Source organism: Streptomyces sp. NPDC043812 (assembly GCF_056436245.1).
In genome coordinates, this window is the sequence record NZ_JBWKCY010000033.1 from 1 (window position 1) to 56,431 (window position 56,431).

A 56,431-nucleotide genomic window follows, 5' to 3' on the forward strand; every position below is an offset into this window, starting at 1 on the left:
TGACGGCTTCGGTACGCAGCGGGTTGATCTCCGAGACGGCGCCGACGAACGTGGTCTTGCCCACGCCGAAGCCGCCCGCCACCACGATCTTCGCGGAGGTGGTCGATCGGGCCGCACCGCCGCTAGAGCTTGCGAAGTCCACTGAGCACCCTTTCGAGCAGTGTCACATCCGGCGTACCGCCGGCCTCTCCGTTGCCCGGCTGGTGAATGGCCACCATGCCGGCCTCCGCCAGGTCGGCGACGAGGATTCGCGCGACACCGAGCGGCATCGACAGCAGCGCCGAGATCTCGGCGACCGACTTGACCTCCCGGCACAGGTGGCAGATCCGCTGGTGCTCGGGCAGCAGCGTGGCGAGCAACGACGGGTCAGCCGTGGTGCTGACCAGCGCTTCTATCGCGAGCTGGTAACGCGGCCGGGTCCGGCCGCCGGTCATCGCATACGGACGGACCAGCGGCTGGTCGCCCTCGTCCCCGTACGCGTCCACAGACGTGCCGTACGGATCGTGAGAGGCGGGTGGCGGGGTCATGAATCCTCCGGGCGTGACAGCAAGTGGTCGGCTGTGCCGTCTGATGGGGCCGGTGGGGGGCCTTGTGGCGGCCATTCGGTTGTCGGTGCGGTGGCGCGACCGACCCGGCGAGTGGGGTCACCGGGTCAGTGCAGAAGACTTCCCTGGAGCTCGGCGCGGAGGTCCGGCGTGAGGACGCTGCCGGCGCGGTCGACCAGGAGGGCCATCTCGTAGCCCACCAGACCGATGTCGCACTCGGGGTGTGCGAGCACGGCCAGTGATGACCCGTCGGAAACGGACATGAGAAACAGAAAGCCCCGTTCCATCTCGACGACGGTCTGGCTCACCGGACCGCCCTCGAAGATCCGGGACGCCCCCGCGGTGAGCGAGGTCAGCCCGGATGCCACGGCCGCCAGCTGATCGGCGCGGTCGCGGGGAAAACCTTCGGACATTGCCAGCAGAAGACCGTCGGCGGAGACCACCACCGTGTGCGACACCCCAGGGGTGTTGTCCACGAAGTTGGTGATCAACCAGTTCAGATTCTGCGCCGCCTGGCTCATCGGGCTCAACTATCGCTCCTGCTGGTGAGTGGGGCCGAGGTTGAAGCTGCCGGTCGTGCTGTTCTGCTGCCGGCCCTGCTGAATGCCCCGGCGCAGGTTGGTCAGTCGACCGCGCACGTCGTCGGGCGCGCGCGAAACCTGCGGACCGGACTGGTGGTTCTGTTCCTGCGCGGTGCCCGGCACGAGGTTGGCTCGCGGGACCCGGCGGGGCAGACCCGAGGTGGTGATGCCACCGGCCGCGGGCTTGCGCACCCGCTCCGCCTGGCGCACCAGCTCATCGTTGGGCGACGTGCGCCACGAGGCGCCGTTCGCCTGAGGCGCGTTGCCCGGGGTGGCCGGGTTCGGCGCCGGGGTGCGCTGCGGCATCGGCGGAGCGGAGCGCTCCGGCTGCTGCTGCTCGGCGGGGGCGCCGCCCTGCGCACCGTGGAACCAGTTCGTCTCCAGCGTGTCGTACAGCGGCGTACGGCCGTCCCCCGGGCCGGACGCCGGAGGCAGTGCCTCCGGCTGCTGTGGAGCGGGCAGACCGGCGGCGGGCCGCGGCGGGGCGAAGCCCGACTCGTCCCTGCGGCGCGGAGCCGGCTGCTGCGGTGCCTGGTAGTCCGGCCTGGCGAACTGCGCCGTGGCGGCCGGGTCCTGGCTCGACGGCTGGGAGCCGTTCTGGTTCGGCCTGGCGAACTGGCCCGTCGAGGACGGGTTCGAGGAGCCGCCGTACACATCGGGGCGTACGAACTGGCCCGTCGTCGAGCCGCCGCCAGGAGCGTTGTTGAAGTCGGGCCGGGCGAACTCGGCAGTGGCACCGGCGCCCCGCGAGGCGCTGTGGTCGTCGTGACCGCGCGGCGCATCGGCGGACGGACGCTGCGCGGGCGACTGCTCGTTGCCCCAGCTGGTGGTCCCGGGCCGCTGCTGGCCGCGGGGCTCCTCGCGCCGGGCGGAGGGCCCACCGGGCAGCTCGGCACGCGGTCCACCGGTGGGCGGCAGCTGCCGGCCACGGTCGCCGGAACCAGGAGCACCCTGGCGGTAGCCGCTCTGCGGGGCCTCGTTGCGGGAAGGGGCCGGAGCACCCTGGCCGCCGCGCCCGGCACCGAACGCGCCGCCCTGCGGCGAGCCGTTCGGGCTGCCCTGGCCCTGGTTCCGGTCCGGACGCGGAGCGCCGTCGCGCGCGGGGAGCGCGGCACGCGGCGCGGAGGCGGGAGCGACCTGGCCGCGCGGGGCAACGGCGCCGAGTCGGCCACCGGAAGCGCCCATACCGGAGGGAGCACCACCGGCGGGGCCGCCGCCCTGACCGGGGCGGCTGCCGCCGGCCGGGGCCGCGGGACGGCCCGCGAGACCGGCCGGAGAGCCGCCGCCGGGAACCTGTGCACTGCCGGCCTGTCCACCCGGGCCCGGCTTGCCGGGAACCTTCTTGCCGCCGTGGGCGACATCGACCGGGAGCATGACGAGCGCGGTGGTGCCGCCGGAGTCGGACGGGCGCAGCTGGATGCGGATGCCGTGTCGCAGGGACAGGCGGCCGACCACGAACAGACCCATGCGGCGCGAGACCGAGACGTCCACGGTGGGCGGCGACGCGAGCCGCTCGTTGATCGCGGCGAGGTCCTCGGGGGAGAGGCCGATGCCGGTGTCGTGGATCTCGACGAGCACGCGGCCGTCGGGCAGGGCGTGACCGGTCACGCGGACCTTGGTCTGCGGCGAGGAGAACGACGTCGCGTTCTCGAGCAGCTCGGCGAGCAGGTGCACGAGGTCGTTGACCACGCGGCCGGCGACCTCGGTCGCGGGCACGGCGGCCAGCTCGATGCGCTCGTACTGCTCCACCTCGGACGCGGCGGCACGCAGGACGTCGACGAGCGGCACGGGACGCGTCCACCGGCGGCCCGGCTCCTCGCCCGCGAGGACGAGGAGGTTCTCACCGTTCCGGCGCATACGGGTCGCGAGGTGGTCCAGCTTGAACAGCGAGGACAACTGGTCCGGGTCGGCCTCGCGGGACTCCAGCTCGGAGATGAGCGAGAGCTGGCGCTGGATAAGACCCTGGGAACGGCGCGAGAGGTTGGTGAACATCGCGTTGACGTTGCCCCGCAGGAGGGCCTGCTCGGCGGCGAGGCGGACGGCCTCGCGGTGCACGTCGTCGAAGGCCGCGGCCACCTGGCCGATCTCGTCGCGCGAGTGCACACCGACGGACTCGACGGAGGTGTCGACGTCCTGCGGGTCGGCCTCGGACAGCTGCTTGACGAGCTCCGGCAGCCGGTCCTGGGCGACCTTCGTCGCGGTGTCCTGCAGACGGCGCAGCGAGCGGATCATGGACCGCGCCACGACGAAGGCACCGACGAGCGAGACGCCGAGGACGACGAGGATCAGCGCACCGTTGATGATCGCCTCGCGCTGCGACTCCTCGCGCAGCTCACGGGCCTTGCTCTCCATCTGGCCGAGCAGCGTGGCCTCGATGGTCTTCATCGCGTTGATGCGGACCGAGTACTCGTCGGTCCAGTCCAGGTGGGAACGCTTGGGCAGCCGGGTGATGGCGCCCTTGGTGTCCAGCACGCGCTTGGAGTACAGCTCGGCCGCGGCGATCGTCGGGTTGCCGTTGCCGAGCGGGGCGGTCAGCTCCTCGGCGTTGCCGCCGGTGGACTCGTAGATCGCCTCGAACGACTTGAGCTCGGTGTCGCCGTTCTCCACGGCTGCCTTGCCGTACAGGCGGTCGTTCTCGGTGAGACCCGGCGCCTTGGCGTCGTCACCGCCGGGCAGGGCCGCGGCGATGATCGCGCGCTGGATGGACGCGTACTCCTTGGCGGACGAGAACGCCGCCAGAGCGCGCGTGCGCTTGATCATGTCGGGGTTGCTGGTCGCCTGCGCCATGTCCTGGGACAGGCTCAGCAGCGACTCGATGAGCCGGCTGTAGCCCTCCACGGTCATGGAGTTCGGGACGTCCTGGTCATAGGCCGTGTCACGGATCTCGCCCAGGCCCTGGACCTGGACGGCGATCTGGTTGGCGTTGGCGCGGATGCTCTCCAGCGCCTCGTCGTCATCCGTGTTGGGGATGTCGCGGGTGGCGTCGAGGAAGGCCTTCCTGACGCGGTCGGTCTGGGTGCGCGGACCGGAGACCTTGAAGTCGGTGATGGGGGTGCCGTTGGCCAGCGGACCGGCGGACAGGTCGCGCTCGGACTGCAGCGCCTGCGCCAGGTCGGTGGCCGCGCGGGTCATCTCCGTGAGCAGCTGCATGTGGTCCAGCTGCTTCATGTCGTCCATGGACTCCTGGATACGGAGTCCTCCCAGCGTGGTCGCCGCGACGACCGGCAGGGTGAGCAGCGAGACCAGGCGCGTGCTGATGCGCCAGTTCCGGAGCGCTATTCGCGAACCGGTGTCCGTCGCCCCCTTGGGACTCTTGGACGCCGACGGGGCCTTGGCGCCGTCGGTCCTGGGGGCCGATGTGCCGAGGCGACCGGCGCGCTCGCCGCTGTCGCCGGGCGTCGCCGGTCCCTGGTTGTGGGTGTGCTGGGGCGAGGAGCCGCGGTCGGTCCCGCCGCGCGGCTCCTGTTCCGCCGCAGCGCTGCCATCCCTCTTGAAACGTCCCTGCACTAGCGTCGCAACCTCTGGACCAGGCGTCCCTCCGCTCGCACGGCGGGACGGTGTCGGCGTCGTGGGGCGGAGAACTGCCCCATGGGTGGTCGTGATTGACCGGCGCTTTCTCCCCCTTCCCCGCCGCAGTCCGGCGCTGCGTTGCGCCCTTGCGTGCCGGCCTGAAACCCGCGGCGGTGCGGGAATTCCAGCACAGTGCAGGATCTCCAACAAGGGCCGCGTACCGGCCTGTGACCTGTGTGACACGTAGTAAGCGTTGTGTCACAAGGCGTAGAAAGCGATCGCGGAGAAATAGGGCGTTCCGGTACGAGTCACTTAGGGGTGGGGGGTGTCCCAGTCGCGATGATCAGGAGCGGAATGCTGTATTCAGTGGCGGAATGTCCGTTCCTGTGGGGGTGATCCACGGTCCGAATTGCCGGAATTGGGGGCTAACTCGTGAGCAAACTCACACGTTGATCGTTGTCTCCCCCTGGCATTCCGCGGGAATTGGATGTTTAGCCTGACGCTTTACAGAGATGGCCCATCCGTACACCGCGCTTCCCCAAGTGCCCACACCCCGACAAGGTCAGAAACAACAGATGAAGACGACGATGATGTTCCGCAACATAGCCAACCCCCGGCGCACGACGCTCGCGCACCTCACGGATGCGGACGAACTGCAGACGCCGGAGCAGCAGGAGCATTCGCTCGATCTTCCCACCCAGACGGCCAACCCCCGCCGCACGGTCCTCATGGACGCCCCGGTCTCCTGAGGCCCGGTTCGCCTGTGCAGTAATACGGGCGCCACGGTCCCCCCGCTCACCCGCACGCGCAGTAATGCGCGAGGCGGGCACCCCTCACCGCGTTAGCCTGGAGCGTCAGTCTCCGGTCAGCGAGCAAGTAGTGAGGGGCGACAGCTTCCCGTGCGCATCGCCAGGTTCTCCATCGACGGCAATGTCGCCTTCGGCGCGGTCGAGGACGGCCCCGACGGCCTCGTCCTCGACATCATCAAGGGCATTCCGTACGCCGACTTCGAGCTCTCGGGCACCAAGGTCCCGCTGAGCAAGGTCCGTCTGCTGCCGCCCGTGCTCCCCAACAAGGTGGTGGCCATCGGCCGCAACTACGCGGAGCACGCGGCGGAGCTGGGCAACGAGGTCCCCGAAGTACCCGTCGCCTTCTTCAAGCCCACCACCTCGGTGATCGGCCACGGCGACGCCATCGAGTACCCCTCGTTCTCCAACGAGCTGCACCACGAGGCCGAGCTCGCCGTCGTCATCGGCCGCATGTGCCGAGAGGTCCCGCGCGAACGCGTCAAGGACGTCATCTTCGGCTACACCTGTGCCAACGACGTCACCGCACGCGACGCCCAGAAGCGTGAGAAGCAATGGGCCAGGGCCAAGGGCTTCGACACCTCCTGCCCGCTCGGCCCCTGGGTGGAGACCGACCTCGACCCCGCCGACGTGACCATCCAGTGCACCGTCAACGGCGAGCAGCGCCAACTGGGGCGCACCAGCGAGATGATCCGCTCCGTCGAGGACCTGATCGTGCACATCACCGAGGCCATGACGCTGCTCCCGGGCGACGTCGTCCTCACGGGCACCCCCGCGGGGGTCGGCCCCCTCAACGCCGGCGACGAAGTCGCCGTCACCATCGAAGGCATCGGCACTCTCACCAACAAGGTGATCAAGCGTGGCTAACGCGAACGTCCGCGTACGTTTCTGTCCCTCCCCGACCGGCAACCCCCATGTGGGCCTGGTCCGCACCGCCCTGTTCAACTGGGCCTACGCCCGGCACACCGGCGGCACCATGGTCTTCCGCATCGAGGACACCGACGCGGCCCGCGACTCCGAGGAGTCGTACAACCAGCTGCTCGACTCGCTGCGCTGGCTGGGCCTCGACTGGGACGAGGGCCCCGAGGTCGGTGGCCCGCACGGCCCCTACCGCCAGTCCCAGCGGATGGACATCTACAAGGACGTCGCCGAGAAGCTGCTCGCCGCCGGCCACGCGTACCACTGCTACTGCACGGCCCTGGAGCTCGAGGCCCGCCGCGACGCCGCCCGCGCCGCCGGCAAGCCCTCCGGCTACGACGGCAAGTGCCGCACGCTCACCGCCGACGAGCGGGCCGCGTACGACGCCGAGGGCCGCGAGTCGATCGTGCGCTTCAAGATGCCCGAGGAGCCGATCACCTTCACGGACCTGGTCCGCGGCGAGCTGACCTTCACCCCGGACAACGTCCCGGACTACGGCATCGTCCGCGCCAACGGCGCCCCGCTGTACACGCTGGTCAACCCCGTCGACGACGCCCTGATGGAGATCACCCACGTCCTGCGCGGCGAGGACCTGCTCTCCTCCACCCCGCGCCAGGTCGCGCTCTACAAGGCGCTGATCGAGCTCGGCATCGCCAAGGAGATCCCCTCCTTCGGCCACCTGCCGTACGTCATGGGCGAGGGCAACAAGAAGCTGTCCAAGCGCGACCCGCAGGCGTCCCTCAACCTCTACCGGGAGCGCGGCTTCCTCCCCGAGGGCCTGCTCAACTACCTGTCCCTGCTCGGCTGGTCCTTCTCCGCCGACCAGGACATCTTCACGATCCCGGAGATGGTCGCGACGTTCGACCTCGCGGACGTCAATGCCAACCCGGCCCGCTTCGATCTGAAGAAGGCCGAGTCGATCAACGCCGACCACATCCGCATGCTGGACGTGAAGGCATTCGCCGAGGCGTGCGAGCCGTGGCTGAAGGCCCCGCACGCCAACTGGGCGCCGGAGAACTTCGACCGCGCCGCGTGGGAGGCCATCGCCCCGCACGCCCAGACGCGCCTGACGGTCCTCTCCGACATCACCCAGAACGTGGACTTCCTCTTCCTGGACCAGCCGGTCGAGGACGAGGCGTCCTGGACGAAGGCGATGAAGGGCGAGCCCGCGGCCCTGCTCACCACCGCCCGCGAGAAGCTCGAGGCCGCCGACTGGACGAGCCCCGAGTCGCTCAAGGAGGCCGTCCTGGCAGCCGGTGAGGCCCACGGCCTCAAGCTCGGCAAGGCACAGGCCCCGGTACGCGTCGCGGTCACCGGCCGCACGGTGGGCCTGCCGCTCTTCGAGTCCCTGGAGATCCTGGGCAAGGAGAAGACCCTGGCCCGCATCGACGCGGCCCTGGCGAAGCTCGCCGCGTAACGCATACGTCCCGAAGGGGCGGCAGCCGATACGGCTGCCGCCCCTTCGGCGTTGTCGGCGTACCCGGCTAGTGTTCGGGGCGATCACGATCGTCACGGCTCCCTGGGGGGACCAGCATGCCCATGCCCGCGCCCGACTTCTCCTGGCACTTCACGCCGGGAAATCGCTTCGAAGACGAGGGAGGGCTCACCGGCACGATGTCCGTGGTCGCGGCCGGTGAGCTGTGGCTGCCCACGGGCAAGGTGGTGGCCTGCGATCCCTTCGTCTCGCTCGGCACGGGCGAGTCCGAGCCGTTCACCGCCGAGGTCGCGCCGGGCCGTTACGCCGTCGAGTGCGCCGTCGCCACGCTCGCCGAGCCCGACGAGCCGCCGACCGACCCCCCGCACCTGCGGATCGCCGCGGCCCGCCTGCTGATCAAGGACACCCCCGCCGTCGCCTGGGAGATCGCCCATCAGGCGGGCCAGGACCCGGCGGAGCTGGCCGACGACGAGTTCTTCGCCTACGGGGTCGATGCCGGCACCGGCTGCTTCTACGACGTGGCCTGCGACGAGTCGTTCCCCGACTGCGTGGGTGACGAGGGCCCCCTGTGGGACGCCTTCGACGCGGGCGACGGCTCCTACCTCGGACCCCACACCGTGACCGCCCCCGACACCGGCCACAACCTGATCGCCTTCATGTCCGGCTGGGGCGACGGCGCGTACCCGACCTGGGTCGGCCGTGACGCCGCGGGCGACGTCACGTGCTTCGTGACCGACTTCTTCGTGGTCCCGGCGCAGACCACGGACTGAGCGTCCGGGCAGCGCCGTGGCGGTACGGTCGGGGTATGCCCATCCGCGCCGTCCTCTGGGACATCGACGACACGATCTTCGACTACGCGAGTGCCGACCGGACAGGCATGCGCAAGCATCTGCAGAACGAGGGCCTGCCCGACGGATACGCATCCGTCGAGCAGGCCCTCGTCGCATGGCGGGAGATCACCGACGTCCAGTGGGCACGCTTCGCCGCCGGGGAGACCGACTTCACGGGGCAGCGCCGGGGCAGGGTCCGCCAGTTCCTCGCAGCGCCGGGGATGAGCGACGACGAGGCCGACGGATGGTTCGGACGGCATGTCGTCCACTACGAGGCCGCCTGGTCGTTGTTCCCCGACGCGGTCCCGGTGCTCGACACCCTGGCCGGTGACTATCGTCACGCCGTCCTGTCGAACTCCTCGATCCACAACCAGGACCGCAAGCTGCGCATCCTCGGTGTGCGGGAGCGTTTCGAGGCCGTGGTGTGCGCAGTGGAGCTGGGCGCCTCCAAGCCCGAGGCGGCAGCTTTCCTCGGGGCCTGCGAGGTCATCGGCCTGCAGCCGCACGAGGTGGCCTACGTGGGTGATCAGCCCGACATCGACGCCCGCGGGGCCGTGGAGGCGGGGCTCACCGGCATCTGGCTCGACCGCGGCGGGCGCGGCGGCAGACCCGAGCTCACTCGCATCACGGGCCTCGACCAGCTCCCCGCCCTGCTGGGCCGCGATACCCGTTTTGGAGCGCCGTCCACCTTCGGGTAATGTTCTTCCTGCGCCGAGGAGAGCGGGCCGAAAGCCTGGAACCGAAAGCGCAAGCCGAACAAAACCCCCGCAGGGGGTTGAGTTTTGGTGGCCTATGGTGTAATTGGCAGCACGACTGATTCTGGTTCAGTTAGTCTAGGTTCGAGTCCTGGTAGGCCAGCTCGCAGAGCTCATCTGCAAAGCCCCCGTTGTGTAGCGGCCTAGCACGCTGCCCTCTCAAGGCAGTAGCGCCGGTTCGAATCCGGTCGGGGGTACAGATCCTTCCCGCGATGTCATCAGGGTCGCACCCGCTGACGTCGATGCAGGATCGCTAGGGCCCCCGTTGTGTAGCGGCCTAGCACGCCGCCCTCTCAAGGCGGTAGCGCCGGTTCGAATCCGGTCGGGGGTACTGGTCTAAACCACCATGGGCTATGGTGTAATTGGCAGCACGAGTGATTCTGGTTCATTTAGTCTAGGTTCGAGTCCTGGTAGCCCAGCGGATCCAGCAAATGGATCATCATCTCGCCCCCGTTGTGTAGCGGCCTAGCACGCCGCCCTCTCAAGGCGGTAGCGCCGGTTCGAATCCGGTCGGGGGTACGAGACCGAAGGGCCCTCCACGCAGGTGGAGGGCCCTTCGGCGTTTCCCGGACCGCTACTCGATGCCGTACCGCCGCGCCGACTCCACCTCCTGTGCGAGGCGCCGCAGGCTCAGCAGCAGGGGATCGTGCAGCACCGCCGACGCCACCGCCGCCTCCACCTGTGCCGTGCCCGCCGGAATGCGGTCCAGCTGATCCATGTCGTGCACCGCGATCGCCTCCATCTGCCGTGCGTACGGCACCAGTTCGGCAACCGTGACGGGGAAGCCGAGCCGGCTCAGCCCGGCGACAGAGGCGACCAGTGCGCGGTGGACGGGGGAGAGCTCGCCGATCTCGCGGGCCGTGTTCCAGCCCAGTTCGACCAGCAGCGCGTCGACCACCGCCCTGGCCTCCGCCGTCGCGGGGTCGTCCGCGGGTGCCTCCGGCTGCTGCGGCAGCGCCCACATCGCCGCGCCGAGCCGGATGGTGAGCCCGAGCGACTCGTCGTCGACGTGGCTCAGTACTTCCCGGACCGTCGCCACCGGGATGCGGCCGACCTGGATCATCGCCCGCACGAGGCGCAGCCGGCGCAGATGGGACTCGTCGTACTCGGACTGTGTGGCGTTGATCCGCCTGCCCGGCGGCAGGAGTTGCTCCCGCAGGTAGTACTTGATCGTCGCGGTGGAGACCCCGCTGGCATCGCTCAGTTCCGAGAGGCGCAACTCCTTGTATCCTTCCTTGGGGAGTGGAACTATCCAAGCAGGAGAGCGGTGCTATCCAACAACTCAGGGGGGCATGATGCGCGCGAAGACGCTGGCGGGGCGCACCACGGCGAAGGCGACCGGGGACGTGGTGGTGTTCCCCATCGGGATGCGGATCAACCACTTCTGGGCGGTGCACCGTTGGCTGCCGGTGTTCTTCGCGATGCCGATGATGCTCAGGGAGCTCACCCGGGACAGGTCTCTCGGTCTGCTGCACCATCTCCTGCTGTCGGGATCTCCGCGTACGTACTACGTCGTCCAGTACTGGGAGTCCAAGGAGAAGCTGCTCGCCTATGCCGCGGCGCCGGCGAACAGGCACCGCCCCTGGTGGGGCCGGATCAACCGCCTCGCGCGCAAGAGCGGACTGCACGTCGGCATCTGGCACGAGACGTACGTCGTCCCCGAGGGTTCCTACGAGTCCCTCTACGGCGCCATGCCGCCGTACGGCCTCGGCATGGCCTACGGAACGGCCTCGCTGCGCGACGGTGTCCAGGCGCAGGACCGGCTGGCCGTCTGAATGGGGCCTGCGCACGACGAAGCCTCCGTCGCCGGGGCGGCGGAGGCTTCGTCGTGTGCGCTCAGACGGTGAGCGGCACCGGGTGTATCTCGTCCGCGGGGTGGCCCGTGCGCTCGTGGATGCGCTGCACGGCCTCCGCGGACGGGCCCTCGGACAGGCAGTAGACGGTGCCCGTGCCCGGATCCGCCCAGGCCTTCTTGAAGTGCACGCCCTCTTCGCCCTCGATCGCCATGTCCGCCCGGTGCGCCTCCATCAACTGGTCACTGGTGATGCCCTTCATCCCGCGGTGTACGTCCATGAACTCGGTCATCGGTCTCGCACCTCCGTCGGTCCGCCGGTACTTCCATCCTGCACCCGGCGGACCGGCCGGACCCGGTGGAAGCCCGCCGCACGTCACCGACCAGGCGCCGCAAACACGTCCGGCCGGCCCCTGCGGCGTTGAAGGGGCCGGCCGGACGTGGACGAGATGGGGGTCAGCCTGAGCGGCGCAGGGCCTCGCTCAGGCGCCCGGCGGCGTCGATGACCGCCTGGGCGTGCATACGGCCCGGGTGGCGCGTGAGGCGCTCGATCGGTCCGGAGACCGAGACGGCCGCGACCACGCGGTTGGAGGGACCCCGCACCGGGGCGGAGACCGAGGCGACACCCGGCTCGCGCTCGCCGATCGACTGTGCCCAGCCGCGGCGCCGTACGCCGGAGAGGGCCGTAGCCGTGAAGCGCGCGCCCTGAAGGCCGCGGTGCAGCCGCTCCGGCTCCTCCCAGGCCATCAGGATCTGGGCGGACGAGCCGGCCTTCATGGTGAGCGTGGAGCCGACGGGCACGGTGTCCCGCAGTCCGGACAGCCGCTCGGCCGCCGCCACGCAGATGCGCATGTCGCCCTGCCGGCGGTAGAGCTGTGCGCTCTCGCCCGTCACGTCGCGCAGATGCGTGAGTACAGGTCCGGCCGTGGCCAGCAGCCGGTCCTCGCCCGCCGCGGCGGCGAGCTCCGCCAGCCGCGGACCGAGGATGAACCGGCCCTGCATGTCCCTCGCCACCATACGGTGGTGTTCCAGTGCCACGGCCAGGCGATGGGCCGTGGGTCGTGCGAGTCCCGTGGCCGCGACCAGACCCGCGAGGGTGGCCGGACCGGACTCCAGGGCGCTCAAGACAAGGGCCGCCTTGTCGAGAACACCGACGCCGCTAGAGTTGTCCATGCAACGATATTCGCGTCTCACTCTGTGAAACGCAAGTTCAATTTTCCATGGAACTTGTCACGCTGTAGTTGCGGCCCGCGGACCAACGGGCACTGCACAAGATCTCTAGTTGCGTCGGCGGCACAGCCGGCCGGAGGGAAAGCGATGGGTAGGACACTCGCGGAGAAGGTCTGGGACGACCACGTCGTCCGGCGCGCCGAGGGCGAGCCCGACCTCCTCTTCATCGATCTGCATCTGCTGCACGAGGTGACCAGCCCCCAGGCGTTCGACGGGCTGCGGCTCGGCGGTCGCCAGGTGCGGCGCCTCGACCTCACCATCGCGACCGAGGACCACAACACCCCGACCCTCGACATCGACAAGCCCATCGCCGACCCGGTCTCCCGCGCACAGCTGGAGACCCTGCGGAAGAACTGCGCCGAGTTCGGTGTACGGCTGCACCCGCTGGGCGACGTCGAGCAGGGTGTCGTGCACGTCGTCGGCCCCCAGCTGGGTCTGACCCAGCCCGGCACGACGGTGGTCTGCGGCGACTCGCACACCTCCACGCACGGCGCCTTCGGCGCGCTGGCGTTCGGCATCGGCACCTCCCAGGTGGAGCATGTGCTGGCCACCCAGACCCTGCCGCTGGCCCGTCCCAAGACCATGGCCATCACCGTCGAGGGCGAACTGCCCGACGACGTGACCGCCAAGGACCTGATCCTCGCCATCATCGCGAAGATCGGCACCGGCGGCGGCCAGGGCTACATCCTGGAGTACCGCGGCTCTGCCATCGAGAAACTGTCGATGGAAGCCCGGATGACCATCTGCAACATGTCGATCGAGGCCGGCGCCCGGGCGGGCATGATCGCCCCGGACCGGACGACCTTCGACTACCTGCAGGGCCGCGACCACGCCCCCAAGGGCGAGGAGTGGGACGCCGCCGTCGCGTACTGGCAGACGCTGCGCACCGACGACGACGCCGTCTTCGACGCCGAGGTGTTCATCGACGCCTCGGAGCTCTCCCCGTTCGTCACCTGGGGCACCAACCCCGGCCAGGGCGCGCCCCTGGGCGCGAACGTCCCCGACCCGGCTTCGTACGAGGACGCTTCGGAGCGCCTGGCGGCCGAAAAGGCCCTGGAGTACATGGGGTTGACCGCCGGACAGCCGCTGCGCGACATCAACGTCGACACCGTTTTCGTAGGCTCCTGCACCAACGGCCGTATCGAGGACCTGCGCTCGGCGGCGTCGATCCTGGACGGCCGCAAAGTCGCCGACGGCGTACGGATGCTGGTCGTTCCCGGCTCGGTCCGGGTCGCGCTGCAGGCCGTCGAGGAGGGCCTGAACAAGGTCTTCACCGCCGCGGGCGCCGAATGGCGGCACGCGGGCTGCTCGATGTGTCTGGGCATGAACCCCGACCAACTGGCCCCTGGCGAGCGTTCCGCGTCCACCTCCAACCGCAACTTCGAGGGCAGGCAGGGCAAGGGCGGTCGTACGCACCTGGTCTCGCCGCAGGTCGCCGCCGCCACCGCGGTGCTCGGCCATCTGGCCTCCCCGGCCGACCTGTCCGACGCCGATGTCTCTACGCCCGCGGGGGTCTGAGGAACCATGGAAGCTTTCACCACGCACACCGGCCGGGCCGTCCCGCTGCGCCGCAGCAACGTCGACACCGACCAGATCATCCCCGCCCACTGGCTGAAGAAGGTCACCCGCGACGGGTTCGAGGACGGGCTGTTCGAGGCCTGGCGCAAGGATCCCGAGTTCGTGCTCAACCGCCCCGAGCGCAAAGGCGCCACGGTGCTCGTCGCCGGCTCCGACTTCGGCACCGGCTCCTCCCGCGAACACGCCGTGTGGGCCCTGCAGAACTTCGGCTTCAAAACCGTCATCTCGTCGCGGTTCGCGGACATCTTCCGCGGCAACTCCCTCAAGAACGGCTTGCTGACCGTCGTTCTCGACCAGGCGGTCGTCGACACCCTGTGGGAGCTGACGGAGGCCGACCCCGACGTGGAGATCACGGTCGACCTCGAGAAGCGTCAGGTCATCGCCCCCGGTGTCACCGCCGACTTCGAGCTCGACGAGAACGCCCGCTGGCGACTGCTGAACGGCCTCGACGACATCAGCCTCACCCTTCAGAACGAAGCGGACATCGCGGCCTACGAGGCGGCACGACCGTCCTTCAAGCCCCGCACAATTGAGGCCTGAGCAGCGCTTTTCCCGACCTGCGCCCCCCACCGCCCGGTGGGGGGCGCAGTCGCTTGTTGAGACCCTGTCGGGCGACAACTCGCCCCAGATGGCACAATCGGTGCATGGAACGTGACAGCCAACTCGAGCTCTACGAGGCGGTCGCGGCCCGATTGAAGGAAGCGCACACACGGGTGCGCGAACTGCAAGTCCCGGAGGGCGTAAGGATGGCGCTGTCCCGGAAGCTGCTGGTCGTCACGGCAGCGGCGAAGCACGATCTCCCGGACGCGGCAAGGCGTCTGGACCTGTTGATGAAGGACCTCGACGAGGGCCGATTCCCGCGAGGTGACTGACCCCAGAACTCCGCCAAGGTCGACTTCGTTGCGGCACTAGGGTGATTAGCCCGTTTCGTGTTTGATTTGCGGTATATATCTGCCTAACGTGCGAAAAAGCCTGGACGCAATCGTTCCGGCCAAATGTCTCCGAAGGGGAAGACGTGAACAAGGCGCAGCTCGTAGAAGCGATTGCCGACAAGGTCGGCGGCCGTCAGCAGGCCGCGGACGCTGTCGACGCGGTGCTTGACGCGATCGTCCGGGCGGTTGTCGGAGGAGACCGGGTTTCGGTCACCGGCTTCGGCTCGTTCGAGAAGGTCGACCGTCCCGCCCGTTACGCCCGCAACCCTCAGACGGGTGAGCGTGTGCGGGTCAAGAAGACGTCCGTTCCGCGGTTCCGTGCGGGCCAGGGCTTCAAGGACCTGGTGAGCGGCTCGAAGAAGCTCCCCAGGGGCGGCGAGGTCTCCGTCAAGAAGGCGCCCAAGGGAAGCCTTTCGGGCGGCGCTCCCACCCGTACGACGGCCAAGGCCGCCGCCAAGAAGGCCACCGCCAAGAAGGCGACGGCGAAGACGGCCACCGCCAAGAAGACCACGGCGAAGAAGGTCGCGGCCAAGAAGACGACGGCGAAGAAGACCACCGCCAAGAAGACCACCGCAGCGGCCAAGAAGACCACTGCCAAGACGGCGGCCAAGAAGGCCACGGCGAAGAAGACCGCGCCGGCCAAGAAGGCCACCGCCAAGAAGGCGCCCGCCAAGAAGACGACGGCGCGCAAGACGACCGCCAAGAAGGCCACTGCCAGGAAGAAGTGAGCGGCAGAGGGTCACAGGGCCACTCACGCGCCGGGCCGGTCTCCCCTCGGGAGACCGGCCCGCGGCGTGTGTGCGGGGCGCTGTCGGAAGGCGTCAGAGCGTCTGCAGCGTGATCAGGGTGATGCGCAGGGCGTCGCCCTCGCCCTCGGTCTCGATCCGCACCCGCTGTCCGGGGCGCAACAGCCGCAGCCCACCCGCATCGAAGGCGGCGGTGCCGAAATCGACCGGGGTGCCGTCGTCGAGAAGGACGCTCCCGCTGCGGGTCTCGGGGTCGTAGGTGTACGAGGTCGCCTGCATGCGCTCAGCCTAGGGGGTGTCTAGAGGTGCCCGTCGGCCGGTACGTGTGCGTCCGGAGCGAGCCGGCGGGCCGTCCGTGGGCCGACCCCCAGCGACAGTGCCGCCGACAGATCCGCCGCCGTGTCCACGTCCTGGCGCACGGAATCCACGCCGTCGAGAAGGATTTCCGCCGCGCCCGAAGACAAATGCCGACGGCGGGAAGGGCCCCCGAATGCCGGGCGCAATTCCACTCCGGGCAACGCGCACAGCAATGTCGTACCGATTCCGGCGGCATCCGTCAGAAATGCCCGGGTAAATACCGAAGCGGCGCCGAGTACCTGCATCAATTCCAAGGCCCGCAAAGCGGGAAGATCGGCGTTGAGTGCGGCGACCGCCGCTGCCGGGTGATGCGCGCGCACCGCCTGGGCGCCATGTGCCAGCGCCGCGTTGAGGCCTGCCGCGGGGGAGTCCGGCACGATCCGCGCACCGAGTGCGGCGAGCCCCGCACGCGCGGCGGGATCGTCCGTGACGACGACCACATCCCGCACCACCGGGCAGGCCAGGGCCGCGGCCACGGTGTCCTGCGCGAAGGCCAGAGCGAGCCGCGGACGCATCATGTCGTCCGCGGCGCCCGCGAGCCTGCTCTTGGCGAGCGCCAGCGGTTTCAGCGGGACGACCAGGGACCAGACGAGTGTGGGCTTCGTGTCCGTGGCGAGCTCTCCGTCCGTGCGCATCGGCCTCCCATTGTGACCCGGGACGCCGAAGGGCCGTAGAGGCGGGTGCGGTGGTGGGGCGTACCGTGTCCTCGACAGACCAGGGGCCTGGGGCGACACTTGACCCCCAGCAGCCAGGCGACAGCCCGGTCGTAGAGGAAGGTGTCCGAGTGTCCCGCCGTAGAATCGGCTTCTGGTACCGCCTGGCGGCGGTCATCGCAAAGCCGCCGCTGTTGCTTCTGTTCAAGCGGGACTGGCGGGGAATGGAACACATTCCGGCCGACGGCGGATTCATCACCGCCATCAATCACAACTCGTATCTCGACATGTTCTCGTACGGCCACTTCCAGTACAACACCGGACGAGTCCCGCGGTTCCTTGCGAAGGCCGTGCTCTTCAAGGCCCCCGGAGTCGGCGTACTTCTGCGCGGCACCGGCCAGATCCCCGTCTTCCGCGAGTCCTCCAACGCGGTCGGCGCCTTCCGTGCCGCAGTCGACGCCGTGGAACGCGGTGAATGCGTTGCCTTCTACCCCGAGGGCACCCTCACCCGCGACCCCGGCCACTGGCCCATGACCGGGAAGACCGGCGTCGCGCGGGCCGCCCTGCAGACGAAGGCGCCCGTCATCCCGGTCGCCCAGTGGGGCGCCAACTTGGCGATGCCGCCGTACGCCAAGGAGAACAAGGTCCGGTTCTTCCCGCGCAAGACACTGCAGGTGAAGGCCGGTCCGCCGGTCGACCTCGCGCACTACTACGACCAGGACCCCACGCCCGAGGTGCTGAAGGCCGCGACCGAGGAGATCATGGCCGCGATCACCGGGCTGCTGGAGGAGCTCCGCGAGGAGAAGGCGCCCGTGAGGCCGTACGATCTGCGCGAAGTACGTGCACAGCAGCGCCGCGAGGCGGCCGGGGAGGAAGCAAAGTGACACAGCCCGTCAAGGCGGCCGTCTTCGGAACGGGCTCGTGGGGTACGGCGTTCGGGATGGTGCTCGCGGACGCGGGCTGCGACGTGACCCTCTGGGGCCGTCGAGCCGAACTCGCCGAAGCAATCAACAGCACCCGCACCAACCCCGACTATCTGCCGGGGATCGAGCTGCCCGCGAACCTGCGCGCCACCACCGATCCGGCCGTGGCCCTGGAGGGTGCGGACTTCACGGTGCTCGCCGTCCCCTCCCAGACCCTGCGCGGCAACCTCGCCGAGTGGGCGCCTCAGCTGGCCGAAGGCACGGTTCTCGTCTCCCTGATGAAGGGGGTCGAACTCGGCACCGCGAAGCGGATGAGCGAGGTCATCGAAGAGGTCGCCGGCGTTCCCGCCGAGAGGGTCGCCGTCGTCACCGGGCCCAATCTGGCCAAGGAGATCGCCTCCCGGAGGCCGGCCGCCGCCGTCGTCGCATGCACCGACGAGGCGGTCGCCCAGCGGCTGCAGTCCGCCTGCCACACCCCGTACTTCCGCCCGTACACCAACACCGATGTCGTCGGCTGCGAACTGGGCGGCGCCGTGAAGAACGTCATCGGTCTCGCCGTCGGTATCGCGGACGGCATGGGTCTCGGCGACAACGCCAAGGGCTCGCTGATCACCCGCGGTCTCGCCGAGACCACCCGCCTCGGGCTTGCCATGGGCGCCGATCCGATGACGTTCTCCGGACTCGCGGGACTCGGGGACCTCGTCGCGACCTGCTCGTCGCCGCTGTCCCGGAACCACACCTTCGGCACCAACCTCGGCCGCGGTATGACGCTCCAGGAGACCATCGCCGCCACCAAGCAGACGGCCGAGGGAGTCAAGTCCTGTGAGTCGGTGCTGGATCTGGCGCGCAGGCACGATGTCGACATGCCCATCACCGAAACGGTCGTCGGCATCGTCCACGAGGGGAAGCCGCCGGTGGTCGCGCTCAAGGAACTGATGTCTCGCGCCGCCAAGCCCGAGCGACGCTGACGCCCGGAGTACCAGCAGGTACGCTCATCGCGATATGAGCACCGAGAACCTCCCCCAGAGCCCCGAGCAGCAGCTCCGCAAGCCGCGCGTAGCCGTCGTCTTCGGGGGCCGCAGCTCCGAACACGGGATCTCCGTGGTCACGGCCGGTGCCGTGCTGCGCGCCATCGACCGCACCAAGTACGACGTACTGCCGATCGGTATCACCAGCGACGGCCGGTGGGCCCTGACCGCCGACGAACCCGAGCGCATGGCGATCACCGACCGCCGCACGCCGAACGTCGACGAGCTCGCCGAGTCCGACGAGGGCGGCGTGGTGCTCTCCGTCGACCCCGGCAGCCGCGAAGTGGTCTACAGCGAGCCCGGCTCCGTGCCGAAGGCCCTCGGCGAGGTCGACGTCGTCTTTCCCATGCTGCACGGCCCGTACGGCGAGGACGGCACGCTGCAGGGGCTTCTGGAGCTGTCGGGCGTTCCGTACGTCGGCGCGGGTGTGCTCGCCTCGGCCGTCGGCCAGGACAAGGAGTACATGAAGCGCGTCTTCGTCTCCTTCGGCCTGCCCGTCGGCCCGTACGAGGTGATCCGACCGCGCGAGTGGGCCGCTGACCCTGCCGCCGCCCGCAAGAAGATCGTCGACTTCGCGGGTGAGCACGGCTGGCCGCTGTTCATCAAGCCCGCCCGCGGCGGATCGTCGATGGGGATCACCAAGGTCGACGACCTGTCGGGACTCGACGACGCGATCGCCGAGGCACAGCGTCACGACCCCAAGATTCTCGTGGAGTCGCTGCTGCGCGGCCGCGAGATCGAGTGCGGGGTGCTGGAGTTCGAGGACGGCCCGCGCGCCAGCGTCCCGGCCGAGATCCCGCCGGTGACCGCGCACGAGTTCTACGACTTCGAGGCCAAGTACATCGACTCCGCGGCCGGTCTGGTGCCCGCGCCGCTCACCGGCGAGCAGACCGCCGAGGTACAGCGGCTGGCGGTCGAGGCGTTCGACGCGGCCTCCTGCGAAGGATTGGTCCGGGCGGACTTCTTCCTCACCGAGGACGGCGAGTTCGTCATCAACGAGATCAACACCATGCCGGGCTTCACGCCGATCTCGATGTACCCCCGGATGTGGCAGGAGAGCGGCGTCCCCTACACCGAGCTCGTCGACCGGCTGATCCAGGCCGCGCTGCGCCGCTCCACGGGACTCAGGTAGCCCGGCGGTCCGGCAGCAGGTCAAAGGGTGGCCGGGACCGTCTTCTTGACGGGCCCGGCCAGATCGGTGAGCGGGCCGGCGTCATGCATGAACTGCTGTCCCAGCGTGACCTCGACGTAGGTCTCGCGGTACGTCGTGGTGAAGCGCGGACCGCTGTCCCGTTCCTCCAGCAGCCAGTTGACCCCGTTCACCTCGACCCCCTGCGCCTGGGGATCGCTCATCCTCTCCGGCCGGGGCACGCCGCAGCGCAGTACGATCGCGGCATCGCCCCAGCCGGCGGTGAGTTCGGATGCGGGCTCGGGGTCGTGACGTCCCTGGCCCGAGACCGACTGCGGCAGCTCCGCGTGGAGCGCACGGCACAAGGGGACTTCCTCGGCCGGGGGGCTGGGAACCGACACGGACGCGGATGCGTCGGTGGAGGAGCAGCCTGCGGCGGCCACCAGGAAAGCGGTGGCTGACAGGGCAAGGGACCGGCGGCCGAAAGACGTCACCGGCCAAGGGTAGACGGGGGCTACAGGTGCACGACCGGACAGGTCAGGGTGCGGGTGATGCCGTCCACTTGCTGGACCTTGGCGACCACCATGTGACCCAGCTTGTCGACCGTGTCGGCCTGTGCACGCACGATGACGTCATAAGGGCCGGTCACATCCTCGGCCTGGATCACACCGGGAATCTTGCTGATGGTCTCGGCGACGGTCGACGCCTTGCCCACCTCGGTCTGAATGAGGATGTACGCCTGTACCACGGAGCCTCCAGGGCGGCACGAGGATCATGTCCCCTACCGTCGGTGGGGAGATCCCAGGGAGCGGGGTCGCCACGGTATCGCGTCGCCGCGGGCCACGGGGAGACCCTCGCGGCGGACGGTGCCCGCAGCGTGGCGTACACAGAACAGAAGTTGACGTATCTCTTGACGGTACCCATGGCACAGACGGATCGCGACTGCAGTAGGCGGTGGCGCTCCGCGGCCACGAAGACATGGAGAGGTGAACCTCGGTGAAGGGCACTGTGGGCGAGTTGGGGGAGTTCGGGCTCATCGAGAAGCTCACTTCCCGGCTCACCACCACCCCGGCGGTACGGCTCGGACCCGGCGACGACGCCGCGGTCGTCGCCGCACCCGACCGGCGGGTCGTGGCCAGTACGGACCTGCTGCTGGAAGGGCGGCACTTCCGCCGCGACTGGTCGACGGCGTACGACGTCGGACGCAAGGCCGCCGCGCAGAACCTGGCCGACATCGCCGCCATGGGCGCGGTCCCGACCGCGCTCCTCCTCGGTCTCGTCGTCCCGGCAGAGCTGCCGGTCACCTGGGCCACCGAACTCATGGACGGCATCCGGGACGAGTGTCAGGTCGCGGGCGCGGCCGTCGTCGGCGGCGACGTCGTACGCGGCGACGTGATCACCATCGCGATCACCGCGCTCGGCGATCTGCGCAACCACGAGCCGGTGACCCGTGCCGGCGCCCAGCCCGGCGATGTCGTCGCGTACACCGGCTGGCTGGGCTGGTCCGCCGCGGGGCACGCGGTGCTCTCGCGGGGCTTCCGCTCGCCGCGCGCCTTCGTCGAGGCCCACCGCAGGCCCGAACCGCCCTACCACGCGGGCCCCGCGGCCGCCGGGCTCGGCGCCACCGCGATGTGCGACATCAGCGACGGTCTCGTCGCCGACCTCGGACACATCGCCGTGGCAAGCAAGGTCCGTATCGACCTGCGCTCCGGGCTGATCGACATCCCCTCGCAGATGAACGACATCGGCCAGGCCGTCGGTGTCGACCCTCTGCAGTGGGTGCTCACCGGGGGAGAGGACCATGCGATCGTCGCGACGTTCCCGCCCGATGCCAAGCTGCCCGCCCGCTGGAAGGTCATCGGCGAGGTGCTCAACCCCTCCGCGCTGCCCCAGGTGACCGTCGACGGTGCCCCCTGGACCAGCAAGAGCGGCTGGGACCACTTCGGGGACATCGAGGACGGCAAGCAGACACCGGGGAAGTAGATTCGGGGCCATGCCCCTACCTCCTCGCGTGCTGACCGTCGCCGGATCCGACTCCGGCGGCGGTGCCGGCATCCAGGCCGACCTCAAGACCATGCTCGCCCTCGGCGTGCACGGTATGAGCGTCGTGACAGCCGTCACCGCGCAGAACTCGACCGGCGTGCAGGGCGCCTGGGAACTGCCCGTCGAGGCGGTCCGCGCCCAATACCGCAGCGTCGTCGACGACATCGGCGTCCAGGCAGTGAAGACGGGCATGCTGTCCTCGGCGGCTCTCGTGACGGCCGTGGCCGAGTTGCTGGCCGGCACCGACGCCCCTGTGGTCATCGACCCGGTGGGTGTCTCCAAGCACGGCGACCCGCTGCTCGCGGCCTCCGCGCTCGACTCCGTACGCACGAAGCTGCTCCCCAACGCGACCGTGGCCACCCCGAACCTGGACGAGGTCACCCAGCTCACCGGCATCGAGGTCCACGACGAGACCGGCATGCGCCGGGCCGCCGACGCGGTGTTGGGCTTCGGGCCGCGCTGGGCGCTCATCAAGGGCGGGCATCTCGCCGGGGACGCCGTCGACCTGCTGACCGACGGCAGCGAGGAGCACTGGCTGCGCGCTCCGCGCCACGACAACCGGCACACTCACGGCACGGGCTGCACGCTCGCGTCGGCGGTCGCCTCGGGGCTGGCGCAGGGAAAGTCCGTGCCGGAGGCGGTACGGGCGGCGAAGGAGTACGTCACCGGGGCCATCGCGGCAGGCTTCGCGCTGGGCGCGGGTATCGGCCCGGTCGACCACGGCTGGAACCGGCGACCCTAGGGTCTTTCGTTTGGATCAGGCCGGATCAGGGAGTGGGGGTCCCCCCACGCCCGCGGGGCCCTGGGCCTGTCCGGCCCCGGTCCGCCGGTCAGGCCGTGTCCCGGGTACGGCAAAAGCCGGTCCACCGAGGTGGACCGGCTTTCAAGGCAACCGCAGGGGCTGCGCAACGACGAAACGTCGGCGTTAGCGCGAGACCTTGCCGGCCTTGATGCACGAGGTGCAGACGTTGAGCCGCTTCGGCGTCCGACCGACCACGGCACGCACACGCTGGATGTTCGGGTTCCAGCGACGAGACGTACGGCGGTGCGAGTGCGAAATGTTGTTGCCGAAGCCCGGCCCCTTGCCGCAGACGTCGCAGTTGGCAGCCACGGGTCACTCCAAAGACTTCAGATGCACTTACAGTGAATTCCGGCATGCCGGAATCAGTGATCTGAAGTGGCCTGCCGGGGAAATGGCCCGATTTTCATCGGGCAACCGGAGCAGCATACAACGACTGCTTCGGAGATACGAAACTACCATGGCTTCACCCGCACCCGCCCCCGTCCCAGGTGGCGGCCGGGGTCTACCCTGCGATGCAGCCCGCCGCCCACGGCCCGCACGGCCGACCGAGGAGGACCGACCAGGTGTCGCAGACGATGGACGCCGCAGCGGTACGCACCTGGTGCTCGCTGGCGCTGGAGGCCCTCGGCCGGGAGCGCGAGGAGATCGACGCGATCAACGTCTATCCGGTCGCCGACGGCGACACCGGCACGAACCTCTACCTGACCGCCGAGTCCGCCGCCCAGGCGGTCGAGGCGGTCTTCGCGGCCCACGAGACCGGCCGCTCCGCGCCCGCCCTCGCCGACGTCATGCACGCGATGGCGCACGGCGCGCTCATAGGTGCCCGCGGCAACTCCGGCACGATCCTCGCCCAGCTGCTGCGGGGCATGGCGGAACGCATCGGTGACGGAGAGCACCTCGCCCACGCGCTGCGGCGAGCCGCCGAACTGGCCCGCCAGGCCGTCGCCCACCCCGTCGAGGGCACGATCCTGACCGTGGCCGCAGCGGCCGCCGAAGCGGCGGAGAACGCGCCGACCGACGCGGTGCACGCCGCGTACGCCGGCGCGCGGGCCGCACTGGACGCCACCCCCGCACAGCTGGAGGTACTGCACCGCGCCGGTGTCGTCGACGCGGGCGGACGCGGACTGCTGGCGGTGCTCGGAGCGCTCGTCGAGGCGATCTCCGGGGAGGCGCCGGTGCTGCCGGACCTCGGATCCGCCCGGCCCGCCCTGCAGGCCCGCGCCACCGCACCCTGCGACGACGGCGGTCCCGCCTTCGAGGTGATCTATCTCCTGCAGGCGGACGAACAATCCGTGGCCCGGCTGCGCACCCGCCTCGACGCGCTCGGCGACTCGCTCGTCGTCGTCGGCGGCGACGGCCTGTGGAACGTCCATGTGCACGTCGACGACGCGGGCGCCGCCGTCGAGGCCGGCGTGGAGGCCGGACGGCCCTACCGGATCCGCATCACCCACTTCGACACCGATTCCGTCCCTGTTGCGCGCGAGCCGGTGCAGCGCGCGGTCGTCGCGGTCGTCCCCGGCGACGGCCTGACCGCCCTGTGCACCGAGGCGGGCGCGACGACCGTGCCCATCCGGCCGGGCGAACCGCCGGCCAGCGGCGAACTCGTCGACGCCATCCGCCGGGCGCACGCCCGGGAGGTCGTCCTGCTGCCCAACGACGCGGCCCTGCGCCACACCGCGGCGGCCGCGGCCGAACAGGCCCGCGCGGAAGGGATCCGGGTCGCGCTCATCCCGACCCGCTCGCCGGTCCAGGGCCTCGCCGCGCTCGCCGTGCACGAGGCGGACCACCGCTTCGACGAGGACGTCGTCGCGATGACCGCGGCCGCCGGTGCGACCCGGTACGCCGAACTGGCCGTCGCCGAACGGCAGTCGTGGACATCGGCGGGCGTGTGCCAGGCCGGTGACGTCCTCGGAATGATCGACGGCGACGTGGCCGTCATCGGCAAGGACCTCGAGGAGACGGCGATGTCCGTCGTCGACCGCATGCTCTCCTCCGGCGGTGAACTGGTCACCCTCGTCCTCGGCGACGAGGCGCCCAGGAGCCTGTCCGCGCGCCTGGAGGCCCATGTGCGCGAGAGGTATCTGGCCATCGACACGCTGACGTACGAGGGCGGTGGCCGGGGCACTCCGCTGCTCATCGGCGTGGAGTAGCCGCGCGGCACCCGAAGCACTCGTCCACAGGTGCGCGACGGCTGTCGGTGGTGTGGTGTGCAATGGATGGCGTGCCCGCGCTCGACGAACCACTCAAGAACGCGCTCGGAGCCGCCACCGCGAAGGTGATGGCCGAGCATCTCGACCTGCACACCCTCGGTGACCTGCTGCACCACTACCCACGGCGGTACGCGGAGCGGGGCGAGCTCACCTCGCTGTCCGAGCTGCCCCTCGACGAACACGTCACCGTGGTCGCCCAGGTCGCCGACGCCAGGGTGCTCACGTTCAACCAGGGCCGTGGAAAGCGCCTGGAGGTGACCATCACCGACGGCAGCGGACGGCTCCAACTGGTCTTCTTCGGCAAGGGTGTGCACAAGCCGCACAAGGAACTGCTGCCCGGCAGCCGCGCGATGTTCGCCGGCAAGGTCTCGATGTTCAACCGCAAGCTCCAGCTCGCACACCCGGCGTACGAACCGCTGGGGGGCGGCGCGAGCGCCGCCGAGGCTGTGGACGCCTTCGCCAATCAGCTCATCCCGATCTACCCGGCGTGCAAGCAGCTGGAGTCCTGGAAGATCTCCAAGGCGATCGATGCCGTGCTGGACCGGGCCGCGGACGCCGTCGATCCGCTGCCGCCCGTCCTGCGCGAGGGTCGCGGCATGGCGACGCTGCCCGATGCCCTGCGCAAGATCCACCGACCGCGCACCAAGGCCGACATCGAGGACGCCCGCCGGCGGCTGAAGTGGGACGAGGCATTCGTACTCCAGGTCGCCCTGGCCCGCCGCAGGTTCGCCGACACCCAACTGCCCGCCGTCGCCCGCAGGCCGGCCCCCGGCGGAATCCTCGACGCGTTCGACGCCAAGCTGCCCTTCACGCTCACCGAGGGCCAGCAATCGGTCAGCAAGGAGATCTTCGACAACCTGGCGACCGAGCACCCGATGCACCGCCTCCTGCAGGGAGAGGTCGGAAGCGGCAAGACGATGGTCGCGCTGCGCGCGATGCTCGCCGTCGTCGACGCGGGCGGCCAGGCCGCGATGCTCGCGCCCACCGAGGTCCTGGCCCAGCAGCACCACCGCTCGATCGTCGAGATGATGGGCGAGCTGGCGGAGGGCGGGCTCCTCGGAGGGGCCGAGCACGGCACCAAGGTCGTCCTGCTCACCGGCTCGATGGGGACCGCCGCACGACGTCAGGCGCTGCTCGACCTGGTCACTGGGGAGGCCGGGATCGTGATCGGCACCCACGCCCTGATCGAGGACAAGGTGCAGTTCCACGACCTCGGCCTGGTCGTCGTCGACGAACAGCACCGCTTCGGCGTGGAGCAGCGCGACGCGCTGCGTTCCAAGGGCAAGCAGCCACCGCACCTGCTGGTCATGACCGCCACCCCGATCCCGCGTACGGTCGCGATGACGGTCTTCGGTGACCTGGAGACCTCCGTTCTCGACCAGCTGCCCGCCGGCCGCTCGCCCATCGCCAGCCATGTCGTCCCCGCCGCGGACAAGCCGCACTTCCTGGCCCGCGCCTGGGAGCGGGTGCGCGAGGAGGTCGAGGGTGGGCACCAGGCGTACGTGGTGTGCCCGAGGATCGGCGACGACGAGGACGACAAGCCGAAGGGGAAATCGCCCGAGGACGAGGCGGAGAAGCGCCCGCCGCTCGCCGTCCTGGACGTCGCCGACCAGCTGGCGAAGGGCCCGCTCGCCGGACTGCGGGTCGAGGTGCTGCACGGCAGGATGGCTCCCGATGGCAAGGACGGCGTGATGCGCCGCTTCGCCGCGGGCGACGCGGACGTGCTCGTCGCCACCACCGTCATCGAGGTCGGGGTGAACGTGCCGAACGCCACCGCCATGGTGATCATGGACGCTGACCGCTTCGGCGTCTCCCAGCTCCACCAGCTGCGTGGTCGCGTCGGCCGCGGCTCCGCCCCCGGGCTGTGCCTGCTGGTCACCGAGATGCCGGAGGCGAGCCCGGCCCGCGCCCGCCTCGGCGCCGTCGCCGCCACGCTCGACGGTTTCGAGCTGTCCCGGATCGACCTGGAGCAGCGCCGCGAGGGCGACGTACTGGGCCAGGCCCAGTCCGGGGTGCGCTCGTCGCTGCGGATGCTCGCCGTCATCGACGACGAGGAGGTCATCGCCGCCGCACGCGAGGAGGCCGTGGCCGTCGTCCGCGAGGATCCGGACCTGGAGCACCTGCCGGAGCTGCGCATCGCCCTGGAGGCCCTACTCGACAAGGAGCGTGAGCAGTACCTCGACAAGGGCTGAGAGACTTGGGGGCGTAAGCCCGCAGAGAGAGGCCTTTCATGACCCGCGTGATCGCCGGTGCGGCCGGCGGACGCCGCCTCGCCGTACCGCCAGGCAACGGCACCCGCCCCACCTCCGACCGTGCCCGTGAAGGTCTCTTCTCCAGCTGGGAGTCCCAGCTCGGCACGCTCACCGGTATCCGTGTCGCCGATCTCTACGCGGGCTCCGGCGCCGTCGGCCTGGAGGCGCTGTCCCGTGGCGCGGCCCACGCCCTGCTCGTCGAGGCGGACACCCGCGCCGCCCGCACGGTCCGTGAGAACGTACGCGCGCTCGGCCTGCCCGGCGCCGAGGTCCGCACCGGCAGGGCCGAACACGTCGTGACGGGCCCGGCGCCCGAGCATCCCTACGACGTCGTGTTCCTCGACCCTCCGTACGTCGTCACCGACGACGATCTTCGCGAGATCCTGCTCACACTCCGCCGCGGGGGCTGGCTCGTCGGCGATGCGCTCGTCACCGTGGAACGCAGCACCAGAGGTGGAAACTTCAACTGGCCCGAGGGATTCGAGCCACTGCGGGCCCGTCGCTACGGCGAAGGGACGCTTTGGTACGGTCGCGCCGCCTCTACGTGCGAAGACGCACCATGACCGGACCGGAGAGCGAGGGACATCAGTTGCGCCGCGCAGTCTGTCCGGGGTCGTTCGACCCCATCACCAACGGACACCTCGACATCATCGCCCGCGCCTCCAAGCTGTACGACGTCGTGCATGTCGCGGTGATGATCAATCAGTCCAAGAAAGGGCTGTTCACGGTCGAGGAACGGATCGAGATGATCCGCCAGGTCACCGGCGAGTACGGCAATGTCGTCGTCGAGTCCCATCACGGCCTCCTCGTCGACTTCTGCAAGGAGCGCGACATCCCGGCCATCGTCAAGGGCCTGCGTGCTGTCAGCGACTTCGACTACGAGCTGCAGATGGCCCAGATGAACAACGGGCTCTCGGGCGTGGAGACCCTGTTCGTCCCCACCAACCCCACCTACAGCTTCCTCTCCTCCAGCCTGGTCAAGGAGGTCGCCGCCTGGGGCGGCGACGTCTCCCACCTGCTGCCCGAGGTGGTCCACCGGGCCCTCGTCGAACGTCTCGCCGGCAAGGGCTGACACAAGGGGTTCTTTGACGGTGCCTCACCCGGTGTCGGACGGGCGGCGACTGGCCGTACAGTCGTCCCGACCGTCTCCGCCGAGTGCCCGGGGGCGACCCCGGAACCCCGGCCGAGAAAAGGTGGCGAAGGCGCAGTGGATGTGCAGAAGAAGCTCGATGAGATCGTCGAGGCGGTCGCCGGCGCCCGGTCGATGCCCATGTCGGCCTCCTGCGTGGTCAACCGCGCCGATCTGCTCGCCCTGCTCGAAGAGGTGCGCGAGGCCCTGCCCGGCTCCCTCGCCCAGGCGCAGCAGCTCATCGGCGGCCGCGAGCAGCTGGTCGAACAGGCCCGCCAGGAGGCCGAGCGCATCATCGAGTCCGCCCACGCGGAACGCGGCTCGCTGATCTCCGACACCCAGGTCGCCCGCCGGTCCCAGGACGAAGCGGAGCGCATCCTGGCCGAGGCCAGGCGGGAGGCGGAGGAGATCCGCGCCGAGGCCGACGACTACGTCGACTCCAAGCTCGCGAACTTCGAGGTCGTCCTCAACAAGACCATCGGCTCCGTCGACCGTGGCCGCGAGAAGCTCCTCGGACGGGGCCCGGGCCTCGACGAGCAGGGCTACGCGGACGAGGACGCACCCGAGCACAGTGACGACCCCCAGACGCTCATCCGGCGCGCGGACGACTACGTCGACGCCAAGCTGGGCGCCTTCGAGGCCGTGCTCTCCAAGACCCTCGACGCGGTCGGCCGCGGCCGGCAGAAGCTGCACGGCCGGATCGCCTCGGACGACCTGGGTGCTCACATGGCCGCGCAGGACGCCGCCGGAGCCAATCAGCACACCAGCGACGCCGACTATCTGGCGGGCCTCGCGGAGCTGGCCGACCCGGCGCCGAACGGGGAGCGTCAGGAGACCTACGCCGCGTACCAGCAGCCGCAGGCGGAACCGCAGATCCCGGCCCAGCACGACCCGTACGGCTACCAGCCGCAGGACGCCTACGCCGCCGGCGGAGCCTACGGCGCCCAGCAGCAGGACCCGTACGCCGCCTACGCGCAGCAGGCCTACGATCACCAGCAGTACGCGCAGCAGGACCCCTACGGCTACCAGCAGCAGCAGCAGCAGCCCCAGCCCCAGCAGGCGTCCGCGCTCGACGAGACCAGTCTCTTCGACACGAGCATGATCGACATGGAGCAGCTGCGCCGCTACGAGCAGGGCCGCTGAGCCGGGAAGGCCGCCGACCGGCCCGGATTGGGTGTACGGCGGCCGTTCCAGTATCCTGGCACTTCGGTCGCGCGTAGTTCCGCGATCCCGGCTGCCCGCTTCGCCCCGCGAATCGGCCGGTCCCTCCCCACGATCCGAAAGCAGGAAGAGCCGTGAGTACGCGCCTCGACCACCGCAACCCCCTCGTGTTCGACACGCACGAGCTGGGACGGCGGCCCGGTGCGCTGCAGCGGCTGTCCCGCACGGTGGATGCCCCGAAGGACTTCGGTATCGAAGGGGTCATCGGTGTGCCGGAGGGCAAGCCGGTGGAGCTGGACCTCCGCCTCGAGTCCGTCATGGAAGGGGTGCTCGTCACAGGCACCGCCCGTGCGAGCGCCGAGGGGGAGTGCGTAAGGTGTCTGGAGCCGCTGCGCCAAGAGGTTGCCGCGGACTTCCAGGAGATGTTCACGTACCCCGACGCCGACGACCGGGGCCGCGCACACAGTGCGGAGCCCGTCGACGACGCCGAGGGCGAGGACATGCTCTTCCTCGAGGACGGCATGTTCGACCTCGAGCCGGTGCTGCGTGATGCGGTGGTGCTCGCACTGCCGATGCAGCCGGTGTGCCGGGAGACGTGTGCCGGCCTGTGCCCCGATTGCGGGATCAGGCTGGACGAGAACCCGGACCACCACCACGACGCCGTCGACATCCGTTGGGCGGCACTGCAGGGACTCGCCGAGACCATTCAGGACGGCGAGAAGGACAACATGGGCGGCGCCGAAGCGGGCGTCGACGAGAAGCAGGAGAAGTAGCCGTGGCTGTTCCGAAGCGGAAGATGTCGCGCAGCAACACGCGCCACCGCCGGTCGCAGTGGAAGGCTGCGGTCCCCACTCTGGTTTCGTGTGAGCGTTGCCAGGAGCCGAAGCAGCAGCACATCGCGTGCCCGAGCTGCGGCACCTACAACAAGCGCCAGGTCCTCGAGGTCTGAGCGGCTGGTGAGAGGCGCGATGTCTGAGTCCAACAAGACGGACAATGCCTCGTCCCACACGCTTCTGGAAGGGCGGCTCGGGTATCACCTCGAGTCCGCCCTTCTGGTGCGTGCGCTGACCCACCGCTCGTACGCGTACGAGAACGGCGGTCTGCCCACCAACGAGCGCCTGGAGTTCCTCGGGGACTCGGTGCTCGGCCTGGTGGTCACGGACACGCTGTACCGCACCCACCCCGACCTGCCCGAAGGCCAGCTGGCCAAGTTGCGGGCCGCGGTGGTCAATTCGCGTGCGCTGGCGGAGGTCGGCCGCGGCCTCGAACTCGGCTCCTTCATCCGGCTCGGCCGGGGCGAAGAGGGCACGGGTGGCCGGGACAAGGCCTCCATCCTCGCCGACACCCTTGAAGCGGTGATCGGCGCGGTCTATCTCGACCAGGGTCTCGAAGTGGCGTCCGAGCTGGTGCACCGGCTCTTCGATCCACTGATCGAGAAATCCTCGAACCTCGGTGCGGGTCTGGACTGGAAGACCAGTCTCCAGGAGCTCACCGCGGCCGAGGGGCTCGGCGTACCGGAGTATCTGGTGACCGAGACCGGCCCCGACCACGAGAAGACCTTCACTGCTGCCGCCCGCGTCGGTGGTGTCTCGTACGGCACCGGCACCGGCCGCAGCAAGAAGGAAGCGGAGCAGCAGGCGGCGGAGTCCGCGTGGCGGGAGATCCGTGCCGCCGCGGACGAGCGTGCCAAGGCGGCGGCCGAGGCAGCCACCGAGAAGGGCACGGACGGAGGCGAAGGGGACGCCGACAACCCTTCCGCTCCGGCGCCCACGGACCGGGCCACGGCCTGAGTCCACCTCTCCGTCTTCCCCATGCATGTCCAGTGAGGCCTCCCGTCGTACGGCGGGAGGCCTCACTGCTGCCCGGCCCCAGCCGCTGCCGGCGGAGCGGTACGCTGCGGGCATCGCCCCACGACAGGACCGAGGAGACCCGTGCCCGAGCTGCCCGAGGTCGAAGTCGTGCGCCGCGGACTTGCGACATGGATCAGCGGGCGCACGATCGCCGAGGTGCAGGTGCTGCACCCGCGAGCCGTCCGCCGTCATCTCGCGGGCGGTGAGGACTTCGCCGCGAGGCTGAAGGGGCAGGGCATCGCGGACGCCTGCCGCCGCGGCAAGTACCTCTGGCTGCCGCTCAGGGAGACGGACACCTCGATCCTCGGCCACCTCGGGATGAGCGGCCAGCTGCTGGTCCAGCCGCAGGACGCGGCGGACGAGAAGCATCTGCGCATTCGTATCCGGTTCGACGACGCCCTCGGCACCGAGCTGCGCTTCGTCGACCAGCGCACGTTCGGCGGGCTGTCCCTCCACGACAACACCCCCGACGGGCTGCCCGACGTCATCGCGCACATCGCCCGCGACCCGCTCGATCCGCTCTTCGACGACGTCGCGTTCCACACCGCCCTGCGTGCGCGCCGCACCACGGTCAAGCGTGCGCTGCTCGATCAGTCACTCATCAGCGGCGTGGGCAACATCTATGCGGACGAGGCCCTGTGGCGCTCGCGGCTCCACTACGACCGCCCGACCGCGACGCTCACCCGGCCGCGCTCGGTGGAGCTCCTCGGGCATGTGCGCGAGGTGATGACGGAGGCTCTCGCCGTCGGCGGCACCACCTTCGACAGCCTGTATGTGAACGTCAACGGTGAATCGGGCTACTTCGACCGCTCCCTGGACGCCTACGGCCGGGAGGGCGAGCCCTGCCGCCGCTGCGGCACTCCGATGCGCAGGCGCGCCTGGATGAACCGGTCCAGCTACTTCTGCCCACGCTGCCAGCGGGTCCCGCGCTCCACCGCCTGAGTGGGGCTCGGCGCCTACGGGGCGCCCGCCGCGTCCTCGCGCTGTGAGTCGTAGCGCTGCCGTGCCGCCAGCACCTCGGGCATCCGGCCCTCCACCAGGCGGATCAGGCCGAGCAGTTGCGCGGTGACGGAGCGGCCCAGCGGGGTGAGTTCGTAGTCCACGCGCGGCGGGTTCGTCGGCTGGGCGTGCCGGTGCACGAGTCCGTCGCGCTCCAGTGCGTGCAGCGTCTGGGACAGCATCTTCTCGCTCACGCCGTCGACCCGGCGACGCAGTTCGTTGAAGCGCAGGCTCTCCTCGTACAGGGCGCCCATCGTCAGGCTGCCCCAGCGGCCGGTCACATGCTCCAGCGTGCCGCGCGAGGGGCACTGCCGGGAGAACACGTCGAAGGCCAGGGCATTGTCCATGTCGGCCACCATACTCCGGCACAGCGCTAACCATTGGGTTGCGCTTTCCAAAAGTTAGTGTTTTGCTTCCTGTCATCCACCGGGCAGTACCGCTGACGAGGAGCACCCCACGTGACCACCCCTGTTGTCTCGATCGCCTACCACTCCGGCTACGGCCACACCGCCGTCGTCGCCGAGGCCGTACGGTCCGGCGCCGCCGACGCCGGTGCCACCGTCCACCTGATCAAGGTCGACGAGATCACCGACGCCGAATGGGAGCTGCTGGACGGCTCCGACGCGATCGTCTTCGGATCGCCGACCTACATGGGGACCGCTTCCGGCGCCTTCCATCAGTTCGCCGAGGACACCTCGAAGCGCTGGTTCACCAAGGCCTGGCACAACAAGATCGCCGCCGGGTTCACCAACTCCGGCTCCAAGAGCGGGGACAAGTTGCACACCCTGCAGTTCTTCCAGACCCTGGCCTCGCAGCACGCGATGATCTGGGTCCCGCTCGGTCTGGCGCCGGGCTGGAACACCACGGAAGGGTCCGAGAACGACCTCAACCGTCTCGGCTTCTTCGCCGGCGCCGCCGCCCAGACCAACGCCGACGAGGGCCCGGAGGGCGTGCACAAGGCGGACATCGCGACGGCCGAGCACCTGGGCCGCCGCGTCGCCGAAACCACCCGCGCCCTTGTCGCGGGCCGGGTCGCCGTCGCCGCGTAGCGCATTTGCACGTAACGGGTCGGGCCCCTGGCATCGAGTTGTCAGGGGCCCGCCCCGCTCGCTGCCGGCGTGGCCAAAGGCGGGACAGCGGAGTGCACGCGCTGTGGCACCTCAGCGCTTCCGTGCTCCTGGACACGGGGAGGGCACCGAGGCTCTGGGTCCATACGCACTGTGGGCCGCCTCGGCCGCCGATGACGGCGCCGAGACGGCCCACAAGCTTCACAGGTCACTGACCTGCGGGAATCTCAATAACCGAAGTTCTGCGTCCACCAGGGGCCGCCGTCGCCCATGTACACACCGACGCCCATGGTCGTGAAGTCGCAGTTCAGGATGTTCGCGCGGTGGCCCTCGCTCTGCATCCACGCGTTCATCACCGCGCCCGCGTCCGCCTGGCCGCGTGCGATGTTCTCGCCGCCGAGACCGGACACGCCCGCCTTGTCGGCGCGGTCCCACGGCGTCGCGCCGTCGGGGTTGGTGTGGTCGAAGAACCCGCGCGCCGCCATGTCCTCGGAGTGGGCCCCGGCCAGGTTCGCCAGAGCCGTGCTCGCCTTGACGGGGGCACAGCCCACCTTCGCGCGCTCCTCGTTGACGAGGTCGAACACCGCGGCCTCGGCCGCCGTCGCGCCGGAGGGCGGGGTGGCCGTCGGAGTGGAGGGTCGCTGCTCGGGACGCTTCGAGGGGGTCGACTGCTCACGCGTGGGAGCCGGGGTCGTCCTCTTCGGCTCAGGAGCGGGCGCCTTGGTCTTCTCGACGGGCTTCTTCGACGGCTGCTTGGTCGGCGTCTTCGTCGGCTCGGCCTGCTTGGACGGCTTGGAGGACGGCTTCTCGGACGGCGTCTTCGTCGGCTCGGCGGACCGGCTCGGCGAGGCAGAGGTGCCCGCCGTGGGCGTCGCGCTCGCATCCCCCTGCGCGTGGAGGCGGGGCGGCCCCTCGGGGCGTATCTCCCGGGACGAGTCACTGCTGGTGGAACCGACGGTGTAGGTGTCACCGCCCGGCAGCACGCCGGTGGCCACGGCGACAGCGCCCATGGCCACGGCGGCGGAGACGCCGAGCAGTCCAGTGCGAACGGGTATACCCGCCGTCTTCCGGCGAGCACCACCCCGGTGCCTGTGCGCCGAACCGTCCGCGTGCTCCGCGGGGACGGGGGCGCCGGCGGAGCGTCGATGGCGACCCATCTGGTGTGCCTTCCCTGTACTCGCCGCCGTCGTGTTCGACGTCCGACGTCACCGTGACTCACCCGAACGGGTGAGGCGTATTGCGTCCGGACTGTACGCCATGGACTCCTGGGGCCGGGGTGATTCATGTGTATTCGGCCGGTTACCGTGCAGCCATGAACGACGACGCGCGACTCACCGCGTGGGTACGCGGCCGGGTACAGGGAGTGGGCTTCCGTTGGTTCACCAGGGCGAACGCTCTGGAGATCGGCGGCCTTTGCGGCTTCGCCCTCAACCTCGACGACGGTCGGGTCCAGATCGTGGCCGAGGGGCCACGTGAGAATTGCCACCGTCTCCTGGACTGGTTGCGCTCGGACGACACACCCGGACGCGTCGACGGCGTCACTGAGATCTGGGCCACGCCCCGCGGCGGCTACCCGGACTTCGCCATCCGCTGACGGACCTCGCCCACGCCGTGGCACATCGTCGCCGGCTGTGACGGCGCACATGCCCCTGGCAACTGTGAAAAGGGGAAACCGCCTGGTGGTTGCCAAGAAGGGCTTGTCGTGCCAGGCTGCGGCAGGAAGGATGATCGCCACGCCCCCAGGGCCCCGCAGGTCAGGCACCGCCGCACATTGAGCGGCCGTACGCCCCCGGGATGCCCGCCGATACGGGGTGTGATCGTGTTGACCGTCAAACTTTTTGGTGAGACTCTGGAAGCCCCGCGCACCTTAGCTGTTTGGCAGTAAGAACCGCAGTAATCACATGCAGTACAGCAGCACTGTCGAGCACCGCGGGTGCGAATCCCTCACGACCCAACCGCATCGGTCGGTCACTCATTGTGGAGGACCATCCATCATGGCAAAGGCGCTTCTCGGTTACGTCGGCGGTTCCGACCCGCGACTCCTCGCCGAGATGCGACGGCTTCAGCAGCGCGTCCAGGACCTCGAATCCGAGCTTGTACGGATCCAGTCCGAGAATGACGCGCTCAACGCTGCCGTCGCCCAGCACCCCGGAGAGTCGCTGCTCGACGGCATCGACATCGACGTACCCCAGGCGGAGCCTGCGCTCACCTGAGCACGGCGCACTGCTGGAGCTTTATCGCGCACGAAGATATGCAAGGGACGCCTAGGCGTCCCTTCTTTCTTTCCCGCCCCCGCGTCTTCCCGTCCTCCACCCCTTACATGCTTCCCTTACCGTCTGATGTGCCCTGCACCTTCAGAGGCGAAACCGCGAGTGAAAGGTAGAGTCCGGCGGCGTGCACCTCAAGGCCATGACCCTGCGCGGTTTCAAATCCTTCGCGTCCGCCACGACGCTGCGCTTCGAGCCGGGCATCACCTGTGTCGTCGGCCCGAACGGGTCCGGCAAGTCCAACGTCGTGGACGCGCTCTCGTGGGTCATGGGCGAACAGGGGGCCAAGTCCCTGCGCGGCGGCAAGATGGAGGACGTCATCTTCGCCGGGACGACAGGGCGGCCGCCGCTCGGCCGTGCCGAGGTCTCCCTCACCATCGACAACTCCGACGGCGCGCTCCCCATCGAGTACGCCGAGGTCACCATCACGCGGATCATGTTCCGCAACGGCGGCAGTGAGTACCAGATCAATGGTGACACCTGCCGGCTGCTCGACATCCAGGAGCTGCTGTCCGACTCCGGTATCGGCCGCGAGATGCATGTGATCGTCGGGCAGGGCCAGCTCGACTCGGTCCTGCACGCCGACCCCATGGGCCGCCGCGCCTTCATCGAGGAGGCCGCCGGAGTCCTCAAGCACCGCAAGCGCAAGGAGAAGGCGCTGCGGAAGCTCGATGCCATGCAGGCCAACCTCGCCCGCGTACAGGACCTCACCGACGAGCTGCGCCGCCAGCTCAAGCCCCTCGGCCGCCAGGCCGCCGTCGCCCGTCGCGCCGCAGTCATCCAGGCCGATCTGCGCGACGCCCGGCTGCGACTTCTCGCCGACGATCTCGTGGGCATGCAGAACGCGCTGCGCTCGGAGATCGCCGACGAGGCCGCGCTCAAGCAGCGCAAGGAGGCGGCGGAGGCGGAGCTGAAGGCCGCGCTGGCGGGCGAGGCCGACCTGGAGGACGAGGTGCGGCGGCTGGCGCCACGGCTGCAGCGCGCCCAGCAGACCTGGTACGAACTCTCCCAACTGGCGGAGCGGGTACGCGGCACCATCTCCCTCGCCGACGCACGGGTCAAGAGCGCCACCACCCAGACCGTGGAGGAGCGGCGCGGCCGCGATCCCGAGGACATGGAGCGTGAGGCCGCCCGCATCCGCGAGCAGGAGGCCGAGCTCGAGGCCGCGCTGGAGGCGGCGGAGCGCGCGCTGGAGGACACGGTCGCGCACCGCGCCGAGCTGGAACGCCAGCTGACGGTGGAGGAGCGCCGCCTCAAGGACGTGGCCCGTGCCATCGCCGACCGGCGCGAAGGGCTGGCCCGGCTGAACGGTCAGGCGGGCACCGCCCGTTCACGCGCGGCGTCGGCGCAGGCCGAGATCGACCGGCTCGCGGCTGCCCGTGACGAGGCGCAGGAGCGGGCAGCCGCCGCGCAGGAGGAGTACGAGCAGCTCAAGGCGGAGGTCGACGGTCTGGACGCCGACGACTCCGTGCTCGGTGAGCAGCACGATGCGGCGAAACGCGAACTGGCCGGCGCGGAGGCCGCGCTGACCGCAGCGCGCGAGGCCCTGACCGCCGCCGAACGCAAGCGCGCCGCGGTCGCCGCCCGGCGGGAGGCGCTCGCACTCGGCCTGCGCCGCAAGGACGGCACCGGCACGCTGCTCGCCGCGCAGGACCGGCTCGCGGGTCTGCTGGGACCCGCGGCACAGCTGCTCACGGTGACGCCCGGTTACGAGATCCCCGTCGCCGCGGCGCTCGGTACGGCCGCGGATGCGGTGGCCGTCGCCAATCCGGCCACCGCCGCCGAGGCGATCCGTCTCCTGCGCAAGCAGGACGGCGGACGGGCGGCGCTGCTCCTGGCGGGCGCCGGAGCCGGGAATGGGGACCAGGCGGTTCCCGCCTTGAGGCAGCCCGTCGACGCGGTTCGCACGGGGCACGCTCCGGCGGATGACCAAGGCGTGCTGCGGGCGGCCGACCTGGTGCACGGCCCGGCGGAGCTCATGCCCGCCGTGCGGCGCCTCCTTCGCGACGTGGTCGTCGTCGGCACGCTGGAGGACGCCGAGGATCTGGTGTACGCACGGCCGGAACTCATCGCCGTGACCGCGGAAGGGGACGTGCTCGGGGCGCACTTCGCCCACGGCGGTTCTGCCGCGGCGCCGAGTCTGCTCGAGGTCCAGGCGTCCGTCGACGAGGCGGTCGCCGAACTCGAACGGCTGGATGCACAGTGCGAGGAGCTGGCCGCCGATCAGCAGCGGGCCGTCTCCCGCCGCGGCGAATGCGCCGCGCTCGTGGAGGATTTGGGGGAGCGCAGGCGCGCCGCCGACCGCGAGAAGTCGGCCGTTTCCGGGCAGCTGGGGCGCCTCGCCGGACAGGCGCGCGGCGCCGCGGGTGAGGCGGAGCGGGCCGGTGCCGCCGCCGCCCGTGCCCAGGAAGCCCTGGAGCGGGCCACCGAGGAGGCCGAGGAGCTGGCCGAACGGCTGCTCGTGGCCGAAGAGGCACCGGCGGAGGAGGAGCCCGACACCTACACCCGTGACCGGCTCGCCGCCGACGGCGCCAACGCGCGCCAGACCGAGATGGAGGCCCGTCTCCAGGTTCGTACGCACGAGGAGCGGGTCAAGGGCCTGGCCGGCCGCGCGGACGCCCTCGACCGGGGGGCGCGTGCGGAGCGTGAGGCGCGGGCGCGCGCCGAGCAGCGGCGTGCCCGGATGCGCCACGAGGCCCAGGTCGCCGCGGCCGTGGCGAGCGGGGCTCGGCAGCTGCTTGCGCATGTCGAGGTCTCGCTCGTACGGGCCGAGGCCGAGCGGGTGGCCGCGGAGGCGGCCAAGGCCGAGAGGGAACAGGAACTGACCGCGGCCCGGAGCGCCGGCCGTGACCTGAAGAGCGAGCTGGACAAGCTCACCGACTCGGTGCACCGGGGCGAGGTCCTCGGCGCGGAGAAGCGGTTGCGGATCGAGCAGCTGGAGACGCGGGCCCTGGAGGAGCTGGGCGTGGAGCCGGCCGGTCTCGTTGCCGAGTACGGGCCCGACCAGCTGGTGCCGCCGTCCCCGCCCGCCGAGGGCGAGGAGCTGCCCGAGGACCCGGAGCATCCGCGCAACCAGCCGCGGCCGTTCGTCCGCGCGGAACAGGAGAAGCGGCTCAAGTCCGCCGAACGGGCGTATCAGCAGCTCGGAAAGGTGAATCCGCTGGCACTCGAGGAGTTCTCGGCGCTGGAGGAACGCCACAAGTTCCTCTCCGAGCAGCTCGAGGACCTCAAGAAGACACGTGCCGACCTGCTGCAGGTCGTCAAGGAGGTCGACGAGCGGGTCGAGCAGGTCTTCACCGAGGCATACCGGGACACGGCCCGCGAGTTCGAGGGCGTGTTCTCGCGGCTCTTCCCCGGTGGCGAGGGGCGGCTCGTGCTGACCGATCCCGCCAACATGCTGACCACGGGCGTGGACGTCGAGGCGCGCCCGCCGGGCAAGAAGGTCAAGCGGCTGTCCCTGCTGTCGGGAGGTGAACGGTCGCTGACGGCTGTGGCGATGCTGGTGTCGATCTTCAAGGCACGGCCCAGCCCGTTCTACGTCATGGACGAGGTCGAGGCGGCGCTCGACGACACCAATCTCCAGCGGCTGATCCGCATCATGCAGGAGCTCCAGGAGAGCTCCCAGCTGATCGTGATCACCCACCAGAAGCGGACCATGGAGGTCGCGGACGCGCTCTACGGCGTCTCCATGCAGGGCGACGGCGTGTCCAAGGTGATCAGCCAGCGGCTGCGCTGACGACGCCTCCGCCGGATCGGCCGGCTGCGCCGTCAGACTCTCGTCACTTCCTCCACATCTTCAACACTTGAACAAACGCTGCCTTGTCTCGCGATCCAGGCGATTCGCCTGCGCCTCTTGACTTCGAAACTTGAAGGAATAGTCTCTGCAACGTTCCTTTTACCTTCAAGTGGTGGGCGACAGGAACTTGTGCGCCACTTGAAGGGCTCGCCCCCCACGCCCGGCGAAGCTGCCGGACGCCCCCAGGAGTACACGTGACCAGCACTTCGCAGCCCCCGCCGGTGCCGGGGGCCCGTGATGCCCACCCCGAGCACCTCGGGCATGTCATCTTCATCACGGCAGCCGCCGCGATGGGCGGCTTCCTGTTCGGTTACGACAGCTCCGTCATCAACGGTGCCGTCGAGGCCATCCGCGACCGTTACGACATCGGTTCGGGCACCCTCGCCCAGGTCATCGCCATCGCTCTGATCGGCTGCGCCGTCGGTGCCGCCACCGCGGGCCGCATCGCCGACCGCATCGGGCGCATCCGTTGTATGCAGATCGCGGCCGTCCTGTTCACGGTGAGCGCCGTCGGCTCCGCCCTGCCGTTCGCGCTCTGGGACCTGGCGATGTGGCGCATCATCGGCGGCTTCGCCATCGGTATGGCGTCGGTGATCGGCCCCGCCTACATCGCCGAGGTCTCGCCGCCCGCATACCGCGGCCGGCTGGCCTCCTTCCAGCAGGCCGCGATCGTCATCGGCATCGCCGTCTCCCAGCTGGTGAACTACGGCATCCTGCAGCTCGCCGACGGCGATCAGCGCGGTGAGATCGGGGGCATCGAGGCCTGGCAGTGGATGCTCGGCGTCATGGTCGTCCCGGCCGTCCTCTACGGACTGCTCTCCTTCGCCATCCCCGAGTCGCCGCGCTTCCTGATCTCCGTCGGCAAGGTGGACAAGGCCAAGGAGGTCCTCGCCGAGGTCGAGGGCACGAAGGTCGATCTCGACGCCCGCGTCGGCGAGATCGAGCACGCGATGCACCGTGAGCACAAGTCCACGTTCAAGGACCTGCTCGGCGGCAAGTTCTACTTCCTGCCGATCGTGTGGGTCGGCATCGGCCTCTCGGTCTTCCAGCAGCTCGTCGGCATCAACGTCGCGTTCTACTACTCCTCGACGCTGTGGCAGTCCGTCGGCATCGACCCGGCCGGCTCGTTCTTCTACTCGTTCACCACCTCGATCATCAACATCGTCGGCACCGTGATCGCGATGGTCCTGGTCGACCGGATCGGCCGCAGGCCGCTCGCCCTCATCGGCTCGACCGGTATGGCCATAGCCCTGGCCTTCGAGGCGTGGGCGTTCTCCGCCGATCTCGTGGACGGAAAGCTGCCCGAGACACAGGGCGTCGTCGCACTGGTCGCCGCCCATGTGTTCGTGCTCTTCTTCGCCCTGTCGTGGGGTGTCGTCGTCTGGGTCCTGCTCGGCGAGATCTTCCCGAACCGGATCCGCGCCGCCGCGCTGGGCGTCGCCGCCTCCGCGCAGTGGATCGCCAACTGGGCCATCACCGCGAGCTTCCCGAGCCTCGCGGACTGGAACCTCTCCGGGACCTACATCATCTACACATTCTTCGCCGTGCTCTCGATCCCCTTCGTGCTCAAGTACGTACGGGAGACGAAGGGCAAGGCGTTGGAGGAGATGGGCTAATCCCCGCTGCCCCTCTCCTCACCACGGAAACTGCCCCGGCTCAGCGCGTGAGCCGGGGCAGTACCTGTTCGCACAACAGCTGAAGGCTGCGCCAGCCCTCGTCCACGGGCATCCCGCCGCACAGCGGATGCAGCACCAGGCTCTCCGCCCCCAGCCCCAGGCATTCGTCGGGCGTGAGGATCCGGTACACACCCTCCTCGCGCAGCTCGGCCACAGAACCCGCGGCCGAACGGACCGCGGAGCGGATGTCCTTCGACTGCCAGGAGGCATAGGTCCGCGCCTCGTGCAGGAAGTGCTCCCCGTACAGCGCCCACGCCCGGTCGGGATCCTCGGAGAGATGCAGCAGCGGCGTCTTCTCCGCCGGCATCATGCAGAAGCCTTCGGTGCCGTACTCGGCGCGGAGCTCGTGGTAGTACGCCTCCAGCTCCGGCAGATGCGCGCTCGGGAAGAACGGCAGGCCGAAACGTGCGGCCCGGCGTGCGGCCGCCCGTGACGATCCGCCCACCAGCAGCAGCGGATGCGGCTGGGTGTACGGGCGGGGCGTGATGCGCACGGTACGGCCGCGGTGCGCGAACTCCTCGCCCGTCCACGCCGCGAGCAGCGTCTCGATCAGTTCGTCCTGCAGCGCTCCCCGCCTGCCCCACTCCACGCCCATCTGCTCGTACTCCGCGGGGCGGTAGCCGATGCCCGCGACCGTGACCAGCCGGCCCCTGCCGATCAGGTCGAGCACGGCGATCTCCTCCGCCAGCCGCAGCGGATCGTGCAGCGGCCCGATGATCGCGGAGACGGTGACGGCGATACGGCGCGTGGAGCCGAGGACAGCCGCCGCGAAGGCGAACGGGGAGGGCAGCCAGTTGTTCGCGGCGCCGTGGTGCTCCTCGGTCTGGATGGTGTCGACGCCGCGGTCGTCGGCGTACGCGGCCATCTCCAGCGCCGCGCGATAGCGGTCCGCGAGTGTTTCGGGCGTCGCGTTCGGCTCGACGAGATTGAACCGGGCCACCGTGAAGGCCATGGGAAGTCCCCCTCCGCCGGGTGTGGGCATGGCGAAGGGGGACGGTAGCTGACAAGGCGTCAGATGGACAGGGTTGCGGGCTCCCGGTCCTCGGTCCGGCCGCCGGCCACGACCGCCGCGGAACGGTCGCGCGGCAGCAGTGCGTACAGCACGCCGGCCATCAGGATGGTGACCGCCCAGCCCAGCCCGTTCCTGCCGGGCCACGACGACGCCAGCGGTCCGGCGAACCACTCGACCTCGGTGAACAGCATGCCGACCACCAGGGCGGCGCCCCATGCCGTCATCGCCTGCCAGGCGAATCCGCCGCGGTACCAGTAGGCGCTGGTACGGGTGGTGTCCATCAGCGCCTCGCCGTCGTACGAGCGGCGGCGCAGCATGTCGACGCCGAACACCCCGATCCATGCGGAGAACGCGACCGCCAGCAGCGTCAGGAAGGAGATGAACGACCCGATGAAGCTGGTCGCGACGACCATCAGCAGAAAACCGAAGACCAGGCTGATGACGGCGTTGACGCTGACCGCCCACGCGCGCGGCACCTTCACGCCCAGCGTCTGCGCGGTGAAACCGGCGGAGTACATCGACATCGAGTTGATCAGCAGCATCCCGATCAGGGCGATCAGCAGATACGGGACCGCCAGCCACATCGGCAGGATCTCGCCGATGAACGCCACCGGGTCCTGCGCGCTCGCCAGATCCGGCGTCGACACGGCCATCACCGCACCCATGAGCACCATGGGCACCACGACGATGCCGGCCCCACCGACCGTCGTGCCGATCATGGCCCGGCTCGACGCCGTGCGCGGCAGGTAGCGGGTGAAGTCCGGTCCCGAGGGCACCCAGCTGATGCCGCCGGCCGCGATCGTGCCGATGCCCGCGATCATCATCGCGGTCGATCCGGCGGGCTTGCCGAAGACCGCCGACCAGTCGGTGTTCGCGACGAGATGGATCAGCACCAGCACGCTGAACGCGCCGAACAGGTACGTCGACCACTTGCTGCACCGTTGCAGCGCGTTGATGCCGAGACCGGAGACCAGGAAGGTGCAGGCGACGAACAGCAGCAGGGTCACGACGATCAGGACGGTGTTGCTCTCGATGCCGAAGAGCAGCTTGAGCACGGTCAGCACGGCGTAGGCGCCGGTGACCGCGTTGATCGTCTCCCAGCCCCAGCGCGCGACCCAGATCAGCGAACCGGGAAAGAGATTGCCCCGCTGGCCGAACACCGCACGCGAGAGCGCCATACCGGGGGAGCCGCCGCGCTTGCCGGCTATGGAGATCAGGCCGACGATCCCGTAAGAGAGGACGGGCGCGGCGACCGCGACGATCAGCACCTGCCAGAAGTTCAGGCCGTTGAAGACGATCAGGCCGGCGCCCATCGTGAGCAACAGCACGCTGATGTTGGCGGCCACCCAGGTGGGGAACAGCTCGCGGACGTGGCCGGTGCGCTCGGCGTCGGGGACGGGTTCGAGGCCGCGTGTCTCGACAGCGCCTTCTGTCGCGCCTTCGGACTCGGAGGCGTGGGGCATGGACTATCTCCGTTGACGGGTGTGGGGGGAGTCCGGGGAGCTTCTGCGCGACCGGACAACCAGCATCGTACGAACACCTCAAAACGTCCAAATGGGTGAGGTCGTTCTTGTGGGATCCTCCGAGGTCGTCCTGGAGCTGTACGGGTGGCCGATACTGAGTGGGTTATGGACATCGTCATCCTTGCTGTAGTCATCGCCCTGGTCGCGGTCGGCGCCATCAGCGGGCTCGTGGTCAGCAGCCGCAAGAAGAAGCAGAAGCTGCCGCCCTCGGCACCGTCGAGCACGCCGACCATCACTGCTCCGCCCGCCGAACCCCATGTCGGCGACGAGGCGGAGACACCGCGGGACGAACCCCGCCGCACCATCGAGGAGGTCGACCTCCCGACGGCCGAGGAAGCCGTCGAGGTGCCCACCGCCGTCGAGGATCCGGTCGTCGCCGAGCCCGTCGCGCCCGCGATCGAGATCCCGGAACCGACCGCCGGCCGCCTGGTGCGGCTGCGCGCCCGTCTCGCCCGCTCCCAGAACACCCTCGGCAAGGGACTGCTCACGCTGCTGTCGCGCGAGCACCTCGACGAGGACACCTGGGAGGAGATCGAGGACACCCTGCTCACCGCGGACGTCGGTGTCGCGCCGACGCAGGAGCTCGTCGAGCGGCTGCGCGAGCGCGTCAGGGTGCTCGGCACCCGGACGCCCGACGAGCTGCGCAAGCTGCTCCGTGAGGAACTGCTGACACTGATCGGCACCGACTTCGACCGTGCGGTCAAGACCGAGAGCGGCCTGGACACCCCCGGCGTCGTGATGGTCGTCGGCGTCAACGGCACTGGCAAGACCACCACCACCGGAAAGCTGGCCAGGGTCCTCGTCGCGGACGGCCGCTCCGTGGTGCTCGGCGCGGCCGACACGTTCCGCGCAGCGGCTGCGGACCAGCTGCAGACCTGGGGCGAGCGCGTCGGCGCCCGCACCGTGCGCGGCCCCGAGGGCGGCGACCCGGCGTCCATCGCGTTCGACGCCGTCAAGGAAGGCATCGCCGAGGGCGCGGACGTCGTACTGATCGACACCGCCGGCCGTCTGCACACCAAGACGGGCCTCATGGACGAGCTCGGCAAGGTCAAGCGGGTGGTGGAGAAGCACGGCCCGCTGGACGAGATCCTGCTGGTCCTCGACGCCACCACCGGTCAGAACGGCCTGGTGCAGGCGCGGGTCTTCGCCGAGGTCGTCGACATCACGGGCATCGTGCTGACCAAGCTCGACGGCACCGCCAAGGGCGGCATCGTCATCGCCGTGCAGCGCGAGCTGGGCGTGCCGGTGAAGCTGGTCGGCCTGGGTGAGGGCGCGGACGATCTGGCGCCCTTCGAGCCGGAGGCGTTCGTCGACGCGCTCATCGGGGACGCTGCCTGACGCTTCTCGTTCGCCACACACTCGAGGCCCCGCGGCCGGTCATCGCCCACGCCGCGGGGCCTCGGTGCGTTCCGGCCCCTCCTGCCGACGCGGGCGGCAGGCCGCGGCGCTTCACGGGCCGGGTGCGGTCCGGGAGGGGTTTCCCCGCCCGCGGCCGCCACCGGCGGGCGCGGTCCCCCTGCGTTCCGGGAGGGGCGTCCGAGGCGGCGGGTCAGGCGTGGCTGCGGTGGCTGACGTACGCCAAGGTGCCCAGCAGCAGCCGTGCCTCCGGCGGTGCGGCCGCCGTGTCGAGGGACGGGGCCCGCAGCCACTGCACGGGCCCGAGGCCGCCGCGGTCGGAGGGCGGGGCCGTGATGTGGTCGCCGGGGCCCAGGCAGCGCAGATCCAGGTCGGCGTCGTCCCAGCCCATCCGGTAGAGCAGCTGCGGCAGCTCGGCCGCCGCACCCGGCGCGACGAAGAACTGGCAACGCCCGTCCGGGGTCGCGGAGACCGGACCGAGCCGCAGACCCATCCGTTCCATCCGCACCAGCGCCCGGCGGCCTGCCGGCGCCGCCACGTCGAGGACGTCGAAGGTGTGGCCCACGGGCAGCATCAGGGAGGCGCCCGGCACCTCGGCCCATGCCTTGCCCGCCTCGTCGAGGGTGGCGCCTGCCGGGACTTCGAGCGCGAACGTGAGGGGGTGGGCGCCAGGCGCCGGGCATCCCGTCTCGCCGCAGGAGCAGTGGCCGGCGGACGCGCGTGCGCCCGGAACCACGGCCCAGCCCCACAGGCCCGTGTACTCGGCCACCACGGTGGCCTCCGTCGTGCGTGCGCGTCGCCGGGAGCCGGACCGGATCTGGCCGATCCCCCGGGTGCTGCCGATCGTGAAGCCCATGCCCCCTCCAACGGGTCGAACGCGCCGGTGGTTACGACCCGGGGTCTCCCGGTGACACTCCGTCGCCATCGGCCGGCTCCCGACGGCGTGCGGTCGCGTGCGGGGGAGCGAGGACCGGGACACGCGCCTGCCCGTGCAACACTCCGCCACCCCTGGATCGTGCTGTGTCAAGTGAATCGTGCCTGGCCGTAAGTGAGTTCACTCGGAGGGGTGGCGAATGGTGGCGTTTCTGCAATCCCACTCGCTGAGCACGTGATCGTAGGATTACTTTCAGTGCACGAACCTGCAATTGCACGCGCCGCGGGTATGCCCGGGGCAATCCGGATCCTCGTTCGACGGGGTGCAAGGGAGTCACCTGGAGCCGCAACTCGCGGCATTCTGGTAGGGGTTCGGGCGAAGAAGCTTCGGCGGATGGGGGCACACCAGTGAGCGGCAGCGGCGCAGACGGTACGAACACCGGCAAGCGCGCCAACGAACAGCTGAGCTCGTGGTTCCTGCGCAGCGGCTGGTCGAAGGGCGAGCTCGCGCGCCAAGTGAACCGCCGGGCACGCCAGATGGGCGCACACCACATCAGCACCGACACCTCGCGGGTCCGCCGCTGGCTGGACGGCGAGCAGCCGCGCGAGCCGATCCCGCGCATCCTGTCCGAGCTGTTCTCCGAGCGTTTCGGCAGTGTGGTCGCGATCGAGGACCTCGGGCTGCGGACCGCGCACCAGGCGCCCTCCGTGTCCGGGGTCGATCTGCCCTGGGCAGGTGCACAGACCGTCACCCTGCTGAGTGAATTCTCCCGCAGCGACCTGATGCTGGCCCGCCGCGGCTTCCTCGGCACCTCGCTCTCCCTCGCGGCAGGCCCCGCCCTCGTCGAGCCCATGCAGCGCTGGCTCGTGCCCACTCCCGGGGACGCGGCCGCCCGCCAGGAACCGCCGACCCCGCTCCGCCGCTCCGCCCGGCTCTCCGGCCCGGAGCTGGACCTGCTGGAGTCCACCACGGCGATGTTCCGCCAGTGGGACGCCCAGTGCGGCGGCGGCCTTCGCCGCAAGGCGGTCGTCGGGCAGCTCCACGAGGTCACCGACCTGCTCCAGGAGCCGCAGCCCTACGCCACCGAGCGCCGGCTGTTCAAGTGCGCCGCCGAACTGGCCGAGCTGGCCGGCTGGATGAGCTACGACGTCGGCCTGCAGCCCACCGCCCAGAAGTACTTCGTCCTCGCTCTGCACGCCTCCAAGGAGGCCGGTGACAAGCCCCTCGGTTCGTACATCCTGTCCTCGATGAGCCGCCAGATGATCCACCTCGGCCGGCCCGACGACGCCCTGGAGCTCATCCATCTCGCGCAGTACGGCAGCCGCGACTGCGCCACCGCCCGCACCCAGGCCATGCTGTATGCGATGGAGGCACGCGCCTACGCCAACATGGGCCAGCCCAGCAAATGCAAGCGGGCCGTGCGGATGGCGGAGGACACGTTCGACGACGCGTCACTCGACGGCGAGCCCGAGCCCGACTGGATCCGCTTCTTCTCCGAGGCCGAGCTCAACGGCGAGAACGCCCACTCCTACCGCGACCTTGCCTATGTCGCGGGCCGCAGCCCCAGCTACGCCTCTCTGTCCGAGCCGGTCATGGAGCGGGCCGTGGAGCTCTTCCGCCAGGACGACGAGCACCAGCGGTCGTATGCACTGAACCTGATCGGCATGGCCACGGTCCATCTGCTGAAGCGGGAGCCGGAACAGGCCACCGCCTTCGCCGACCGGGCACTCACCGTCGCCAAGAAGGTCCGCTCCGAGCGGGTCAACACCCGCCTGCGCAAGACCGTCGACACGGCGGCCAGGGACTTCGGCGACGTCCCCGAGGTCGCGCGTTTCACCGACCACCTCACCGCCCAGCTGCCCGAGACCGCCGAAGCGGTCTGACGGACAGGGGCCACCCGCCCCGGCCGCGGCGCCCACCCCGAACTGTCCGACTCGGCTCCCCCCGTGCCAAGTCATCCGGGTGAGCGTCGCGGCCGGATTGTGATGTGGGCAGAGGATACGACCGGCCCACCCCGGCGATCAGCCCGTTCATGGCGACGTAACACGCCGGACCCCTTCGTCACGGCCGCGAAACATCGTGCGGCATCTGTGGAAACCGCGCTGCGCCAACCTCAGGCGCACAACCGGCCCACCCGCACCGCCCGAGGCTCCGCCCGCACGCGGCCGCACGACGACGAGGAGACGCCGATGCCCCCAGGCATCTCGACCCTTGCCGCAGACGCTCCCGAGCTGTCTGCCGCCAATACAGGGTTCATGCTCATCTGTTCCGCCCTGGTGATGCTCATGACTCCGGGTCTGGCCTTCTTCTACGGAGGCATGGTCCGCGTCAAGAGCACTCTGAACATGCTGATGATGAGCTTCATCAGCCTCGGGATCGTCACGATCCTGTGGGTGCTGTACGGCTTCAGCCTCGCCTTCGGCACCGACTCCGGCTCGATCATCGGCTGGAGCTCGGACTACGTGGGCCTGAGCGGCCTCGGCATCACCGAACTGTGGGACGGCTACACGATCCCCGTCTACGTCTTCGCCGTCTTCCAGCTGATGTTCGCGATCATCACGCCCGCGCTGATCAGCGGTGCGCTCGCGGACCGCGTCAAGTTCACCGCGTGGGCGCTGTTCATCACGCTGTGGGCCACCGTCGTGTACTTCCCGGTCGCGCACTGGGTGTGGGGCGCGGGCGGTTGGCTCTTCGAGATGGGCGTGATCGACTTCGCCGGCGGTACCGCCGTGCACATCAACGCCGGTGCCGCGGCCCTCGGCGTGATCCTCGTCATCGGCAAGCGCGTCGGCTTCAAGAGGGACCCGATGCGCCCGCACAGCCTCCCGCTGGTCATGCTGGGCGCCGGCCTCCTGTGGTTCGGCTGGTTCGGCTTCAACGCCGGCTCCTGGCTCGGCAACGACGACGGCGTCGGCGCGGTGATGTTCGTCAACACCCAGGTCGCCACCGCCGCCGCCATGCTCGCCTGGCTGATCTACGAGAAGATCCGCCACGGCGCCTTCACGACCCTCGGCGCCGCCTCCGGTGCGGTCGCCGGTCTGGTCGCCATCACCCCGTCCGGCGGTGCGGTCTCCCCGCTCGGTGCGATCGCGGTCGGTGCCATCGCCGGTCTGCTCTGCGCCATGGCCGTCGGCCTGAAGTTCAAGTTCGGTTACGACGACTCCCTCGACGTCGTCGGCGTCCACCTCGTCGGCGGTGTCATCGGCTCCCTGCTCGTCGGTCTCTTCGCCACCGGCGGGGTCCAGTCCGACGTCAAGGGCCTCTTCTACGGCGGCGGCTTCGACCAGCTCGGCAAGCAGGCCATCGGCGTCTTCGCGGTCCTCGCCTACTCTCTGGTGGTCTCGGCACTCCTCGCCTTCGTCCTCGACAAGACGATCGGCATGAGGGTGGACGAGGACGACGAGGTCTCGGGCATCGACCAGATCGAGCACGCCGAGACGGCGTACGACTTCAGCGGCGCGGGCGGCGGTGCCGCTTCCCGCAAGGCCGCACCCGCGCCCGCCGACAGCGTGGCAGCCGCAGCACAGACCAAGAAGGTGGACGCATGAAGCTCATCACCGCAGTCGTGAAGCCGCACCGGCTGGACGAGATCAAGGAGGCCCTGCAGGCCTTCGGCGTCCAGGGGCTCACGGTCACGGAGGCCAGCGGCTACGGCCGGCAGCGCGGCCACACCGAGGTCTACCGCGGCGCCGAGTACACCGTCGACCTCGTTCCCAAGATCCGCATCGAGGTGCTGGTCGAGGACGACGACGCCGAGCAGCTCGTCGATGTGATCGTCAAGGCCGCCCGCACCGGCAAGATCGGTGACGGCAAGGTCTGGAGCGTGCCGGTCGAGACCGCGGTCAGGGTCCGCACGGGCGAGCGCGGCCCGGACGCCCTCTGACACACAACAGAACAGGAGCCGCCGGAGTGACGAGCCTCGAAGTGACCAACGAAGCGGAAGACTCGGGACCCAGCGGCTATGCGGCGGCCCGGCTGCGCCTTCTCGGTGAGAAGGAGCAGTCCGGGCCGCCGCGCCGTGCGGCCCTCGCCGGCCTGACCGACGAATGGCTGTCCGCGCTGTTCGCCACCGCGGTCATGGAGACCGGCCTGCGCGGCGCGGCGCTCGTCGCCGTCGGCGGCTACGGCCGCGGCGAACTCTCACCCCGCAGCGACCTCGACCTGCTGCTGCTCCACGACGGCACCGCGGACCCCGCCGCCGTCGCCGCGGTCGCCGACCGCATCTGGTACCCGGTGTGGGACCTCGGACTCGCCCTCGACCACTCCGTACGCACCCCCGCCGAGGCCCGCAGAACAGCGGGCGAGGACCTCAAGGTGCAGCTCGGGCTGCTCGACGCCCGGGCCGTCGGGGGCGACCTGGGGCTCGTGGCCGCGTTGCGGACCGCCGTCCTCGCCGACTGGCGCAACCAGGCCCCCAAACGGCTGCCCGAACTCGACGAACTGTGCCGTGAACGGGCGTCCCGCCAGGGCGAGTTGCAGTACCTCCTCGAACCCGACCTGAAAGAGGCCCGCGGCGGACTGCGGGACGTCACCGCCCTGCGCGCCGTCGCCGCCTCCTGGCTCGCAGACGCGCCGCGCGAGGGCCTCGCCGAAGCCCGCCGTACCCTGCTCGACGTCCGCGACGCCCTCCACCAGACCACCGGACGCGCCACGGACCGCCTCGCCCTCCAGGAGCAGGATCAGGTCGCCGCCGAACTGGGGCTGCTCGACGCCGACGCCCTGCTGCGCCAGGTGTACGAGGCCGCGCGCACCGTCTCGTACGCCACCGATGTCACCTGGCGCGAGGTCCACCGCGTGCTGCGCTCGCGCGCCGTGCGGCCCCGGCTGCGCGCCATGCTGAGCGGCGGACGCAGCGTCCAGCCCGAGCGCACCCCGCTCGCCGAGGGCGTCGTCGAGCAGGACGGCGAGGTCGTGCTCGCCCGTACCGCCCGGCCCGACCGCGACCCGGTGCTCCCGCTGCGCGCGGCCGCGGCCGCCGCCCAGTCCGGCCTGCCGATCTCCCGCTACGCCGTACGCCGCCTCGGCGAGGCGGCGAGCGCCCACCCACTGCCCGTGCCCTGGCCCGCTGAGGCCCGTGAGGAACTCGTCACCCTCCTGGGCGCAGGGGAGCCGACCGTTCCTGTCTGGGAGGCACTGGAGGCAGAAGGGTTGATCACCCGGCTGCTGCCCGACTGGGAGAGGGTGCGCTGCCGCCCGCAGCGCAACGCCGTGCACACCTGGACCGTCGACCGCCACCTCGTGGAGGCCGCGGTCAAGGCGTCGGCGTTCACCCGCCGGGTCGGCCGCCCCGACCTGCTGCTGGTCGCCGCGCTGCTCCACGACATCGGCAAGGGCTGGCCCGGCGACCACTCCGTGGCGGGCGAGACCATCGCCCGTGACGTCGCGGCCCGGATCGGCTTCGACCGCACCGACGTGGGCGTCATCGCCACCCTCGTGCGCCACCACCTGCTGCTCGTCGAGACCGCGACCCGACGCGATCTGGACGACCCCGCCACCGTCGCGTCAGTCGCCTCGGTCGTGGGCTCCGCGGGCACCCTGGAGCTGCTGCACGCCCTCACCGAGGCCGACGCCCTCGCGACCGGGCCCGCCGCCTGGTCGTCGTGGCGCGGCTCACTCGTGGCCGACCTCGTACGACGCGTCGCCGCGGTGCTCGCGGGCGACGCCCCCGCAGAGCCGGACCAGGCCGCGCCCAGCGCCGAGGAGGAGCGGCTCGCCATCGAGGCCCTGCGCACCCGTGAGCCCGTCCTCGCCCTGCACGCCCAGACCGGGGCACCCCCGGAGGAGGGCGAGGCGGAACCGGTGGGTGTCGAGCTGCTGATCGCGCTGCCCGACCAGCCGGGCGTGCTGCCCGCGGCCGCCGGCGTCCTCGCCCTGCACCGCCTCACGGTCCGCGCGGCGGAGCTGCGGGCCGTCGAACTGCCGACGGAGCTGGGCGACGGCTCGGTGCTGGTCCTGAACTGGCGGGTGGCCGCGGAGTACGGCTCACTGCCGCAGGCCGCCCGGCTGCGCGTCGATCTCGTCCGTGCTCTGGACGGCTCGCTGGACATCCGGAGCCGTCTGGCCGAACGCGAGGCCGCCTACCCGCGCCGCCGCGGGCTCACCGCACCCCCTCCGCGCGTCACCGTGGCCGCGGCGGGCTCGCGGCGCGCCACGGTCATCGAGGTCCGCGCCCAGGACGCCCCCGGGCTGCTGCACCGCATCGGGCGGGCCCTGGAGGGGGCGGCGGTACGGGTCAGGAGCGCACACGTCTCGACGCTGGGCGCGAACGCGGTGGACACGCTGTACGTCACGGGGCCGGACGGCTCCCCGCTCGCCGACGCGGAGGCGCAGGCGCTGGCGAAGGGCGTGGAGGAGGCCCTGCGGTGAAGGGACGGCCTGCGTTCCGGCTGTCCGGGAACGCCGGAACACGGGCCCGCCCCTCGTCCCCGTCCATCCGATCCGACGGGCGGGGACGATTCGCTTGCGGGGCCGGATACCCTGGAGGGCGATCCACCGCCCCCAACCCTGAGGACCGACGAGCGCCGTGTTCGATACTCTCTCCGACCGCTTGGCGAATACCTTCAAGACCCTCAGGGGCAAAGGACGCCTGTCTGAGGCCGACATCGACGGCGCGGCCCGGGAAATCCGTATCGCGCTGCTCGAGGCGGATGTCGCCCTTCCGGTCGTCCGGGAGTTCATCAAGCAGGTCAAGACCCGCGCCCTCGGCGCCGAGGTCTCCAAGGCACTGAACCCCTCGCAGCAGGTCGTCAAGATCGTCAACGAGGAGCTCATCGGCATCCTCGGCGGCGAGACCCGTCGCCTGCGCTTCGCCAAGACCGCGCCGACCGTCATCATGCTCGCCGGTCTCCAGGGTGCCGGTAAGACCACCCTCGCCGGAAAGCTGGGCCTCTGGCTCAAGGCCCAGGGCCACTCCCCGCTGCTCGTCGCCTGTGACCTCCAGCGCCCCAACGCCGTCAACCAGCTCTCGGTCGTCGCCGAGCGCGCCGGGGTCGGCGTCTACGCCCCCGAGCCGGGCAACGGCGTCGGCGACCCGGTCCAGGTGGCCAAGGACTCCATCGAGTACGCCCGGACCAAGCAGTTCGACATCGTCATCGTCGACACCGCCGGCCGTCTCGGCATCGACCAGGAGCTGATGCAGCAGGCCGCGGACATCCGCGACGCCGTCAGCCCCGACGAGATCCTCTTCGTCGTCGACGCGATGATCGGTCAGGACGCGGTCAACACCGCGGAGGCCTTCCGCGACGGCGTCGGCTTCGACGGTGTGGTGCTGTCCAAGCTCGACGGTGACGCCCGAGGCGGTGCGGCACTCTCCGTCGCGCACGTGACCGGCAAGCAGGTCATGTTCGCGTCCAACGGCGAGAAGCTGGACGACTTCGACGCGTTCCACCCGGACCGCATGGCGTCCCGCATCCTCGGCATGGGCGACATGCTCTCCCTGATCGAGAAGGCCGAGCAGACCTTCAGCCAGGAAGAGGCCGCCAAGATGGCCTCCAAGCTGGCGAGCAGCAAGGGCAAGGAGTTCACGCTCGACGACTTCCTGGCCCAGATGGAGCAGGTCCGCAAGATGGGCAGCATCAGCAAGCTGCTCGGGATGCTGCCCGGCATGGCCCAGATGAAGGACCAGATCAACAACATCGACGAACGCGACGTGGACCGCACCGCCGCGATCATCAAGTCGATGACCCCCGGCGAGCGCCAGGACCCGACGGTCATCAACGGCTCGCGCCGCGCCCGTATCGCCAAGGGTTCGGGTGTCGACGTCAGCGCGGTGAAGTCACTCGTCGAGCGCTTCTTCGAGGCCCGCAAGATGATGTCGCGGATGGCCCAGGGCGGCGGGATGCCCGGCATGCCGGGTATGCCGGGCATGGGTGGCGGCCCCGGCCGGCAGAAGAAGCAGCAGAAGCAGGCCAAGGGCAAGCGCAAGAGCGGCAACCCGATGAAGCGCAAGGCCGACGAGGCCGCGGCCGCGGCACGGCGCGAGGAAGCCGCTCAGCAGGGCGGCGCGTTCGGTCTTCCCGCGGGCGAGCCCGGCAAGGACTTCGAACTGCCGGACGAGTTCAAGAAGTTCATGGGCTGACGCCCCGGCAGGTGTGCGAAGGGGGTGCGCGACCGCTCAGGTCGCGCACCCCCTTCCGTGCATGCGGGCTCAGGGGGTGCGCGCGATCAGATAGCGGAAGACGTTCGGCATCCAGACCGTCCCGTCGGACCGGAGATACGGATGCAACGCCTCCGCGATCTCCTTCTCGACCTGGGACTGCTCCGTCTCACCCAGCACCGCGTCGTACATGCCCGTCGACAGCAGGCCGCGCACCGCACTGTCCACGTCCGCGTAGCCGAAGGGGCATGCCACCCGGCCCGATCCGTCCGGCCGCAGACCCGCCCGCGCCGCCACGTCCTCCAGATCGTCCCGCAGAGCCGGCCGCCAGCGGCCGCCCTCCGTACGCGCTGCCCGCTCGGCGTGCCCGCCGGCCACCCCCAGCACCGCCGACGTGGCGCACCGCTCCGGCGGACCCCAGCCCGTGAGCACCACGGCGCTGCCGCGCTCTGCGTGTGCGACGGCGCTCCGCAGCGCGTGGCCCAGCCCGTCCGCGTCGCCCGCGCTCCCGCCGATCGGCTGGAAGACCGTGATCAGGTTGTACGCGGGCCGGCCGGGTTCGTGCGCCGCACCGGGATCGCCGTCGAACAGGCGGGCACCCGCCGCGGCGGATCCGGGCACGGTGATCCGCTCCTGTGCGAGGGTCAGCCGCTCGCGATCGGTGTCCGCCCCGGTGACGGCAGCCCCGCGCGCGGCGGCGATGAGCAGGGCGAGCCCGGAGCCGCAGCCCAGGCCCAGCAGCCGGGAGCCCGTGCCGATCTCCAGGCGTTCGTAGACCGCTTCGTACAGTGGCACCAGCATGCGTTCCTGGATCTCGGCCCAGTCCCGGGCCCGTTCGCGCGCCTGAGCAGAGGGCGCCGACGCCGCGTGGGGTCGGTGCTGGACGAGCGTGGAAGTCATCAATACGCCCCATTCCGCCGAGAGAGTCGGTTGTGCCCTGAAGGACAGCCCCCGTGTGCTTACGCTCCGCGCCTCCGTATGCCAGAGAACTGCGCGCGCGCCCCCACGTCCAGGGGTTGTGCGGCACTGCTTGTGCGCCTGGAGCATGCGCCCCGGGCCACCTGGCCGATTCCCGCTCAGGTCCCGTGTCGCCGTACCATGCGCGCCATGGCCAAGACACCTGTTCTGACGCCTCGGTCGCAGGACTTCCCACGCTGGTACCAGGACCTGATCAACAAGGCCGAACTGGCGGACAACGGCCCGGTGCGGGGCACCATGGTCATCCGGCCGTACGGCTACGGCCTGTGGGAGCGGATGCAGCAGGAGATGGACGCCCGCATCAAGGCCGCGGGCGCTCAGAACGCCTACTTCCCGCTCTTCATCCCCCAGTCTTACCTGACTCGCGAGGCTCAGCACGTCGAGGGCTTCGCGCCCGAGCTCGCGGTGGTCACCCACGGCGGCGGCAAGGACCTCGAAGAGCCCGTCGTGGTGCGCCCGACCTCCGAGACGATCGTCAACGACTACTTCTCCAAGTGGGTGCAGAGCTACCGGGATCTGCCACTGCTGATCAACCAGTGGGCGAACGTGGTCCGTTGGGAGATGCGCCCGCGGGTGTTCCTGCGCACCACGGAGTTCCTCTGGCAGGAGGGCCACACGGCGCACGCCACGTACGAGGAGGCCCGCGACTACGCTGCGTACATCCACCGTCAGGTCTACGCGGACTTCATGGTGAACGTCCTCGCCGTCGACGTCGTCCTCGGCCGCAAGACCCCCCGTGAACGGTTCGCCGGTGCGGTCAACACCCTCACCCTGGAAGGGATGATGGGCGACGGCAAGGCCCTCCAGATGGGGACGAGCCATGAGCTCGGCACCAACTTCGCGAAGGCTTTCCACACCTCGTACCTCTCCAGGGACGGGCACCAGGAACTCGTGTGGCAGACCTCCTGGGGCACCTCCACGCGCATGGTCGGCGGACTGATCATGAGCCACGGTGACGACGACGGCCTTCGTGTGCCGCCCCGGCTCGCCTCCGTCCAGGTGGTGGTCATGGCCATCAAGGGCGACGAGGCGGTCACCCGGGTCCATGAGATCGGCGCGGCGCTCAGGTCTGCCGGTCTGCGCGTCCACGTGGACGACCGCGTGGACACCCCCTTCGGCCGCCGCGCCGTCGACTGGGAGCTCAAGGGCGTGCCCGTACGGATCGAGATCGGCCCGCGGGACCTCGAGGCGGGCACCGCGATGCTGGCCCGCCGTATCCCTGGAGGCAAGGAGCCGGTGGGCATCGACTCGCTCGCCGCGCAGCTTCCGCGACTCCTCGACGACGACCAGGCGCTCCTGCTGGAGCAGTCGCGGCGGCGCCGCGAGTCCCGCACCACCGAGGTGTCCACCGTCGAGGAGGCCGCCGAGGTGGCCGCCGCAGGTGGCTGGGCGCGGATTCCCTGGGCGGACCTGGGGCCGGAGGGCGAAGCCGCACTGGCCGAGCGGTCCGTTTCGGTACGTTGCCTGCTCGCGGAGGACGGGTCGGTGCCCGCGTCCGACGACGAGCCCGGTAGTGTCGCGATCGTTGCCCGTGCGTACTGAGTCCTGCTTCAGCAGCCGACAAATCCGCCGAGAGGTGAGCGTGCCTCGCCG

At 70.2% G+C, this 56,431-nt stretch carries 53 protein-coding genes, 5 tRNA genes and 1 pseudogene; 41 read left to right on the forward strand and 18 right to left on the reverse strand.

From position 1 onward, the window contains the following. From AC067Z_RS33495 to AC067Z_RS33510, 4 genes and pseudogenes are all read right to left on the reverse strand, one after another. Nucleotides 1-142: pseudogene (locus AC067Z_RS33495) on the reverse strand (ATP-binding protein); the annotation flags it as partial. Next, on the reverse strand, nt 123-527 hold the full coding sequence (locus AC067Z_RS33500; RefSeq protein ID WP_478793421.1) for a DUF742 domain-containing protein: 405 nt from the start codon (nt 525-527) through the stop codon (nt 123-125). The gene AC067Z_RS33500 and the pseudogene AC067Z_RS33495, both read right to left, overlap by 20 nt. Nucleotides 528-652: 125 nt before the next feature. Further along, on the reverse strand, nt 653-1,066 hold the full coding sequence (locus tag AC067Z_RS33505) for a roadblock/LC7 domain-containing protein (protein WP_142214992.1): 414 nt from the start codon (nt 1,064-1,066) through the stop codon (nt 653-655). 9 nt (nt 1,067-1,075) lie between these two features. After that, nucleotides 1,076-4,633 (reverse strand): sensor histidine kinase, encoded by a 3,558-nt coding sequence (locus AC067Z_RS33510; RefSeq protein WP_478793422.1) that lies wholly within the window; start codon nt 4,631-4,633, stop codon nt 1,076-1,078. A 578-nt stretch (nt 4,634-5,211) separates the two neighbouring features. Here AC067Z_RS33510 and AC067Z_RS33515 point away from each other — a divergent pair. The 10 genes from AC067Z_RS33515 to AC067Z_RS33560 all read left to right on the forward strand — a co-directional run bounded on the left by AC067Z_RS33515 (nt 5,212) and on the right by AC067Z_RS33560 (nt 9,899). Next, nucleotides 5,212-5,385, forward strand: a complete 174-nt coding sequence (locus AC067Z_RS33515) for a hypothetical protein (protein ID WP_478793423.1) — start codon at nt 5,212-5,214, stop codon at nt 5,383-5,385. A 150-nt stretch (nt 5,386-5,535) separates the two neighbouring features. Further along, the gene (locus AC067Z_RS33520; RefSeq protein WP_478793424.1) at nt 5,536-6,309 is read left to right on the forward strand and encodes a fumarylacetoacetate hydrolase family protein; all 774 of its coding nucleotides are present in this window, start codon (nt 5,536-5,538) and stop codon (nt 6,307-6,309) included. Further along, nucleotides 6,302-7,777, forward strand: coding sequence for a glutamate--tRNA ligase (gene gltX, locus AC067Z_RS33525; protein ID WP_478793425.1), 1,476 nt, complete (start codon nt 6,302-6,304; stop codon nt 7,775-7,777). Before AC067Z_RS33520 ends, gltX begins: the two co-directional genes overlap by 8 nt. A gap of 116 nt (nt 7,778-7,893) precedes the next feature. Continuing rightward, nucleotides 7,894-8,565 (forward strand): DUF4241 domain-containing protein, encoded by a 672-nt coding sequence (locus AC067Z_RS33530; RefSeq protein WP_478793426.1) that lies wholly within the window; start codon nt 7,894-7,896, stop codon nt 8,563-8,565. Between the two features lie 35 nt (nt 8,566-8,600). After that, nucleotides 8,601-9,323: an HAD family hydrolase gene (locus AC067Z_RS33535; RefSeq protein ID WP_478793427.1), complete on the forward strand. Its 723-nt coding sequence runs from the start codon at nt 8,601-8,603 to the stop codon at nt 9,321-9,323. An 88-nt stretch (nt 9,324-9,411) separates the two neighbouring features. Beyond that, nucleotides 9,412-9,483 (forward strand) — tRNA-Gln (locus AC067Z_RS33540). Nucleotides 9,484-9,504: 21 nt separating this feature from the next. Next, nucleotides 9,505-9,577 (forward strand) — tRNA-Glu (locus AC067Z_RS33545). Nucleotides 9,578-9,638: 61 nt separating this feature from the next. Then, nucleotides 9,639-9,711, forward strand: a tRNA-Glu gene (locus AC067Z_RS33550). Nucleotides 9,712-9,727: 16 nt separating this feature from the next. Further along, a tRNA-Gln gene (locus tag AC067Z_RS33555) sits at nt 9,728-9,799 on the forward strand. Nucleotides 9,800-9,826: 27 nt separating this feature from the next. Continuing rightward, nucleotides 9,827-9,899, forward strand: a tRNA-Glu gene (locus tag AC067Z_RS33560). A gap of 55 nt (nt 9,900-9,954) precedes the next feature. Here AC067Z_RS33560 and AC067Z_RS33565 read toward each other — a convergent pair. Further along, nucleotides 9,955-10,599, reverse strand: a complete 645-nt coding sequence (locus AC067Z_RS33565) for a MerR family transcriptional regulator (RefSeq protein ID WP_478793428.1) — start codon at nt 10,597-10,599, stop codon at nt 9,955-9,957. A gap of 76 nt (nt 10,600-10,675) precedes the next feature. On the opposite strand from AC067Z_RS33565, the gene AC067Z_RS33570 reads away from it, so the two are divergent. After that, on the forward strand, nt 10,676-11,155 hold the full coding sequence (locus AC067Z_RS33570; RefSeq protein WP_478793481.1) for a DUF4188 domain-containing protein: 480 nt from the start codon (nt 10,676-10,678) through the stop codon (nt 11,153-11,155). A 61-nt stretch (nt 11,156-11,216) separates the two neighbouring features. Here the strand turns inward: AC067Z_RS33570 and AC067Z_RS33575 are convergent, their stop codons facing one another. Together AC067Z_RS33575 and ndgR are read right to left on the reverse strand one after the other, a co-directional pair. After that, the gene (locus tag AC067Z_RS33575; protein WP_478793429.1) at nt 11,217-11,465 is read right to left on the reverse strand and encodes an SCO4226 family nickel-binding protein; all 249 of its coding nucleotides are present in this window, start codon (nt 11,463-11,465) and stop codon (nt 11,217-11,219) included. Between the two features lie 163 nt (nt 11,466-11,628). Next, entirely contained in the window at nt 11,629-12,345 is a 717-nt protein-coding gene (ndgR, locus tag AC067Z_RS33580) for an IclR family transcriptional regulator NdgR (RefSeq protein ID WP_058942291.1), read from the reverse strand. Between the two features lie 144 nt (nt 12,346-12,489). Between ndgR and leuC the strand changes: the two genes are divergently transcribed. From leuC to AC067Z_RS33600, 4 genes are all read left to right on the forward strand, one after another. Continuing rightward, nucleotides 12,490-13,920: a 3-isopropylmalate dehydratase large subunit gene (gene leuC, locus AC067Z_RS33585; RefSeq protein ID WP_478793430.1), complete on the forward strand. Its 1,431-nt coding sequence runs from the start codon at nt 12,490-12,492 to the stop codon at nt 13,918-13,920. Nucleotides 13,921-13,926: 6 nt separating this feature from the next. Then, on the forward strand, nt 13,927-14,520 hold the full coding sequence (leuD, locus tag AC067Z_RS33590; RefSeq protein WP_478793431.1) for a 3-isopropylmalate dehydratase small subunit: 594 nt from the start codon (nt 13,927-13,929) through the stop codon (nt 14,518-14,520). Between the two features lie 104 nt (nt 14,521-14,624). Next, nucleotides 14,625-14,852, forward strand: coding sequence for an SCO5555 family protein (locus AC067Z_RS33595; protein WP_478793432.1), 228 nt, complete (start codon nt 14,625-14,627; stop codon nt 14,850-14,852). A gap of 143 nt (nt 14,853-14,995) precedes the next feature. After that, nucleotides 14,996-15,640 (forward strand): HU family DNA-binding protein, encoded by a 645-nt coding sequence (locus AC067Z_RS33600; RefSeq protein WP_478793433.1) that lies wholly within the window; start codon nt 14,996-14,998, stop codon nt 15,638-15,640. A gap of 93 nt (nt 15,641-15,733) precedes the next feature. Here the strand turns inward: AC067Z_RS33600 and AC067Z_RS33605 are convergent, their stop codons facing one another. Both AC067Z_RS33605 and cofC read right to left on the reverse strand, forming a co-directional pair. After that, the gene (locus AC067Z_RS33605) at nt 15,734-15,937 is read right to left on the reverse strand and encodes a hypothetical protein (protein WP_478793434.1); all 204 of its coding nucleotides are present in this window, start codon (nt 15,935-15,937) and stop codon (nt 15,734-15,736) included. A 20-nt stretch (nt 15,938-15,957) separates the two neighbouring features. Then, nucleotides 15,958-16,650 carry a 2-phospho-L-lactate guanylyltransferase gene (gene cofC, locus AC067Z_RS33610; RefSeq protein ID WP_478793435.1) on the reverse strand — a complete coding sequence of 231 codons (693 nt, stop codon included), beginning with the start codon at nt 16,648-16,650 and terminating at the stop codon, nt 15,958-15,960. 149 nt (nt 16,651-16,799) lie between these two features. Between cofC and AC067Z_RS33615 the strand changes: the two genes are divergently transcribed. Genes AC067Z_RS33615 through AC067Z_RS33625 form a run of 3 tightly spaced genes read left to right on the forward strand, consistent with a single transcriptional unit; the run spans nt 16,800 to nt 19,751 of the window. After that, entirely contained in the window at nt 16,800-17,552 is a 753-nt protein-coding gene (locus tag AC067Z_RS33615) for a lysophospholipid acyltransferase family protein (RefSeq protein ID WP_478793436.1), read from the forward strand. After that, nucleotides 17,549-18,559: an NAD(P)H-dependent glycerol-3-phosphate dehydrogenase gene (locus AC067Z_RS33620; protein ID WP_478793437.1), complete on the forward strand. Its 1,011-nt coding sequence runs from the start codon at nt 17,549-17,551 to the stop codon at nt 18,557-18,559. The genes AC067Z_RS33615 and AC067Z_RS33620 overlap by 4 nt, the downstream gene beginning before the upstream one ends. Nucleotides 18,560-18,593: 34 nt before the next feature. Beyond that, the gene (locus AC067Z_RS33625; RefSeq protein WP_478793438.1) at nt 18,594-19,751 is read left to right on the forward strand and encodes a D-alanine--D-alanine ligase family protein; all 1,158 of its coding nucleotides are present in this window, start codon (nt 18,594-18,596) and stop codon (nt 19,749-19,751) included. 20 nt (nt 19,752-19,771) lie between these two features. On the opposite strand, the gene AC067Z_RS33630 is transcribed toward AC067Z_RS33625, so the two are convergent. Continuing rightward, nucleotides 19,772-20,242, reverse strand: coding sequence for a DUF3515 domain-containing protein (locus AC067Z_RS33630; protein ID WP_478793439.1), 471 nt, complete (start codon nt 20,240-20,242; stop codon nt 19,772-19,774). Between the two features lie 20 nt (nt 20,243-20,262). Continuing rightward, nucleotides 20,263-20,496 (reverse strand): Lrp/AsnC family transcriptional regulator, encoded by a 234-nt coding sequence (locus AC067Z_RS33635; RefSeq protein WP_478793440.1) that lies wholly within the window; start codon nt 20,494-20,496, stop codon nt 20,263-20,265. Between the two features lie 248 nt (nt 20,497-20,744). Between AC067Z_RS33635 and AC067Z_RS33640 the strand changes: the two genes are divergently transcribed. Both AC067Z_RS33640 and thiD read left to right on the forward strand, forming a co-directional pair. Further along, nucleotides 20,745-21,731, forward strand: coding sequence for a thiamine-phosphate kinase (locus AC067Z_RS33640; RefSeq protein ID WP_478793441.1), 987 nt, complete (start codon nt 20,745-20,747; stop codon nt 21,729-21,731). Between the two features lie 10 nt (nt 21,732-21,741). Next, nucleotides 21,742-22,533 carry a bifunctional hydroxymethylpyrimidine kinase/phosphomethylpyrimidine kinase gene (thiD, locus tag AC067Z_RS33645; protein WP_478793442.1) on the forward strand — a complete coding sequence of 264 codons (792 nt, stop codon included), beginning with the start codon at nt 21,742-21,744 and terminating at the stop codon, nt 22,531-22,533. Nucleotides 22,534-22,716: 183 nt separating this feature from the next. On the opposite strand, the gene rpmB is transcribed toward thiD, so the two are convergent. Next, nucleotides 22,717-22,902: a 50S ribosomal protein L28 gene (gene rpmB, locus AC067Z_RS33650; protein ID WP_003957616.1), complete on the reverse strand. Its 186-nt coding sequence runs from the start codon at nt 22,900-22,902 to the stop codon at nt 22,717-22,719. A gap of 266 nt (nt 22,903-23,168) precedes the next feature. Between rpmB and AC067Z_RS33655 the strand changes: the two genes are divergently transcribed. From AC067Z_RS33655 to mutM, 9 genes are all read left to right on the forward strand, one after another. Further along, nucleotides 23,169-24,743, forward strand: coding sequence for a DAK2 domain-containing protein (locus AC067Z_RS33655; protein WP_478793482.1), 1,575 nt, complete (start codon nt 23,169-23,171; stop codon nt 24,741-24,743). 62 nt (nt 24,744-24,805) lie between these two features. Then, entirely contained in the window at nt 24,806-26,995 is a 2,190-nt protein-coding gene (recG, locus tag AC067Z_RS33660; RefSeq protein ID WP_478793443.1) for an ATP-dependent DNA helicase RecG, read from the forward strand. Nucleotides 26,996-27,033: 38 nt separating this feature from the next. Further along, entirely contained in the window at nt 27,034-27,618 is a 585-nt protein-coding gene (rsmD, locus tag AC067Z_RS33665; RefSeq protein ID WP_478793444.1) for a 16S rRNA (guanine(966)-N(2))-methyltransferase RsmD, read from the forward strand. A gap of 26 nt (nt 27,619-27,644) precedes the next feature. Beyond that, nucleotides 27,645-28,127 carry a pantetheine-phosphate adenylyltransferase gene (gene coaD, locus AC067Z_RS33670; RefSeq protein ID WP_478793483.1) on the forward strand — a complete coding sequence of 161 codons (483 nt, stop codon included), beginning with the start codon at nt 27,645-27,647 and terminating at the stop codon, nt 28,125-28,127. Between the two features lie 135 nt (nt 28,128-28,262). Next, the gene (locus tag AC067Z_RS33675) at nt 28,263-29,327 is read left to right on the forward strand and encodes an ATP synthase F0 subunit B (RefSeq protein WP_478793445.1); all 1,065 of its coding nucleotides are present in this window, start codon (nt 28,263-28,265) and stop codon (nt 29,325-29,327) included. Between the two features lie 152 nt (nt 29,328-29,479). After that, a complete protein-coding gene (locus AC067Z_RS33680; RefSeq protein WP_478793446.1) occupies nt 29,480-30,118 on the forward strand; it encodes a YceD family protein in 639 nt (212 codons plus the stop codon). Between the two features lie 2 nt (nt 30,119-30,120). Beyond that, nucleotides 30,121-30,294, forward strand: a complete 174-nt coding sequence (gene rpmF / locus AC067Z_RS33685) for a 50S ribosomal protein L32 (protein ID WP_026165248.1) — start codon at nt 30,121-30,123, stop codon at nt 30,292-30,294. 19 nt (nt 30,295-30,313) lie between these two features. Next, nucleotides 30,314-31,135 carry a ribonuclease III gene (rnc, locus tag AC067Z_RS33690; protein ID WP_478793447.1) on the forward strand — a complete coding sequence of 274 codons (822 nt, stop codon included), beginning with the start codon at nt 30,314-30,316 and terminating at the stop codon, nt 31,133-31,135. A gap of 141 nt (nt 31,136-31,276) precedes the next feature. After that, entirely contained in the window at nt 31,277-32,137 is an 861-nt protein-coding gene (mutM, locus tag AC067Z_RS33695; RefSeq protein WP_478793448.1) for a bifunctional DNA-formamidopyrimidine glycosylase/DNA-(apurinic or apyrimidinic site) lyase, read from the forward strand. Nucleotides 32,138-32,151: 14 nt separating this feature from the next. Here mutM and AC067Z_RS33700 read toward each other — a convergent pair whose 3' ends face one another. Next, nucleotides 32,152-32,541, reverse strand: a complete 390-nt coding sequence (locus tag AC067Z_RS33700) for a winged helix-turn-helix transcriptional regulator (protein ID WP_478793449.1) — start codon at nt 32,539-32,541, stop codon at nt 32,152-32,154. A 111-nt stretch (nt 32,542-32,652) separates the two neighbouring features. Between AC067Z_RS33700 and AC067Z_RS33705 the strand changes: the two genes are divergently transcribed. Further along, nucleotides 32,653-33,243, forward strand: a complete 591-nt coding sequence (locus tag AC067Z_RS33705; RefSeq protein ID WP_478793450.1) for a flavodoxin family protein — start codon at nt 32,653-32,655, stop codon at nt 33,241-33,243. 245 nt (nt 33,244-33,488) lie between these two features. Here the strand turns inward: AC067Z_RS33705 and AC067Z_RS33710 are convergent, their stop codons facing one another. Beyond that, the gene (locus tag AC067Z_RS33710; protein ID WP_478793451.1) at nt 33,489-34,418 is read right to left on the reverse strand and encodes a CAP domain-containing protein; all 930 of its coding nucleotides are present in this window, start codon (nt 34,416-34,418) and stop codon (nt 33,489-33,491) included. Nucleotides 34,419-34,573: 155 nt separating this feature from the next. Between AC067Z_RS33710 and AC067Z_RS33715 the strand changes: the two genes are divergently transcribed. The 4 genes from AC067Z_RS33715 to AC067Z_RS33730 all read left to right on the forward strand — a co-directional run bounded on the left by AC067Z_RS33715 (nt 34,574) and on the right by AC067Z_RS33730 (nt 40,940). Further along, a complete protein-coding gene (locus tag AC067Z_RS33715) occupies nt 34,574-34,855 on the forward strand; it encodes an acylphosphatase (RefSeq protein ID WP_478793452.1) in 282 nt (93 codons plus the stop codon). Between the two features lie 400 nt (nt 34,856-35,255). Then, nucleotides 35,256-35,474, forward strand: a complete 219-nt coding sequence (locus AC067Z_RS33720) for a hypothetical protein (RefSeq protein WP_215097132.1) — start codon at nt 35,256-35,258, stop codon at nt 35,472-35,474. Between the two features lie 181 nt (nt 35,475-35,655). Continuing rightward, nucleotides 35,656-39,264, forward strand: coding sequence for a chromosome segregation protein SMC (smc, locus tag AC067Z_RS33725; RefSeq protein WP_478793453.1), 3,609 nt, complete (start codon nt 35,656-35,658; stop codon nt 39,262-39,264). A 254-nt stretch (nt 39,265-39,518) separates the two neighbouring features. After that, nucleotides 39,519-40,940: a sugar porter family MFS transporter gene (locus tag AC067Z_RS33730; RefSeq protein ID WP_478793454.1), complete on the forward strand. Its 1,422-nt coding sequence runs from the start codon at nt 39,519-39,521 to the stop codon at nt 40,938-40,940. A 40-nt stretch (nt 40,941-40,980) separates the two neighbouring features. Here the strand turns inward: AC067Z_RS33730 and AC067Z_RS33735 are convergent, their stop codons facing one another. Both AC067Z_RS33735 and AC067Z_RS33740 read right to left on the reverse strand, forming a co-directional pair. Next, nucleotides 40,981-41,952 (reverse strand): LLM class flavin-dependent oxidoreductase, encoded by a 972-nt coding sequence (locus AC067Z_RS33735; RefSeq protein WP_478793455.1) that lies wholly within the window; start codon nt 41,950-41,952, stop codon nt 40,981-40,983. A gap of 59 nt (nt 41,953-42,011) precedes the next feature. Next, nucleotides 42,012-43,475: a cytosine permease gene (locus AC067Z_RS33740; RefSeq protein ID WP_478793456.1), complete on the reverse strand. Its 1,464-nt coding sequence runs from the start codon at nt 43,473-43,475 to the stop codon at nt 42,012-42,014. 165 nt (nt 43,476-43,640) lie between these two features. Here AC067Z_RS33740 and ftsY point away from each other — a divergent pair, with 165 nt between their 5' ends. Then, entirely contained in the window at nt 43,641-44,873 is a 1,233-nt protein-coding gene (ftsY, locus tag AC067Z_RS33745) for a signal recognition particle-docking protein FtsY (protein ID WP_478793457.1), read from the forward strand. 211 nt (nt 44,874-45,084) lie between these two features. Here the strand turns inward: ftsY and AC067Z_RS33750 are convergent, their stop codons facing one another. Continuing rightward, complete coding sequence (locus AC067Z_RS33750; RefSeq protein ID WP_478793458.1) at nt 45,085-45,747, reverse strand: bifunctional DNA primase/polymerase; 663 nt, start codon at nt 45,745-45,747, stop codon at nt 45,085-45,087. Between the two features lie 425 nt (nt 45,748-46,172). Between AC067Z_RS33750 and nsdA the strand changes: the two genes are divergently transcribed. The 5 genes from nsdA to ffh all read left to right on the forward strand — a co-directional run bounded on the left by nsdA (nt 46,173) and on the right by ffh (nt 53,842). Continuing rightward, on the forward strand, nt 46,173-47,648 hold the full coding sequence (gene nsdA / locus AC067Z_RS33755; RefSeq protein WP_478793459.1) for a transcriptional repressor NsdA: 1,476 nt from the start codon (nt 46,173-46,175) through the stop codon (nt 47,646-47,648). A 306-nt stretch (nt 47,649-47,954) separates the two neighbouring features. Then, nucleotides 47,955-49,313, forward strand: coding sequence for an ammonium transporter (locus AC067Z_RS33760; RefSeq protein WP_478793460.1), 1,359 nt, complete (start codon nt 47,955-47,957; stop codon nt 49,311-49,313). Continuing rightward, the gene (locus tag AC067Z_RS33765) at nt 49,310-49,648 is read left to right on the forward strand and encodes a P-II family nitrogen regulator (protein ID WP_328395966.1); all 339 of its coding nucleotides are present in this window, start codon (nt 49,310-49,312) and stop codon (nt 49,646-49,648) included. Before AC067Z_RS33760 ends, AC067Z_RS33765 begins: the two co-directional genes overlap by 4 nt. Before the next feature lie 26 nt (nt 49,649-49,674). Further along, nucleotides 49,675-52,131: a [protein-PII] uridylyltransferase gene (locus tag AC067Z_RS33770; RefSeq protein WP_478793461.1), complete on the forward strand. Its 2,457-nt coding sequence runs from the start codon at nt 49,675-49,677 to the stop codon at nt 52,129-52,131. Nucleotides 52,132-52,288: 157 nt separating this feature from the next. After that, entirely contained in the window at nt 52,289-53,842 is a 1,554-nt protein-coding gene (ffh, locus tag AC067Z_RS33775) for a signal recognition particle protein (protein WP_478793462.1), read from the forward strand. A 69-nt stretch (nt 53,843-53,911) separates the two neighbouring features. Here the strand turns inward: ffh and AC067Z_RS33780 are convergent, their stop codons facing one another. After that, nucleotides 53,912-54,760: an SAM-dependent methyltransferase gene (locus AC067Z_RS33780; protein WP_478793463.1), complete on the reverse strand. Its 849-nt coding sequence runs from the start codon at nt 54,758-54,760 to the stop codon at nt 53,912-53,914. Between the two features lie 207 nt (nt 54,761-54,967). On the opposite strand from AC067Z_RS33780, the gene proS reads away from it, so the two are divergent. Then, a complete protein-coding gene (proS, locus tag AC067Z_RS33785; protein WP_478793464.1) occupies nt 54,968-56,380 on the forward strand; it encodes a proline--tRNA ligase in 1,413 nt (470 codons plus the stop codon). Nucleotides 56,381-56,431: the final 51 nt, after the last annotated feature.

What these genes read in the sequence shown, in the direction of transcription:
- AC067Z_RS33500 (WP_478793421.1), bottom strand. Translation starts at nt 527, where the DNA reads ATGACCCCGCCACCCGCCTCTCACGATCCGTACGGCACGTCTGTGGAC.
- AC067Z_RS33505 (WP_142214992.1), bottom strand. Translation starts at nt 1,066, where the DNA reads ATGAGCCAGGCGGCGCAGAATCTGAACTGGTTGATCACCAACTTCGTG.
- AC067Z_RS33515 (WP_478793423.1), top strand. Translation starts at nt 5,212, where the DNA reads ATGAAGACGACGATGATGTTCCGCAACATAGCCAACCCCCGGCGCACG.
- AC067Z_RS33530 (WP_478793426.1), top strand. Translation starts at nt 7,894, where the DNA reads ATGCCCATGCCCGCGCCCGACTTCTCCTGGCACTTCACGCCGGGAAAT.
- AC067Z_RS33535 (WP_478793427.1), top strand. Translation starts at nt 8,601, where the DNA reads ATGCCCATCCGCGCCGTCCTCTGGGACATCGACGACACGATCTTCGAC.
- AC067Z_RS33570 (WP_478793481.1), top strand. Translation starts at nt 10,676, where the DNA reads ATGCGCGCGAAGACGCTGGCGGGGCGCACCACGGCGAAGGCGACCGGG.
- AC067Z_RS33575 (WP_478793429.1), bottom strand. Translation starts at nt 11,465, where the DNA reads ATGACCGAGTTCATGGACGTACACCGCGGGATGAAGGGCATCACCAGT.
- ndgR (WP_058942291.1), bottom strand. Translation starts at nt 12,345, where the DNA reads ATGGACAACTCTAGCGGCGTCGGTGTTCTCGACAAGGCGGCCCTTGTC.
- leuC (WP_478793430.1), top strand. Translation starts at nt 12,490, where the DNA reads ATGGGTAGGACACTCGCGGAGAAGGTCTGGGACGACCACGTCGTCCGG.
- leuD (WP_478793431.1), top strand. Translation starts at nt 13,927, where the DNA reads ATGGAAGCTTTCACCACGCACACCGGCCGGGCCGTCCCGCTGCGCCGC.
- AC067Z_RS33595 (WP_478793432.1), top strand. Translation starts at nt 14,625, where the DNA reads ATGGAACGTGACAGCCAACTCGAGCTCTACGAGGCGGTCGCGGCCCGA.
- AC067Z_RS33605 (WP_478793434.1), bottom strand. Translation starts at nt 15,937, where the DNA reads ATGCAGGCGACCTCGTACACCTACGACCCCGAGACCCGCAGCGGGAGC.
- cofC (WP_478793435.1), bottom strand. Translation starts at nt 16,650, where the DNA reads ATGCGCACGGACGGAGAGCTCGCCACGGACACGAAGCCCACACTCGTC.
- AC067Z_RS33625 (WP_478793438.1), top strand. Translation starts at nt 18,594, where the DNA reads ATGAGCACCGAGAACCTCCCCCAGAGCCCCGAGCAGCAGCTCCGCAAG.
- thiD (WP_478793442.1), top strand. Translation starts at nt 21,742, where the DNA reads ATGCCCCTACCTCCTCGCGTGCTGACCGTCGCCGGATCCGACTCCGGC.
- AC067Z_RS33655 (WP_478793482.1), top strand. Translation starts at nt 23,169, where the DNA reads ATGGACGCCGCAGCGGTACGCACCTGGTGCTCGCTGGCGCTGGAGGCC.
- recG (WP_478793443.1), top strand. Translation starts at nt 24,806, where the DNA reads ATGGATGGCGTGCCCGCGCTCGACGAACCACTCAAGAACGCGCTCGGA.
- rsmD (WP_478793444.1), top strand. Translation starts at nt 27,034, where the DNA reads ATGACCCGCGTGATCGCCGGTGCGGCCGGCGGACGCCGCCTCGCCGTA.
- rnc (WP_478793447.1), top strand. Translation starts at nt 30,314, where the DNA reads ATGTCTGAGTCCAACAAGACGGACAATGCCTCGTCCCACACGCTTCTG.
- AC067Z_RS33700 (WP_478793449.1), bottom strand. Translation starts at nt 32,541, where the DNA reads ATGGACAATGCCCTGGCCTTCGACGTGTTCTCCCGGCAGTGCCCCTCG.
- AC067Z_RS33710 (WP_478793451.1), bottom strand. Translation starts at nt 34,418, where the DNA reads ATGGGTCGCCATCGACGCTCCGCCGGCGCCCCCGTCCCCGCGGAGCAC.
- AC067Z_RS33715 (WP_478793452.1), top strand. Translation starts at nt 34,574, where the DNA reads ATGAACGACGACGCGCGACTCACCGCGTGGGTACGCGGCCGGGTACAG.
- AC067Z_RS33720 (WP_215097132.1), top strand. Translation starts at nt 35,256, where the DNA reads ATGGCAAAGGCGCTTCTCGGTTACGTCGGCGGTTCCGACCCGCGACTC.
- AC067Z_RS33735 (WP_478793455.1), bottom strand. Translation starts at nt 41,952, where the DNA reads ATGGCCTTCACGGTGGCCCGGTTCAATCTCGTCGAGCCGAACGCGACG.
- AC067Z_RS33740 (WP_478793456.1), bottom strand. Translation starts at nt 43,475, where the DNA reads ATGCCCCACGCCTCCGAGTCCGAAGGCGCGACAGAAGGCGCTGTCGAG.
- ftsY (WP_478793457.1), top strand. Translation starts at nt 43,641, where the DNA reads ATGGACATCGTCATCCTTGCTGTAGTCATCGCCCTGGTCGCGGTCGGC.
- AC067Z_RS33750 (WP_478793458.1), bottom strand. Translation starts at nt 45,747, where the DNA reads ATGGGCTTCACGATCGGCAGCACCCGGGGGATCGGCCAGATCCGGTCC.
- AC067Z_RS33760 (WP_478793460.1), top strand. Translation starts at nt 47,955, where the DNA reads ATGCCCCCAGGCATCTCGACCCTTGCCGCAGACGCTCCCGAGCTGTCT.
- AC067Z_RS33765 (WP_328395966.1), top strand. Translation starts at nt 49,310, where the DNA reads ATGAAGCTCATCACCGCAGTCGTGAAGCCGCACCGGCTGGACGAGATC.
- AC067Z_RS33780 (WP_478793463.1), bottom strand. Translation starts at nt 54,760, where the DNA reads ATGACTTCCACGCTCGTCCAGCACCGACCCCACGCGGCGTCGGCGCCC.
- proS (WP_478793464.1), top strand. Translation starts at nt 54,968, where the DNA reads ATGGCCAAGACACCTGTTCTGACGCCTCGGTCGCAGGACTTCCCACGC.